The sequence below is a fragment of the Kitasatospora hibisci genome (genome assembly GCF_043950205.1).
GTDB lineage: Bacteria > Actinomycetota > Actinomycetes > Streptomycetales > Streptomycetaceae > Kitasatospora > Kitasatospora hibisci.
In genome coordinates, this window is sequence record NZ_CP171642.1 from 2,355,345 (window position 1) to 2,413,015 (window position 57,671).

At 74.1% G+C, this 57,671-nt stretch carries 47 protein-coding genes, 1 pseudogene and 1 riboswitch (2 of these 49 cut by a window edge); of the genes and pseudogenes, 25 read left to right on the top strand and 23 right to left on the bottom strand.

All coding sequences use genetic code 11. The features are described 5' to 3' along the window. The 3 genes from ACF9IK_RS10040 to ACF9IK_RS10050 all read right to left on the bottom strand — a co-directional run. Positions 1-181 carry the 5' portion of a sugar transferase gene (locus ACF9IK_RS10040; RefSeq protein WP_395293892.1) on the bottom strand. The gene continues 1,340 nt to the left of window position 1, outside the view, so the window shows 181 of its 1,521 coding nt (coding positions 1-181); it begins with the start codon at positions 179-181; the stop codon falls past the left edge of the window. A gap of 333 nt (positions 182-514) precedes the next feature. Continuing rightward, positions 515-1,669: a glycosyltransferase gene (locus tag ACF9IK_RS10045; protein ID WP_395298531.1), complete on the bottom strand. Its 1,155-nt coding sequence runs from the start codon at positions 1,667-1,669 to the stop codon at positions 515-517. Between the two features lie 141 nt (positions 1,670-1,810). Further along, positions 1,811-2,251 (bottom strand): SRPBCC family protein, encoded by a 441-nt coding sequence (locus ACF9IK_RS10050; RefSeq protein ID WP_238863431.1) that lies wholly within the window; start codon positions 2,249-2,251, stop codon positions 1,811-1,813. Positions 2,252-2,648: 397 nt separating this feature from the next. Here ACF9IK_RS10050 and ACF9IK_RS10055 point away from each other — a divergent pair, with 397 nt between their 5' ends. Both ACF9IK_RS10055 and ACF9IK_RS10060 read left to right on the top strand, forming a co-directional pair. Continuing rightward, on the top strand, positions 2,649-3,536 hold the full coding sequence (locus ACF9IK_RS10055) for a winged helix-turn-helix transcriptional regulator (protein WP_395293893.1): 888 nt from the start codon (positions 2,649-2,651) through the stop codon (positions 3,534-3,536). 69 nt (positions 3,537-3,605) lie between these two features. After that, positions 3,606-4,499 (top strand): HipA family kinase, encoded by an 894-nt coding sequence (locus tag ACF9IK_RS10060; RefSeq protein WP_395293894.1) that lies wholly within the window; start codon positions 3,606-3,608, stop codon positions 4,497-4,499. 34 nt (positions 4,500-4,533) lie between these two features. Here the strand turns inward: ACF9IK_RS10060 and ACF9IK_RS10065 are convergent, their stop codons facing one another. From ACF9IK_RS10065 to ACF9IK_RS10080, 4 genes and pseudogenes are all read right to left on the bottom strand, one after another. Beyond that, positions 4,534-4,905, bottom strand: coding sequence for a hypothetical protein (locus tag ACF9IK_RS10065; protein ID WP_395293895.1), 372 nt, complete (start codon positions 4,903-4,905; stop codon positions 4,534-4,536). Between the two features lie 173 nt (positions 4,906-5,078). Then, positions 5,079-6,569, bottom strand: coding sequence for a S8 family peptidase (locus tag ACF9IK_RS10070; RefSeq protein WP_395293896.1), 1,491 nt, complete (start codon positions 6,567-6,569; stop codon positions 5,079-5,081). A 281-nt stretch (positions 6,570-6,850) separates the two neighbouring features. Next, a pseudogene (locus ACF9IK_RS10075) lies at positions 6,851-7,174 on the bottom strand (amidohydrolase); the annotation flags it as partial. Positions 7,175-7,193: 19 nt separating this feature from the next. After that, a complete protein-coding gene (locus ACF9IK_RS10080; RefSeq protein WP_395298480.1) occupies positions 7,194-8,408 on the bottom strand; it encodes an RNA-guided endonuclease InsQ/TnpB family protein in 1,215 nt (404 codons plus the stop codon). 25 nt (positions 8,409-8,433) lie between these two features. On the opposite strand from ACF9IK_RS10080, the gene tnpA reads away from it, so the two are divergent. After that, entirely contained in the window at positions 8,434-8,850 is a 417-nt protein-coding gene (gene tnpA / locus ACF9IK_RS10085) for an IS200/IS605 family transposase (RefSeq protein ID WP_395292292.1), read from the top strand. Between the two features lie 106 nt (positions 8,851-8,956). Here tnpA and ACF9IK_RS10090 read toward each other — a convergent pair whose 3' ends face one another. Further along, positions 8,957-9,760 carry an amidohydrolase family protein gene (locus ACF9IK_RS10090; RefSeq protein WP_395293897.1) on the bottom strand — a complete coding sequence of 268 codons (804 nt, stop codon included), beginning with the start codon at positions 9,758-9,760 and terminating at the stop codon, positions 8,957-8,959. 3 nt (positions 9,761-9,763) lie between these two features. Beyond that, positions 9,764-11,242, bottom strand: coding sequence for a glutamine synthetase (locus tag ACF9IK_RS10095; protein ID WP_395293898.1), 1,479 nt, complete (start codon positions 11,240-11,242; stop codon positions 9,764-9,766). A gap of 547 nt (positions 11,243-11,789) precedes the next feature. On the opposite strand from ACF9IK_RS10095, the gene ACF9IK_RS10100 reads away from it, so the two are divergent. The 9 genes from ACF9IK_RS10100 (at position 11,790) to ACF9IK_RS10140 (ending at position 23,402) form a co-directional block, all read left to right on the top strand. Continuing rightward, positions 11,790-13,565: a 3-hydroxyacyl-CoA dehydrogenase family protein gene (locus ACF9IK_RS10100; RefSeq protein WP_395293899.1), complete on the top strand. Its 1,776-nt coding sequence runs from the start codon at positions 11,790-11,792 to the stop codon at positions 13,563-13,565. Positions 13,566-13,762: 197 nt separating this feature from the next. Continuing rightward, a complete protein-coding gene (locus ACF9IK_RS10105; RefSeq protein ID WP_395293900.1) occupies positions 13,763-14,674 on the top strand; it encodes a TetR family transcriptional regulator in 912 nt (303 codons plus the stop codon). Between the two features lie 357 nt (positions 14,675-15,031). Further along, entirely contained in the window at positions 15,032-16,402 is a 1,371-nt protein-coding gene (gene ccrA, locus ACF9IK_RS10110) for a crotonyl-CoA carboxylase/reductase (protein WP_395293901.1), read from the top strand. Then, positions 16,402-18,444 (top strand): protein meaA, encoded by a 2,043-nt coding sequence (locus ACF9IK_RS10115; protein ID WP_395293902.1) that lies wholly within the window; start codon positions 16,402-16,404, stop codon positions 18,442-18,444. Before ccrA ends, ACF9IK_RS10115 begins: the two co-directional genes overlap by 1 nt. A gap of 25 nt (positions 18,445-18,469) precedes the next feature. Then, positions 18,470-19,432: an HpcH/HpaI aldolase/citrate lyase family protein gene (locus ACF9IK_RS10120; RefSeq protein ID WP_238863185.1), complete on the top strand. Its 963-nt coding sequence runs from the start codon at positions 18,470-18,472 to the stop codon at positions 19,430-19,432. Between the two features lie 42 nt (positions 19,433-19,474). Then, entirely contained in the window at positions 19,475-19,978 is a 504-nt protein-coding gene (locus tag ACF9IK_RS10125) for a MaoC family dehydratase (RefSeq protein WP_395293903.1), read from the top strand. Between the two features lie 161 nt (positions 19,979-20,139). Further along, positions 20,140-21,342, top strand: a complete 1,203-nt coding sequence (locus tag ACF9IK_RS10130; protein ID WP_395293904.1) for an acyl-CoA dehydrogenase family protein — start codon at positions 20,140-20,142, stop codon at positions 21,340-21,342. Between the two features lie 502 nt (positions 21,343-21,844). Then, the gene (locus ACF9IK_RS10135; protein ID WP_049655656.1) at positions 21,845-22,537 is read left to right on the top strand and encodes a phosphatidylserine decarboxylase; all 693 of its coding nucleotides are present in this window, start codon (positions 21,845-21,847) and stop codon (positions 22,535-22,537) included. Next, positions 22,524-23,402 (top strand): CDP-alcohol phosphatidyltransferase family protein, encoded by an 879-nt coding sequence (locus ACF9IK_RS10140; protein ID WP_374209180.1) that lies wholly within the window; start codon positions 22,524-22,526, stop codon positions 23,400-23,402. Before ACF9IK_RS10135 ends, ACF9IK_RS10140 begins: the two co-directional genes overlap by 14 nt. 136 nt (positions 23,403-23,538) lie before the next feature. Here ACF9IK_RS10140 and ACF9IK_RS10145 read toward each other — a convergent pair whose 3' ends face one another. The 3 genes from ACF9IK_RS10145 to ACF9IK_RS10155 all read right to left on the bottom strand — a co-directional run bounded on the left by ACF9IK_RS10145 (position 23,539) and on the right by ACF9IK_RS10155 (position 27,227). Beyond that, positions 23,539-24,864 carry a hypothetical protein gene (locus ACF9IK_RS10145; protein ID WP_428846366.1) on the bottom strand — a complete coding sequence of 442 codons (1,326 nt, stop codon included), beginning with the start codon at positions 24,862-24,864 and terminating at the stop codon, positions 23,539-23,541. Positions 24,865-25,241: 377 nt separating this feature from the next. Then, complete coding sequence (locus tag ACF9IK_RS10150; RefSeq protein WP_395293906.1) at positions 25,242-26,357, bottom strand: alpha/beta hydrolase family protein; 1,116 nt, start codon at positions 26,355-26,357, stop codon at positions 25,242-25,244. Between the two features lie 156 nt (positions 26,358-26,513). After that, on the bottom strand, positions 26,514-27,227 hold the full coding sequence (locus ACF9IK_RS10155; protein ID WP_395293907.1) for an XRE family transcriptional regulator: 714 nt from the start codon (positions 27,225-27,227) through the stop codon (positions 26,514-26,516). A gap of 233 nt (positions 27,228-27,460) precedes the next feature. Next, a riboswitch (cobalamin riboswitch) is annotated at positions 27,461-27,623 on the top strand. A gap of 93 nt (positions 27,624-27,716) precedes the next feature. On the opposite strand from ACF9IK_RS10155, the gene ACF9IK_RS10160 reads away from it, so the two are divergent. The 7 genes from ACF9IK_RS10160 (at position 27,717) to ACF9IK_RS10190 (ending at position 36,207) form a co-directional block, all read left to right on the top strand. Next, a complete protein-coding gene (locus ACF9IK_RS10160) occupies positions 27,717-28,682 on the top strand; it encodes a cobalamin biosynthesis protein (RefSeq protein ID WP_395293908.1) in 966 nt (321 codons plus the stop codon). Further along, on the top strand, positions 28,679-30,196 hold the full coding sequence (locus ACF9IK_RS10165; protein WP_395293909.1) for a cobyric acid synthase: 1,518 nt from the start codon (positions 28,679-28,681) through the stop codon (positions 30,194-30,196). The genes ACF9IK_RS10160 and ACF9IK_RS10165 overlap by 4 nt, the downstream gene beginning before the upstream one ends. Next, positions 30,189-32,288, top strand: a complete 2,100-nt coding sequence (locus ACF9IK_RS10170; protein ID WP_395293910.1) for a putative cobaltochelatase — start codon at positions 30,189-30,191, stop codon at positions 32,286-32,288. The genes ACF9IK_RS10165 and ACF9IK_RS10170 overlap by 8 nt, the downstream gene beginning before the upstream one ends. Before the next feature lie 5 nt (positions 32,289-32,293). Continuing rightward, the gene (gene cobO / locus ACF9IK_RS10175) at positions 32,294-32,899 is read left to right on the top strand and encodes a cob(I)yrinic acid a,c-diamide adenosyltransferase (RefSeq protein ID WP_238863176.1); all 606 of its coding nucleotides are present in this window, start codon (positions 32,294-32,296) and stop codon (positions 32,897-32,899) included. A 19-nt stretch (positions 32,900-32,918) separates the two neighbouring features. After that, positions 32,919-34,328, top strand: coding sequence for a cobyrinate a,c-diamide synthase (locus ACF9IK_RS10180; RefSeq protein ID WP_395293911.1), 1,410 nt, complete (start codon positions 32,919-32,921; stop codon positions 34,326-34,328). Between the two features lie 203 nt (positions 34,329-34,531). Next, entirely contained in the window at positions 34,532-35,983 is a 1,452-nt protein-coding gene (locus ACF9IK_RS10185; RefSeq protein ID WP_395293912.1) for a M6 family metalloprotease domain-containing protein, read from the top strand. A 32-nt stretch (positions 35,984-36,015) separates the two neighbouring features. Beyond that, positions 36,016-36,207 (top strand): hypothetical protein, encoded by a 192-nt coding sequence (locus tag ACF9IK_RS10190; protein WP_395293913.1) that lies wholly within the window; start codon positions 36,016-36,018, stop codon positions 36,205-36,207. A gap of 114 nt (positions 36,208-36,321) precedes the next feature. Here ACF9IK_RS10190 and ACF9IK_RS10195 read toward each other — a convergent pair whose 3' ends face one another. The 4 genes from ACF9IK_RS10195 to ACF9IK_RS10210 form a co-directional block, all read right to left on the bottom strand. Then, positions 36,322-37,269 carry a hypothetical protein gene (locus tag ACF9IK_RS10195; RefSeq protein WP_395293914.1) on the bottom strand — a complete coding sequence of 316 codons (948 nt, stop codon included), beginning with the start codon at positions 37,267-37,269 and terminating at the stop codon, positions 36,322-36,324. 145 nt (positions 37,270-37,414) lie between these two features. Continuing rightward, positions 37,415-38,449 (bottom strand): TolB family protein, encoded by a 1,035-nt coding sequence (locus tag ACF9IK_RS10200; protein WP_395293915.1) that lies wholly within the window; start codon positions 38,447-38,449, stop codon positions 37,415-37,417. Continuing rightward, positions 38,446-39,789: an MFS transporter gene (locus tag ACF9IK_RS10205; protein ID WP_395293916.1), complete on the bottom strand. Its 1,344-nt coding sequence runs from the start codon at positions 39,787-39,789 to the stop codon at positions 38,446-38,448. The genes ACF9IK_RS10200 and ACF9IK_RS10205 overlap by 4 nt, the downstream gene beginning before the upstream one ends. Positions 39,790-39,794: 5 nt before the next feature. Next, positions 39,795-40,712: an alkaline phosphatase family protein gene (locus ACF9IK_RS10210; RefSeq protein ID WP_395298532.1), complete on the bottom strand. Its 918-nt coding sequence runs from the start codon at positions 40,710-40,712 to the stop codon at positions 39,795-39,797. Between the two features lie 409 nt (positions 40,713-41,121). Between ACF9IK_RS10210 and ACF9IK_RS10215 the strand changes: the two genes are divergently transcribed. From ACF9IK_RS10215 to ACF9IK_RS10225, 3 genes are all read left to right on the top strand, one after another. Next, the gene (locus tag ACF9IK_RS10215) at positions 41,122-41,832 is read left to right on the top strand and encodes a cobalamin biosynthesis protein (RefSeq protein WP_395293917.1); all 711 of its coding nucleotides are present in this window, start codon (positions 41,122-41,124) and stop codon (positions 41,830-41,832) included. Further along, the gene (gene cobC, locus ACF9IK_RS10220; RefSeq protein WP_395293918.1) at positions 41,829-42,902 is read left to right on the top strand and encodes an Rv2231c family pyridoxal phosphate-dependent protein CobC; all 1,074 of its coding nucleotides are present in this window, start codon (positions 41,829-41,831) and stop codon (positions 42,900-42,902) included. Before ACF9IK_RS10215 ends, cobC begins: the two co-directional genes overlap by 4 nt. A 214-nt stretch (positions 42,903-43,116) precedes the next feature. Continuing rightward, positions 43,117-45,135, top strand: a complete 2,019-nt coding sequence (locus ACF9IK_RS10225; protein ID WP_395293919.1) for a serine/threonine-protein kinase — start codon at positions 43,117-43,119, stop codon at positions 45,133-45,135. Positions 45,136-45,246: 111 nt separating this feature from the next. On the opposite strand, the gene ACF9IK_RS10230 is transcribed toward ACF9IK_RS10225, so the two are convergent. The 5 genes from ACF9IK_RS10230 to ACF9IK_RS10250 form a co-directional block, all read right to left on the bottom strand. Next, a complete protein-coding gene (locus tag ACF9IK_RS10230) occupies positions 45,247-46,032 on the bottom strand; it encodes a DUF4239 domain-containing protein (protein WP_395293920.1) in 786 nt (261 codons plus the stop codon). Between the two features lie 616 nt (positions 46,033-46,648). Next, positions 46,649-47,671 (bottom strand): glutamine synthetase GlnII, encoded by a 1,023-nt coding sequence (gene glnII / locus ACF9IK_RS10235; RefSeq protein ID WP_395293921.1) that lies wholly within the window; start codon positions 47,669-47,671, stop codon positions 46,649-46,651. A 167-nt stretch (positions 47,672-47,838) separates the two neighbouring features. Continuing rightward, positions 47,839-48,912: a hypothetical protein gene (locus ACF9IK_RS10240; protein WP_395293922.1), complete on the bottom strand. Its 1,074-nt coding sequence runs from the start codon at positions 48,910-48,912 to the stop codon at positions 47,839-47,841. A 214-nt stretch (positions 48,913-49,126) separates the two neighbouring features. After that, positions 49,127-49,804 carry a uracil-DNA glycosylase gene (locus ACF9IK_RS10245; RefSeq protein WP_395293923.1) on the bottom strand — a complete coding sequence of 226 codons (678 nt, stop codon included), beginning with the start codon at positions 49,802-49,804 and terminating at the stop codon, positions 49,127-49,129. Between the two features lie 111 nt (positions 49,805-49,915). Further along, on the bottom strand, positions 49,916-51,007 hold the full coding sequence (locus ACF9IK_RS10250) for an amidohydrolase family protein (protein ID WP_395293924.1): 1,092 nt from the start codon (positions 51,005-51,007) through the stop codon (positions 49,916-49,918). Positions 51,008-51,102: 95 nt separating this feature from the next. Here ACF9IK_RS10250 and ACF9IK_RS10255 point away from each other — a divergent pair, with 95 nt between their 5' ends. After that, the gene (locus ACF9IK_RS10255; RefSeq protein WP_395293925.1) at positions 51,103-52,197 is read left to right on the top strand and encodes a pyridoxal-phosphate-dependent aminotransferase family protein; all 1,095 of its coding nucleotides are present in this window, start codon (positions 51,103-51,105) and stop codon (positions 52,195-52,197) included. A 60-nt stretch (positions 52,198-52,257) separates the two neighbouring features. On the opposite strand, the gene ACF9IK_RS10260 is transcribed toward ACF9IK_RS10255, so the two are convergent. Continuing rightward, entirely contained in the window at positions 52,258-53,832 is a 1,575-nt protein-coding gene (locus ACF9IK_RS10260; RefSeq protein ID WP_395293926.1) for an APC family permease, read from the bottom strand. Between the two features lie 374 nt (positions 53,833-54,206). Here ACF9IK_RS10260 and tmpA point away from each other — a divergent pair, with 374 nt between their 5' ends. Further along, on the top strand, positions 54,207-55,787 hold the full coding sequence (tmpA, locus tag ACF9IK_RS10265) for a 2-trimethylaminoethylphosphonate dioxygenase (protein ID WP_395293927.1): 1,581 nt from the start codon (positions 54,207-54,209) through the stop codon (positions 55,785-55,787). A 44-nt stretch (positions 55,788-55,831) separates the two neighbouring features. Here tmpA and ACF9IK_RS10270 read toward each other — a convergent pair whose 3' ends face one another. Further along, positions 55,832-56,617 carry a GntR family transcriptional regulator gene (locus tag ACF9IK_RS10270; protein ID WP_395298533.1) on the bottom strand — a complete coding sequence of 262 codons (786 nt, stop codon included), beginning with the start codon at positions 56,615-56,617 and terminating at the stop codon, positions 55,832-55,834. A gap of 307 nt (positions 56,618-56,924) precedes the next feature. On the opposite strand from ACF9IK_RS10270, the gene ACF9IK_RS10275 reads away from it, so the two are divergent. Beyond that, positions 56,925-57,671: the 5' portion of an ABC transporter substrate-binding protein gene (locus tag ACF9IK_RS10275; RefSeq protein ID WP_395293928.1), read on the top strand. The gene runs 426 nt beyond the window's last position; 747 of the gene's 1,173 nt are visible here — the first part of the coding sequence; the start codon lies at positions 56,925-56,927; its stop codon lies beyond the right edge, outside the window.

Consider the following 57,671-nt stretch of genomic DNA (forward strand, 5'->3'; position numbering starts at 1 on the left):
CGACCGCGGCGAGCGCGACGGGCAGCGCGAACCGGGAGCGGGCCGGCCGGCGGTGGCGCCGTTCGGGCGGGGCACTGCGCGGGGCGGACCGGGCCGGGCGGTCCAGCAGCCCGGTGGCCGGCCGGCGCTGTCCGGACAGGGGCCGCCCGGGCCTCGGGACGCTGTCGTGGTCAATGGTCATCAGCGCACGAACTCCCCTGCTGTGTGCCCGGGGTGACGCCGTTCCGGCACCGGCTGGCCCGGAGCGGCCGTCGCGGCCCGGCGGGCTCGGTCCTGACAGCACCTGCTGCCGCTGGCGGCTTTCGAGTTTCTCGCGAATTCCCGGCACAAAATCGAAGCGAAGCAGGCGAAATCAGACATTACCGAACGGGGGCCGAGGCGCCGGAAGTCGACGTGCCATTTCATTCCAGCCACCCATTAATAGGTAGTTCCGATTTCACCCCTCGCCGACATCCGGCTGGGGGTGCGAATACGACAGCGCCGGAACGGCGGGCATTCACGGCATGTGAAACGATCAGATCCGCTGCGGGACACGGGCACGGCGGCGTCCCGCCGCCGGACCGGCACCCAGCAGGTCCCGGTAGAGCGCGTCCACCTGTTCGACCACCGACCGCACGTCATGGCGGGCCACCGCGTGCTCGCGCAAGCGGGAGCCGCGTCGCTCGCACTCGATCGGATCGGACAGCGCTTCGGCCATTCGGGTGGCGAGCGCGGCGGCGTCCTCGGGCGGCACCACGGCGCGCTCGCGCTCGGCCGGCGGCAGGCACTCGCGGGCCCCCGGCACGTCGGTCAGCAGCACCGGCCGGGCGGCCGCCATCGCCTCCAGCGGAGCCAGCGCCATCCCCTCCCAGCGCGAGGGCAGCACCACCAGGTCCGCCGCCGCCAGCCACGGCCGCGGGTCGGGCACGTCCCCGAGCAGGCGGACCCGGGAGGGCTCGGCCGACTCGCGCACGGCGGCGGCCAGCCGGGCCTCGTCCGGCCCGCCGCCGACGATCGCCAGCCGGGCCTGCGGTACCCGGCGCAGCACCTCCGGCCAGGCGGCGAGCAGCACGTCCTGGCCCTTCTGACGGCAGAGCCGGCCCACGCAGACGGCCATCGGGGCGTCCAGGTCCAGGCCGAGCGCGATCCGGGCGGCCCGGCGCTCGGCCGGCGCGTAGTGGCGGACGTCGACGCCGTTGGGCACCACCGCCCAGTCGGCGTGCAGGCCGGCCGCGACCCCGTCGGCCCGTTCCTGGACGCTGACGCAGAGCAGCCGGTGGGCCCAGCGGGTCGCCAGCCGCTCCCAGCGCAGGGTGGCCGCGGCCAGCGGGCCGTCCACCGCGGCGAACGACCAGGCGTGCGGCTGGAAGACCGTCGGCACCGCGCCGCGGATGGCCAGCCGGCCGGCCAGCCCGGCCTTGGCGCTGTGCAGGTGGACCATGTCGGGCGCCGCGGCGCGGACGATCCGGCGCAGCCGCCAGGCCTCGGGGGCGGTGGCCGGGCCGGGCGAGCGGCGGGCCGGCCAGTCCTGGACCAGGGCGCCGACCGCGGCGGCCTCCCCGGCCAGCCGGCCGCCTCGCGGGCAGGCGACCAGCACCCGGTGGCCGGCCTCGCGCTGGCCGCGGACCAGGTCGACCACCACGCGGGCGACCCCGCCGTCGACCGGCTGGGAAATGTGAAGGATCGTCATATGCACGGCGGCGAGCCTAGGGTGGCGCCGCCGCACCCGGGGTCCGCCGTCACCCGCAGGTGGCGGCCGTCCACCCGTACGGATTGCCGCTCGCACGGGTGGGCGGACCGCTCGAATCCCCGTCCGATCCGGACGGCGGGGTCAGCGGACCTCGTCGGCCAGGTTGGCCAGCACCTGGTCGTGGATCCGGTTCAGGCCCTTCGGGGCGAAGGTTCGCTCGAAGAAGCCGCCGATGCCGCCGGCGCCCTGCCAGGTGGCCGAGACCGTCACCTTCGACCGACCCTCGCCGGCCGCGGCGACGGTCCAGGTGATGACCATGCTGGAGTTGGCGTCCTTCTCCACCAGCTGGTCCGGCTTGGGCGCCGAGACGGTGAAGAGGCAGTCGCGGACCCGCTTCTCGGTGGCCTGCAGCTTCCAGTGCACCTGGGTGCCCGCGCCGTTGCCCCCGGCCCGGACCTCGTACTCGCTGTACTGCGCGGGCAGCAGCTTGGGGCGGGTCACCTGGTAGTCGGCCAGCGCCTCGTACACCCGCTCGGGGGCGGCGTCGTAGACCCGCTCGGTGGTGGCCAGCACCTGTCCCATGACCTTGCTCTCCTCGTCCGTGGTTTCCGGTTCCACCGGCAAGCCAACCACAGCGGGCGGCCCGGGACAGCTCAGGGGCCGGGCGCCGCACCGGCCCGGACCGGCCGCAGCCCGCCGGTGCGCCGCGCCCGGGCCGCTCCGAGCCCCAGGGCGAGCACCGCGCCGGCCGCGGCAGCACGCGGAGCGCGGGCGGGCGGGCGGGCCGGGGCACCGGCCCGCCCGGGCCCCGGCACACTGCGAGGAGGCCCGGTGGCTCGCGCCCGCACCGCTCCGGCGACGGACCTCAGGCCCCCTCCCGACGCCTATGAGTTCTGATTTGGAACTTGTAAGTTCTCTCTCGGAACTCACAAGCGGGTGCAAGGATGGATGGACCGTCCGGAGGCGAGAGGAGCGACGGGTGCTCAGAGACGTGCCCGAGCGGGATGCGAGCTGTGCGATCGCGCAGTCCGCAGCCGTGATCGGCGACTGGTGGAGCATCCTGATCGTCCGCGAGACGGCGCGCGGCCGGCTGCGTTTCGACGAGCTCCAGCAGGAGCTGTCGATCTCGCGCAAGGTGCTCACCGAACGGCTCGGACACCTGACCGGGGCCGGCGTCCTGGAGCGGGTGCCCTACCAGAGCGGCCCGGTCCGCTACGAGTACCGGCTCACCGACTCCGGGCGGGCGCTGCTGCCGGTGCTGGTGGCGATGCAGGACTGGGCCGACCGCTGGCTGCTCGGCGACGGCGCGCTCTCCGGTTCCGCCGCCCCCGACGCCGCCGAGGCCGCCCGGCTGGCCGCGCTGCCCGGCACCCGGCTGCCGGCGCTCACCCTGCCCGCGCACACCGGCGGCGAGCTGGACCCGGTCGACCCGGCGGCCGTCGCCACGGTGCTGTTCTGCTACCCGGCCACCGGGCGGCCAGCGCCGCTGCCGGCCGACTGGGGGGACATCCCCGGCGCGGTCGGCTGCACGCTGGAGAACCGGCTGTTCCGCGAGGCGTACCCGGAGTTCCGCGCGGCCGGCCTGGCCGTGCGCGGCATCTCCACCCAGCGCCCGGACGAGCAGCGGGAGTTCGCCGAGGCCGAGGAGATCCCGTTCCCGCTGCTGTCCGACCTGGACGTCCGGCTGGCGGCCGCACTGCGGCTGCCGACCTTCCACGTCGGCCAGGGTCTGCGGCTGAAGCGGGCCGTCCTGGTGCTGGACCGCCGGCGGACCGTGCGCCGGGTGACCTTCCCGGTCACCGACATCCCTGGCGCCGTCCGGCAGGCGCTCGCCGACGCCCGCGCGGTGGCGGCGGCGGAGGCGTAGCGCACGGGCCCACCCCGCCGCCGGAAACCGTTCGCGTGAAGGGCGGGTGGCCGCGTTAGGGTGGCCGGTGTGCTCGATCAGGTGACAGCTCTGCGCTATGTCGACCCACTGCGGGCCGGCGGCTCCGTCCCCGGCGTGGTGGAGACCGACGACCTGGGGACCTACGTGGTCAAGTTCACCGGCGCCGCCCAGGGCCGCAAGGCGCTGGTGGCCGAAGTGATCGTCGGCGAACTCGCCCGGCGGCTAGGCCTGCCGGTGCCCGAACTGCGACTCGTCGACTTCGACCCCGCGGTGGCCGAGCACGAACCCGACGCCGAGATCCAGGACATCCTCCGGGCCAGCGCCGGCCTCAACCTCGGGATGGACCTGCTGCCCGGCGCCCGGGACTTCGAGCCCGGCATGATCGACGTCGACCCGGTCGCGGCCGGCCGGATCGTCTGGCTGGACGCGCTCACCGGCAACGTCGACCGCACCGTGCACAACCCCAACCTGATGGTCTGGCACGGGAAGCTCTGGCTCATCGACAACGGCGCCGCGCTGGTCTTCCACCACCGCTGGTCCGGCGCCGCGGCCGCCGTCGGCCGCAGGTACGACCTCAGCGCCCACGCCCTCGGCGGCTACCGGCCGGACGTCCCGCTGGCCGCCCGGGAGCTCGGACCGCTGGTCACCACCGGCCTGCTGGAGGAGGTGGTGGCGCTCGTCCCGGACGCGTGGCTGGCCGACGAGCCCGGCTTCGACTCGGTGGACGCGCTGCGCCACGCCTACGTGCACCATCTGGTCGCCCGCGCGGAACTCTCCGCCGATTGGCTGCCGGACGGGTTCCCCACCACCGAGCAGCTGCGCGCGGCCGAGCTCCAGCGGGCCGCCCGGACCAGGGCCGGCCGGCCCGCCTGGCTCCAGGAGGTGCCGGACCTGCACGGCAAGCCGTCGGTGGAGACGGTCTGGGACCACCACTTCGAGTGACGGGGCCACCGGCCGGACGGCCGCCGACCCGGTGTCAGCCCCCGGCGGGGCGGACCCAGACGAAGTACTCGACCAGCGTCCCGACCAGCAGGCCGGAGCAGAACAGCGCGAGGAGCGCGGCGGAGTTCACCCGGCGCACGGCCGGCGAGAGCAGCGCCAGGGCGGGGAGCAGCAGGCCGACCGCCGGGCCGGTCGCCAGCAGGAGCAGGCGGAGCAGCACGGCCCCCGCCGTGGTTCCGTCGGCGGCGAGGCCGCCGATGCCGATCGCCAGGCCCGCGAAGACCATCAGCGTCAGCACCGGCGCGGCGACGAGCAGTTGGACGACGGCCAGCAGCACCCACGGCCAGTTCCGCGCGCCGCCCGGGCGGTCGGTCGGCCAGGGTCGGCCGGGGTGGCTCTGTGCCATGGTGCGCTGCTCCTCGTACGGCGGGTTCCACTCGGTCGTGTGGAACCATTGTGCGGATCGGCCCCGGGCGTTCGCCTGAGTACCGGTACTCAAAATGCCGGTGGGGAGCGGGACCCGTCGGGTCCCGCTCCCCACCGCGCGTCGTCGCGTCAGCCGGTCAACCGGTCAGCGCGTCAGCGCCACCACTGGACCGCCTTCTCGGCGTTGATGATGCCGGCGCCGTAGAAGCCGTTGTCGTCCGCGCCGCCCTCGCAGGTGGCGGTCCACTCGCCGGCGCCGCCCGGGTTGTACGGGCCCGACGGGCAGGCGTGCGACTCGGCCTGGTTGGTCAGCAGCTCGGTCAGCTCCTCCGCGTTGGCCCACGGGTGGGTGCTGGCGAGCAGGGCGAGCACACCGGCGGCGTGCGGGGAGGCCATCGAGGTGCCCTGCATGTAGCCGTACTTGCCGCCCGGGATGGTGGACAGGGTGCGGCCGTTCTTGTCCGGGGTGTCCGGGATCTGGTAGCGGCGGTCGCCACCGGGGGCGGCCACGGTGACCTTGCCCTTGCCGTAGGTGGAGTAGTACGACTTGTCGCCGTTGACACCCACCGAGGAGACGGAGATGACGCCGTCGAGCTCGGTCGGCAGGTTCAGGCAGTCCTGGGTGATCGGACGCTCGCCGGGCGTGGTGTCGTCCGGGCTGGCGACGTCCTTGGTCTTGTGGGCGAGGTCGATGTTCTCGTTGCCCGCCGCGGCCACGTTGAGGACACCCTTGCGCTGCGAGAACTCGACGGCGCGACGCACGGCGGTGGTGATCGCCGCCTGGTCCGCGTCGTTCTGGCAGTTGAACATCCAGGGGTCGACGAAGTAGCTGTTGTTCGTGATCTTGAACTTGTGCTCACCGGCCCACACGAAGCCGCAGACGGCGTACTCCGGGTAGATGAACCCGGCGTCGTCGACGACCTTGACCGCGGCCAGCTTGACGTCGGGGGCTATGCCCTCGATGCCCTTGCCGTTCTTGGCGGCGGCGATGGTGCCGGCCACGTGGGTGCCGTGGTCGCCGTCGACGCCCGGCTGCCAGGCCTCGAAGGCGGTGTTCGGCTTGCCGCCGTCGATGCAGGAGACCGACTGCGAGGCGTCCACGTTGGCCTTGAGGTCCTCGTGGTTGGCGTCGATGCCGGAGTCCAGGACGCCGACGGTGACCTTGCTGCTGCCGAGGGACAGCTTGTGGGCCTTGTCGACACCGATCTGGCGCATGTCCCACTGGTTGGCCCAGTAGGGCTCCTCGCCGGCGGTGGGCGCGGCGGCCGGCTCGGCGGCGACCTCGGCCTTGCGGCTCTCGGCGGCGGTGATGCCCTTGGTGCGGCTGGCGCCGACCGACTGGACGCCCTTGGCCTTGCGCAGCTTCGCGGCGAACTGGGTGTCGGTCGAGCGGGCGATCACGACGCCGATCTGCTCGTACGAGTACACAACGCTGCCGCCGAGGGTCGTGATGGCCTTCTCGACCTTCTGCACCTGGCCGTGGTTGGCCTGGGTGTTGACGACGTAGCTCAGCAGCGGCCCGGTCGTCGGCTCGGCCCCGGTGGCCGCGACGGCGGTGCCGGCGGGCAGAGCCAGGGCGCCGGCCGTGGCGAGCACGACGCCCACCGCGGCGAACCGGGTCCGGCTGATCCGAGGAACACTCATAGGGGTTGGCCCTCCCGAGTCGTCGTGCAGCTGCAGATGGCAGGTGCAGTGGAATGATCGGGACGCTAGTGAACATGCGTAGTAATCCGCAAGAGGTAGTCATCTAATCGACACCGTTCGATCACCTGCGAAGGTTGCGCCGCCTGGGTGGCAGACCCCTCGTCAATCCATACGGTGAATATCCGGTTGACGCGGAATTCCCTACCGACGGGGCGCAGACGATCCATCCTGAAGGGGCGTCGACGGAGTGTCCATGACAGATTCTGTCGGGATACCGCGGTTCAGAGGCGGTACAGCCTGCGGGCGTTCTCGGCGGCCACCTGCCGGGCGAGGCGCTGCGCGTCCGGCGCCGAGCAGGCGCCGTCGGCCCGCCAGCGGTCCAGCAGCGTTCCCAGGCCGTGCCGGAACTGGGCCGCGCCGACCAGGTACAGCTCGGGCAGGCCGTAGGCGTCGGTGGAGAAGAGCACCTTGCCGAACGGCGCCAGCTCCAGCATCTCGCCGAGCACCGACGCCACCCGCGGCCCGACGTACGAGGCCGTCAGCCCGAGGTCGGTGTGGACCTGCGGGAACGCCTGGGCCAGCCAGGCCGCCTGCCGGTGGTACGGTTGACTTCCGCTCCCCGCCCTAAAGGGCGGGGATTCCTACCACGGTCGTCTGACCGTCTCGGTGGGTTCCTGCTTCTTCGCGCTGTGCGGGGACGGGTCCCCGGCTTACCCGCGCTCGACAGGCTGACACCGCCAGTCCGGCGGCCGTGGCTATGTTGACGGCGGCGTTGACGTCCCGGTCCAGCCAGACGCCGCACGCCTGGCACTGCCAGACGCGGATGTTCGGCGGCTTGGGGCCGTCCTTGACGCCGCAGTGGGAGCAAACCTGTGAGGTCGGCTCGAAGCGGCCGATCTTGATCAGGTTCCGGCCGTACTTCGCGGCCTTGTACTCCAGCATGGTGACGAACGCCGACCATCCGGCGTCGTGCACGGACTTGGCGAGCCGTGTGCGGGCGAGTCCCTTGACCGCCAGGTCTTCCACCGCGATTGCTTGGTTCTCGCGAATCAGTCCGGTGGAGACCTGGTGGTGGAACTCGCGCCGGGCGTCGGCCACCCGTGCGTGGTTGCGAGCGACCTTGTGACGGGCCTTCTCGCGGTTCTTGCTGCCCTTGGCCTTACGGGACAGGGCTTGCTGTGCGCGTTTGAGCTTCTTCTCTGCGCGCCGGAGGAACTTCGGGGCGTCGATCTTCCGCCCGTCCGAGAGGACGGCGAAGTGTCCGAGGCCGAGATCGAGACCGGTGACCGGTTCGGTCTCGGGAAGGATCTCGGGGTCCGTCTCGACAACGAAGCTGGCGAAGTACCGGCCTGCGCTGTCCTTGATCACCGTCACCGAGGATGGCACGGACGGCAAGGCGCGGGACCACTTCACCCGCACGTCGCCGATCTTCGGCAGCGATAGGTCGCCGCCCGGTGTGATCTTCCATCGGGCGTTCGCGGTGAAGCGGATCGCCTGCCGGGTGTCCTTGCGGGACTTGAACCGGGGCGGTCCCATCTTCGGGCGCATGCCCTTGAGGCCGTCGAAGAAGTTCCGGTAGGCGGTGTCCAGGTCCCGGAGGGACTGTTGCAGCACCACGGCGGACACCTCGCCGAGCCATGCCCGTTCGGGGGTGTTCTTCGCGGCCGTGAGCTGCTTGGACAGCTCGCCGGACGGGATGAACGGCAGCCCGGCGGCGCGGGCGGTCTCACGTGCCCGGAGGGCATCATTGAAGGCCACCCGTGCACACCCGAACGCCCTGGCCAGCGCGGAACGCTGAGGCCCGTTCGGGTACACGCGGAAGCTGTACCTGAGCTGCACGGTCAGCACCGTACCATTTTGGTTTATGGCTGAGTATCAGAACATCCGCACTGGTCGGCACTGCGCTTTCGCCCTGCATGCGCACTTGGTTTTCGTGACGAAGTACCGTCACAAGGTGTTCGCCGAGCGGCATCTGACCCGGCTCGAAGAGATCATGCGGGACGTGTGCGCCGACTTCGAGGTGGAGTTGGTCGAGTTCAACGGCGAGAACAACCACGTCCACCTGCTGGTGAACTTCCCGCCGAAGGTCGCCCTGTCCAAGCTGGTCAACTCGCTCAAAGGCGTCAGCTCGCGCCGGCTGCGGCAGGAGTACCCCGAGCTGGTCAAGCACTACTGGCGGGCACAGCGTCTGTGGTCCGGTTCGTACTTCGCCGGATCAGTCGGCGGCGCGCCGCTGTCGATAGTCCGGCAGTACATCGAGCAGCAGAACCGTCCGGCTTGACGGTCTGCGGTGGGCACCGTCCACAGTGCGGGAGGGTGCCCACCGCACAGGTCAGAGCAGGGTTCAGAATCGCTTCACCACCGGGCTGAAGCCCGGTGCACTGCGATTAGTCCAGGTAGCCGTGCAGCAGCACCAGCGGCACCCCGGACGGCTCGGCCGCCCGGACGAAGTCGGCGAGCAGCGACGGGTCGGCCCGGTGCAGGGTGAGGTCCGGGTCGCCGAAGCCGGTGTGCAGTTGGAGCGGCAGGCCGAGCTCGGCGCAGACGTCCAGGGCCGTCCAGAGCAGGTGGTGCAGCAGCACCGGGTCGGTCAGCCGGCCGAGCCCGGCCCGCAGCCGGCGCCCCGCGGCCGCAACCACCTCGGGCCGGCCCGGGCGCTCCGCGGGGACCGCCAGGCCGTGCCGGTAGGCCAGCACCGACTTGACCGCCACCGCGCCGGTGGCCGCGGCAGCCAGCGCCTCGCGGACGGCGGCCGGCCAGGCCCCGGCGAGCGCCGGCACGGCCTCGGCGACCGACTCAAGCCGGACCACCTCGCGTACCCGGGCGCCGGACGCCTCGGCGAACTCGCTGAGCGGAAGCAGCGGATGGCCGGCCGCCGCGGTCAGCCCGGTGTCCAGCAGGCAGGTGTCCAGCGCCGCCACCGCGAGCAGCCGGCGGGTGGCCTCGGCGGCCCCCAGCTCGCGCCGGCGGGCCAGGTAGTCGGCGGCGGGGGCGTGCACGGGCAGCCCGAGCGCGGGCGGGCACCAGCGGCGGACGGCCAGGCCGAGCGCGCTGTCGAACGGCGAGGTGCCGGGTGCGGGCGGCCGGTCGGACTCGGTGAGCAGCCCGGCGAGGGCGTCGTCGGCGAGGTCGGCCGCCACCACGCTGTGGCAGTGGTGGTCGACCAGGGCCGGGACGTCCAGCGAGGGCACCGCTCAGTACCTCCAGCGGGTGGCCGCCGCCAGCTGCGCCGGGGTGGCCGCGGCGTACTGCTCGCTCTCCGCGCGGCGCACCGCCAGCACCGCCTCGTACAGCGGCTCGCCGAGCGCCTCGCGCAGCACCGAGGACTTCTGGTAGGCCGCGAGCGCCTCGGCCGGGCCCGCCGGCAGCCTGGGCACCGTGCCGGGGGCGGCCTCGGCCGGGTCCCCGGTGAACTCCGGCGGCAGGGCGAGCCGCTGGTCCAGCCCGGCGAGGCCGGCGGCGAGCACCGCACCGACCATCAGGTACGGGTTGGCGGTGGCGTCGAAGCACTTGATCTCGGCGTTGGCCGCGGTGGTCCGCTCGCCGGTGGAGCCGGTGACCAGCCGCAGCGCGGCCTCCCGGTTCTCCAGGCCCCAGCACTGGTAGGCGCCGGCCCAGTGTGAGGGCACCAGCCGCAGGTACCCGGCCGGGCTGGAGGAACCGAGCACCAGCAGCTCCGGCAGGGCGCCGAGCACCCCGGCCAGGAAGCCCTCGGCCTCGGCGGTGAGCCCGTACGGGCCGGAGCCGCCGCGGGCGAGGTTCCGGCCGTCGCGCCAGAGGCTGAGGTGGAGGTGGCCGCCGTTGCCGACCGAGCCGGCCTCGACCACCGGGGCGAAGGACGCGCGCAGGCCGTGCCGGGCGGAGACCGCACGGATCGTGTGGCGGACCAGGACGGTGGTGTCCGCCGCCTCGACCGGCCCCTCCGGGGCGACCGAGACCTCGAACTGGCCCGGCGCGTACTCGGGGTGGATCTGCAGTACCGTCAGGCCCTGCTCACCGAGGGCGCGGAGCACGTCCCGCAGGTAGTCGGAGAGGTCGGTCAGCCGGTGCATGCCGTACGCCGGCCCGTGCGTCGGGTACTGCGGCTCCTCCTGCGGCGCCCCGGCGAGCGCGACCACCCACTCGACCTCGATGCCGGCCTGCAGGGTGATCCCCCGCGCGGCGGCCGCGGCCGTCGTCCGGCGGGCGAACAGCCGCTGGCAACCGGGGTAAGGAGCGCCGTCCTGGGTGTGACGCTCCCCCGGGGCCCAGGCCCAGCCCGGCTGGGCGGCCAGCGGGACCAGCCGGTCGACGTCCGGGTAGAGGCGCAGGTCCCCGGTGGGGCCGCCGATCAGCCGGCTGGTGGTGATGGTGTCGTCGGCGAGGAAGACGTCGAAGCAGGGCGCGGCGCCGACGCCCCACTCGGCGGCGTGCACCAGGCCGGCGAGCGGGACGGCCTTGACCCGGGTGATGCCGGCGTTGTCCACCCAGGTGACGGCCACCGCCTCGACCCCGGCGGGGCGCAGCCGCTCCACGACCGCCTGGGCCCGCTCCGCCCGGTCGGCGCGCGGCGGCAGGGCGACGGCGGCGGGCGAGCCGGCGGCGGCCCGCTCCCCCGCGGACCGGGCGGCGGCGCCGGCCGCGGGCTCGGAGGGGTCGGCGAGGCCGGCGGACACGACGGTTCCGGTGCTCATGCCTCCATGCTGCCCCGGCGGCTGGTCCCGCGTAACTCCCCTATCGGGTGGTCCGGGCGGACGTGTGCCCGCCGGTTCACCCGTCCGGCTGGAACAGGACGACCGGGCCCCTCGCGGTGAGCCGCGCCCGCGCCGCCCCCGCCACCCGCGCCGGGAGCCTCCCGGCGGCACCGGACGAATTTCCGCCGGGCGGCTCCCGCCCCCTTCCTACCGACCAGTAGCTTCGCTACAGTGTCGGCACGCACACCGCCGGGCTTCGGGAGCCGCACCGGCGGGGTCGCCGGTCGCCGCGCATCGCGCGGGGCCGGGCGTGCGCCTTTCACCGGCCGGTGCCGCGGATCGCGGTGGGCCGGCTTCTCTCCTTGCTTCAGAGCCGCTTCCTTCACCTTGAGCGCCTGAGTACCACGGCACACCCGCAGTACGCCGGAGCGGACCGGCGGCTGCGCCGGTGGCCGCACCCGTCATCTCTTCAGCCCCGCGCGCGGACCCTCCTGCGGCGGCGCGTCCGCCACGGCGCGCGCGGGCACCTTTGACAAGGAGTCAGGACATGGAGCGTCCCTTCCCCACGGTCGCCGTGGTCGGCCTCGGCACGATGGGTGCCGGTGTCGCGGTGGCGGTCGCGAAGAGCGGCCGCCGGGTGATCGGCATCGAGGCCGGCGAGGACTCCGCCGCCCGGGCGCTGGCCCGGATCGAGGAGGCGACGGCGCACGCGGTGGCCCGCGAGCGCCTCACCGCCGAGGAGCGCGGCGAACTGCTCGCCCGGATCTCGGTCGGCCACGCGCTGGAGGCCGCCGCCGACGCGGACCTGGTGATCGAGGAGGTCCCCGAGCAGCTGGAGCTGAAGCGGGAGCTCTTCGCCGAGCTGGACCGGATCTGCCCGCCCGGGACGGTGCTGGCCACCGGCACCACCGCGCTGTCGGTGACCCGGATCGCCGCCGCCACCGCCCGCCCGGAGCGGGTCCTCGGCCTGCACTTCTTCAACCCGGTGCACACCATGAAGCTCGTCGAGGTGGTCCGGACCGTGCTGACCGGCCCCCAGGTGGCCGAGGACGCCGCGGCGTTCGCCCGGGACCTCGGCAAGGAGCCGGTGGCCGCCGGCGACCGGGCCGGCTTCGTGGTGAACGGCCTGCTCTTCGCCTACCTGAACCAGGCCGCCGCGATGTACGAGTCGCGCTACGCCACCCGGGAGGACATCGACGCCGCGATGCGGCTCGGCTGCGGCCTGCCGATGGGCCCGCTCGCGCTGCTCGACCTGATCGGCGTGGACACCGCCCGGACCGTCCTGGAGGCGATGTACGAGCAGTCGAAGGACCGGCTGCACGCCCCCGCGCCGATCCTCGGCCAGCTGGTCGCCGCCGGCCTGCTGGGCCGCAAGTCCGGCCGCGGCTTCTACACCTACGAGGCCCCCGGCTCCTCCCGGATGGTCGACGCCGTCAGCGGGCCGGCCCGGCCGAAGGGGCCGGGCCGCGAGATGAACCGGATCGGCGTCTGCGGCTCGGGCACCATGGCCACCGGCATCGTCGAGGTGTTCGCCAATGCGGGCTACCCGGTGGTGCTGGCCGCCCGCAGCCAGGAGAAGGCGGAGAAGGCCAAGGCCCAGCTGGCGAAGTCGCTGGAGCGCTCGGTGAGCCGGGGCCGGCTGACCGAGGAGCAGCGGGACGCGGCGCTGGCCCTGGTCACGCCGGCCGGGCAGTACGCCGACCTGGCCGACGTCGACCTGGTGGTCGAGGCGGTCGCCGAGGACCTGGCGGTCAAGCGCGAGCTGTTCGCCACCCTGGACAAGATCGTCAAGCCGGGCGCGGTGCTCGCCACCACCACCTCCTCGCTGCCGGTGATCAGCTGCGCCACCGCGACCTCGCGGCCGCAGGACGTGATCGGCATGCACTTCTTCAACCCGGCCCCGGCGATGAAGCTGGTCGAGGTGGTCTCCACCGTGCTGACCGCACCTGACGTCACCGCGACCGTGCTGGAGCTGACCGCGAAGGTCCGCAAGCACCCGGTGGAGTGCGGCGACCGGGCCGGGTTCATCGTCAACGCGCTGCTCTTCCCCTACCTGAACGACGCGGTGCGGATGCTGCAGGAGCACTACGCGACGGTGGACGACATCGACACCGCCATGAAGCTCGGCTGCGGCTACCCGATGGGCCCGTTCGAACTGCTGGACGTGGTCGGCCTGGACGTCTCGCTGACCATCGAGCAGGTGCTGCACCAGGAGTTCCGCGAGCCGGGTCTGGCGGCCGCGCCGCTGCTGGAGCACCTGGTGGCGGCCGGCTGCCTCGGCCGGAAGACCGGCCGCGGCTTCCGCGACCACGCGCGCCGATGACCACGCCCTCGCCGGGGTCGCCCGCCCCGGGCGGCCGGTCCGCCCCGGGCGCGGTGCCGTACGGGCCGCCGCGGGCCGCCTGGGGCCCGGGGGCGGCGGCCGCCAGATGGCCGAGACCGGCCGCGACCGGCCCGGTCGCCCCGGTGCGCCGGGGAAGGCCCGCGGTACCGGCGCCGGGGACGTGTAGCGTTCCGGGCATGGATCGGGTTCAGTCAGCCACCCCGCAGCACTCCGCCGCACCGCGCGGCGCCGACCGGTCGGGCGGGCCCGGCCCCTCGGACGGGGGCCCGGGCAGCCGCCGGGCGGCCGCGCAGCGCCAGCAGATGCGCCAGGACCTGGCCACCGCCGCGATGGAGCTGTTCGCCTCGCAGGGCTACGAGGAGACCACCGTCGACCAGATCGCCGCGGCCGCCGGGGTGGCCCGGCGGACCTTCTTCCGGTACTTCCGGTCGAAGGAGGAGGCGATCTTCCCGGACCACGACGACACCCTGGTCCGGGTGGCCGACCTGCTGGCCAGCGCCGAGCCCGAGGAGCACCCGCTCGACGTGGTCTGCCGCGGCATCAAGGAGGTGCTGCGGATGTACGCCTCCACCCCGGCCGTCTCGGTCGCCCGGTACCAGCTGATCCGCCAGGTGCCGGCGCTGCGCGAGCGGGAGATCGCCGTGGTCGCCCGGTACGAGCGGCTGTTCACCCGGTACCTGCTGGGACGGTTCGACACGGCCGAGGAGATCCCGCCGGGCTGGCAGCGCGGCGGCGAGGACGACTCGATGCTGGCCGAGGTGTCGGCGGCGGCGGTCGTCGCGGCCCACAACCACGTGCTGCGGCGCTGGCTGCGGGCCGGCGGCCGGGGCGACGTGGAGGCGCAGCTGGACCACTCCTTCGAGGTGATCCGGCGGACCTTCTGGGCCTCCGCCGAGCCGGGTGCCCGCCGGCGCGGGTCCCTGGTGGCACCCGGTGCCAGTGTGACGGGGTGGGAGGAAGGCGCCGCAAGCGCACTGAGTGCCAGCCCCGGAGGTGAGGTCCTCATCACAGTGGCCCGCACCGACGCTCCGCTGGACGTGGTGGTGGACAGCATCAGGGCCGCCCTGAGCGGCGCCAGGCAGGCCTGATCGGCAACGTTTTCGCAGGTCGGGGAAGTTTCAAGGGCCCGTGCCGGATTACCGACACGGGCCCTTTCCGTGCCCGTGGACGGCCGCTCCGAGCAGGCCGCGACTCCCGGGAATTCATGACACCCGGTGTCTTTACGAGTGGCACAGGGTGCCACTACGTTGTTACCCACCAGTCGCGGCGCCGCGGCTCCCACCTCGGCGCGCCGTCGTCCGGCGCTCCCACACCCCGGGAGCTGTGCTCGTCACACCTGGCCCACCAGCCACCCATCCACCACCCATCTCAGCGAAGCCGGTGTCCGCTCCCGGCTCCCCCAGACGCCCTGTGCCCCTCACACAGGTACGCCTTCGGAGGCAGCCATGCAGGAAATCCTCGACGCGATCCTCAGCAACGACGCCACATCGGAGGACTACGCAGCCGTCAAGCTCCCCGAGTCCTACCGGGCGGTCACGCTCCACAAGGACGAGGAGCAGATGTTCGCCGGCCTCGACAGCCGCGACAAGGACCCGCGCAAGTCCCTTCACCTCGACGAGGTGGCCCTGCCCGAGCTGGGCCCCGGCGAGGCCCTGGTCGCCGTCATGGCGAGCTCCGTCAACTACAACACCGTGTGGAGCTCGATCTTCGAGCCGGTCTCCACCTTCGGCTTCCTGGAGCGCTACGGCCGGCTGTCCCCGCTCACCAAGCGCCACGACCTGCCGTACCACGTCCTCGGCTCGGACCTCGCGGGCGTCGTGCTGCGCACCGGCGCCGGCGTCAACGCCTGGAAGCCGGGCGACGAGGTCGTCGCGCACTGCCTCTCCGTCGAGCTGGAGTCCCCGGACGGCCACAACGACACGATGATGGACCCGGAGCAGCGCATCTGGGGCTTCGAGACCAACTTCGGCGGCCTGGCCCAGCTCGCGCTGGTGAAGACCAACCAGTTGCTGCCCAAGCCGAAGCACCTCACCTGGGAGGAGGCCGCCTCCCCCGGTCTGGTCAACTCCACCGCCTACCGCCAGCTGGTCTCGCGCAACGGCGCGGGCATGAAGCAGGGCGACAACGTGCTGATCTGGGGCGCCAGCGGCGGCCTCGGCTCGTACGCCACCCAGTACGCGCTGGCCGGCGGCGCCACCCCGATCTGTGTGGTCTCCAGCGAGGCCAAGGCCGAGATCTGCCGCGCCATGGGCGCCGAGGCGATCATCGACCGCTCCGCCGAGGGCTACAGGTTCTGGAAGGACGAGCACACCCAGGACCCGCGCGAGTGGAAGCGTCTGGGCTCGAAGATCCGCGAGTTCACCGGCGGCGAGGACGTCGACATCGTCTTCGAGCACCCCGGCCGCGAGACCTTCGGCGCCTCCGTGTACGTCACCCGCAAGGGCGGCACCATCGTCACCTGCGCCTCCACCTCCGGCTACATGCACCAGTACGACAACCGCTACCTGTGGATGTCGCTGAAGCGCATCGTCGGCTCGCACTTCGCCAACTACCGCGAGGCGTTCGAGGCCAACCGCCTGATCGCCAAGGGCAAGATCCACCCGACCCTCTCGAAGGTCTACTCGCTGGAGGAGACCGGCCAGGCCGCCCTCGACGTGCACCACAACAAGCACCAGGGCAAGGTCGGCGTGCTCTGCCTGGCGCCGCAGGAGGGCCTGGGGGTGCGCGACGAGGAGCTCCGTGCCAAGCACATCGACGGCATCAACCTCTTCCGCGAGCTCGACGAGCGGAACACCAAGCCCAGCCGGAACGCGTGATGGCCGAACAGAAACGTGACCGTCCCTGGCTGATGCGCACCTACGCCGGGCACTCCACGGCGAAGGACTCGAACGCGCTCTACCGGCGGAACCTCGCCAAGGGGCAGACCGGCCTCTCCGTCGCCTTCGACCTGCCGACCCAGACCGGCTACGACTCCGACCACATCCTCGCCCGCGGCGAGGTCGGCCGGGTCGGCGTGCCGGTGGGCCACGTCGGCGACATGCGCGCACTGTTCGACGGCATCCCGCTCGAACAGACCAACACCTCGATGACGATCAACGCCACCGCCATGTGGCTGCTGGCGCTCTACCAGGTGGTCGCCGAGGAGCAGGGCGCCGACATCGCCAGGCTCACCGGCACCACCCAGAACGACATCGTCAAGGAGTACCTCTCGCGCGGGACGCACGTCTTCCCGCCCGGCCCGTCGGTGCGCCTGATCACTGACATGATCGCCTACACGGTCGGCAACATCCCCAAGTGGAACCCGATCAACATCTGCAGCTACCACCTCCAGGAGGCCGGGGCGACCCCGGTCCAGGAGATCGCCTACGCGATGTGCACCGCCATCTCGGTGCTCGACGCGGTGCGCGACTCCGGCCAGGTGCCGGCCGAGCGGATGGGCGAGGTGGTCGCCCGCATCTCCTTCTTCGTCAACGCCGGCGTGCGGTTCGTCGAGGAGATGTGCAAGATGCGCGCCTTCGCCCAGCTCTGGGAGAAGGTCACGCTGGAGCGGTACGGCATCCAGGACCCGAAGCAGCGCCGGTTCCGCTACGGCGTCCAGGTCAACTCGCTGGGCCTGACCGAGGCGCAGCCGGAGAACAACGTCCAGCGGATCGTGCTGGAGATGCTCGCCGTCACCCTCTCCAAGGACGCCCGCGCCCGCGCCGTCCAGCTGCCCGCCTGGAACGAGGCGCTCGGCCTGCCCCGTCCGTGGGACCAGCAGTGGTCGCTGCGGATCCAGCAGGTGCTCGCCTACGAGTCGGACCTGCTGGAGTACGGCGACATCTTCAACGGCTCCGAGGTGATCGAGGCCAAGACCGCCGAGCTGCTGGCCGGCGCCGAGGCCGAGATCGCCAAGGTGCTGGAGATGGGCGCCAAGGCGGGCGACCGGGGCATCATCCCGGCCGTCGAGTCCGGCTACCTCAAGGCCAACCTGGTCGCCTCGCACGCCGCCCGCCGGGCCCGGATCGAGTCCGGCGAGGACAAGATCGTCGGCGTCAACTGCTTCGACACCACCGAGGAGAGCCCGCTCACGGCCGACCTCGACACGGCGATCATGGTGGTCGACCCGGCCTCGGAGCAGTCCGTGCTGAGCGCGCTGGAGGCCTGGCGCGGGCAGCGCGACGAGGCCGCCGCCCAGCGGGCGCTGGCCGAGCTCAAGGAGGTCGCCGCCACCGACACCAACCTGATGGCCGCGACGCTCGCCTGCGCCCGTGCCGGGGTCACCACCGGCGAGTGGGCCTTCGCCCTGCGCGAGGTCTTCGGCGAGTACCGCGCGCCCACCGGCGTCGGCGGCGCCCCGGTCGCGGTCGCGGCCGAGCCGGGCGGCGAACTGGCGGCGGTCCGTGCCGCGGTGGCCGCCACCGCCGAGGAGCTGGGCGCCGGCAAGCTGCGCCTGCTAGTCGGCAAGCCCGGCCTGGACGGGCACTCCAACGGGGCCGAGCAGATCGCCGTCCGGGCCCGTGACGCCGGGTTCGAGGTGGTCTACCAGGGCATCCGGCTCACCCCCGAGCAGATCGTCTCCGCCGCCGTCGCGGAGGACGTGCACTGCGTGGGCCTGTCGATCCTCTCCGGAGCCCACTGCGAACTGGTTCCCGACGTTCTGCAGCGGCTGCGGCGGGCCGGGGTGGAGGATGTCCCGGTGATCGTGGGTGGCATCATCCCGGCAGCGGACGGCGAGGCCCTCAGGGCCGCCGGCGTCGCCGCCGTGTTCACCCCGAAGGACTTCGGCATCACGACCATCATCGGCCGGATCGTGGACGAGATCCGGCTCGCCAACAAGCTCCAGCCCTGGTCGCCCGCACCCGCGACCACCAGCTGACCACTGGAAGGACCGAACCACCCTCATGACTTCCGTCAACCGCCTGCGCCCCCGCCGCTCCTGCCTCGCCGTACCGGGCTCCAACCCGCGGTTCCTGGAGAAGGCCCAGGGCCTCCCGGCCGACCAGGTCTTCCTCGACCTGGAGGACGCCTGTGCCCCGCTGGTCAAGGAGAGCGCCCGGCACCACATCGTGGACGCCCTGAACAACGGCGACTGGGGCAAGAAGACCAAGGTCGTCCGGGTCAACGACTGGACCACCCACTGGACGTACCGCGACGTGATCACGGTCGTCGAGGGCGCCGGCCCGAACCTCGACTGCATCATGCTGCCGAAGGTCCAGGACGCCGAGCAGGTGAAGGCGCTGGACCTGCTGCTCACCCAGATCGAGAAGACCATGGGCTTCGAGGTCGGCCGGATCGGCATCGAGGCGCAGATCGAGAACGCCAAGGGCCTGATCAACGTCGACGCCATCGCGACGGCCTCGCCCCGGCTGGAGACCATCATCTTCGGCCCGGCCGACTTCATGGCCTCGATCAACATGAAGTCCCTGGTGGTCGGCGAGCAGCCGCCCGGCTACCCCGCCGACGCCTACCACTACATCCTGATGCGCATCCTGATGGCCGCCCGCGCCAACGACCTGCAGGCGATCGACGGCCCCTACCTGCAGATCCGCAACCAGGAGGGCTACCGCGAGGTGGCCGGCCGCTCCGCCGCCCTCGGCTTCGACGGCAAGTGGGTGCTCCACCCGGACCAGGTCGCCGCCGCGAACGAGCTCTTCTCGCCCGCGCAGGAGGACTACGACCACGCCGAGCTGATCCTCGACGCCTACGACTGGTGCACCTCCGAGGCCGGCGGCTTCAAGGGCTCGGCGATGCTCGGCGACGAGATGATCGACGAGGCCAGCCGCAAGATGGCACTGGTCATCGCCGGCAAGGGGCGCGCCGCCGGTATGGAGCGCACCTCCAAGTTCGAGCCCCCGCAGGCCTGAGCTGCCCTCCGGGCCCGGCTCGCACCACATCTAAGGACACTCATGCAGTTCGGACGCACCTACGAAGAGTTCGAGGTCGGCGCGGTCTACAAGCACTGGCCCGGCAAGACGGTCACCGAGTACGACGACCACCTCTTCTGCCTGCTCACCATGAACCACCACCCGCTCCACATGGACACCAACTATGCGGAGAAGACGACGGACTTCGGCAAGAACGTCGTCGTCGGCAACTACATCTACTCGCTGCTGCTCGGCATGTCCGTCCCGGACGTCTCGGGCAAGGCGATCGCCAACCTGGAGATCGAGTCGCTGCGGCACGTCGCGCCGACCTTCCACGGCGACACCCTCTACGGCGAGACCACGGTGCTCGACAAGTGGCCGTCCAAGTCCAGGGAAGACCGCGGCATCGTCTACGTCGAGACCAAGGGGTACAAGCAGGACGGCACGGTCGTCTGCATCTTCCGCCGCAAGGTGATGGTGCCGACCGAGACCTACGTCAAGGAGCGCGGCGGCGAGCAGCCGGGCCGCCCGACCCCCCTGTCCTGACCCCACCGACCCCGGAGGGGTAGGCCGCCGTCATCGGCTGATCCCCCACCCGGTACGGGGGCCCTGCTGCCGCAGCCACGCTGGCAGGGCCCCCGGCATCCCCCCCCCCCGCTCTCCTCTACTCCCCCACCCTCATTCCCCTTCGCCACAGGAGCCGCACGATGGGACGCCTCGCACAGACCGACGGCCTCACCGAGATCCAGCGGGACATCCTCGCCACCGTGCGGGATTTCGTCGACAAGGAGATCATCCCGGTCGCCACCGAGCTGGAGCACAAGGACGAGTACCCGACCGCCATCGTCGAGGGGATGAAGCAGCTCGGCCTGTTCGGCCTGACCATCCCCGAGGAGTACGGCGGCCTGGGCGAGTCGCTGCTCACCTACGCCCTGGTGGTGGAGGAGATCGCCCGCGGCTGGATGTCGGTCTCCGGCATCGTCAACACCCACTTCATCGTGGCGCACATGATCAACGCCCACGGCACCCAGGAGCAGAAGGACTACTTCCTGCCGAAGATGGCCGCCGGCGAGATCCGCGGCGCCTTCTCGATGTCCGAGCCCGGCCTCGGCTCCGACGTCGCGGCCATCAGCACCAAGGGCGTCAAGGACGGGGACTTCTACGTCCTCAACGGCCAGAAGATGTGGCTGACCAACGGCGGCACCTCCACCCTGGTCGCGGTGCTCTGCAAGACCGACGAGGGCGGCAACACCCCGTACAAGAACATGACCACCTTCCTGATCGAGAAGGAGGCCGGTTTCGGTCCGAACCCGAAGGTTCCCGGCCTGACCGTCCCCGGCAAGATCGAGAAGATGGGCTACAAGGGCGTCGACACCACCGAGCTGGTGCTGCAGGACGTCCGCATCCCGGCCGACCGCATCCTGGGCGGCGTCCCGGGCAAGGGCTTCTACCAGATGATGGACGGCGTCGAGGTCGGCCGCGTCAACGTCGCCGCCCGCGGCTGCGGCGTCGCCCGCCGCGCCTTCGAGCTGGGCATCTCCTACGCCCAGCAGCGCTCCACCTTCGGCAAGAGGATCGCCGAGCACCAGGCGATCCAGTTCAAGCTCGCCGAGATGGCCACCAAGGTCGAGGCCGCCCACCAGATGATGGTGATGGCCGCCCGCAAGAAGGACGGCGGCGAGCGCAACGACCTTGAGGCCGGCATGGCGAAGTACCTCGCCTCCGAGTACTGCAAGGAGGTCGTCGAGGACGCCTTCCGCATCCACGGCGGTTACGGCTTCTCCAAGGAGTACGAGATCGAGCGGCTCTACCGCGAGGCCCCGATGCTGCTGATCGGTGAAGGTACTGCGGAGATCCAGAAGATGATCGTCGGACGCCGGCTGCTGGAGGAGTACCGCATCGCGGAGTGATCCAGGTGCTCCGCCAGGCTGCGCGGTGACGCGCGGCGCCGGCGGACCGACGGCCCGTGACGGCCGGTCGACGGGCGTGCGGGCCCGTCCCGGCACCGGCCGTGCCACCTGGGCCCCGGCCTGGTCCGCCTGGGGTCCGGCACGGCTCCCGAAGCGGCCGCAGGGCGTACAGCTGCTGTCACACGCCTTGCGGCCGCTTCGGCGCACCCGCGGGCCGGTCCCGACCCGCCGGCGGCGCGCCGACGGGTTCGGTCGGCGCGCCCGTTGAGACAAGTGTCACCAGCCGTGTCCGGAGCCTTGGGAACCGGACCGGGGCGAGCTACGGTCGTATACCAAGAAGGCGCAACGGCGCCTCGCGCAGGACACATGAACGAGCAGGCGGGTTGCCCACCCACCGTGTGCTCCCGATAGCATCCACCGGGACAGCAGCCGTCCCTCTCGTACCCGATCCCCGCGGTGGCCCCCGTCCAGCGGCCATGATCCCCCGCGACTAAGGTCTTCGATGCCCATCAGCCCGTCCCCTCACACCTCCGTCACGGACCGCGATGCCCTCGCCGCCCCGACGGCCGGTCGGCGACCCCGCGTGACCATCGCGCGCGGAGCCACCCCCTGGTTCGTCCCCACCCTCGCCACGGCCGCCGTGACCACCGCCCTCACCCGGCGCAGCGGCAAGTGGGCCCTGGCGGCGGTTCCGGCCTGCGCGCTCGGCGCGGGCATGCTGTGGTTCTTCCGCGACCCCGAGCGTGAGATCGGCACGGGCCGGGTGATCTCCCCCGCCGACGGCGTGGTGCAGAGCATCGACGCCTGGCCGGACGGCCGCACCCGGGTGGCGATCTTCATGAGCCCGCTCAACGTGCACGTCAACCGCGCGCCGCTGCCCGGCACCGTGACGTCCGTCGAGCACGTCGCGGGCGGCTTCGTGCCCGCGTTCAACAAGGACAGCGACCAGAACGAGCGGGTCGTCTGGCACTTCGACACCGAGCTCGGCGACATCGAGATGGTCCAGATCGCGGGGGCCGTGGCCCGCCGGATCGTGCCGTACGTGGACGCCGGAACCAAGGTCGAGCAGGGCGACCGGATCGGCCTGATCCGGTTCGGCTCCCGGGTCGACACCTACCTGCCGGCCGGCGTCGAGGTCGGCGTCGAGGTCGGCCAGAAGACCACAGCCGGGGTGACACGCCTTGACCGTGACTGATCCTGAGACGATCGTCGGCCTCGACGACGAGGAGACGGCCCTGCGCCGCCGCCGCTGGGCCCGCGACCGTGAGCTGCGCGCGCCGCGCTCGCCGCAGCACCTGTCCACCGCAGACTTCCTGACCCTGGGGAACGCCGTCTGCGGCTTCCTGGCGATCTACTCGATCACCACCGGGGTCCTCGTCCCGCACATCACCAACCCGGACGCCGCTCCGGACAAGCACAGCGCCGCCACCGCGGTGACGCTGCTGCTGATCGGCTCGATGTGCGACCTCTTCGACGGGCTGGTGGCGCGCAAGCTCCGCTCCTCCGCCCTCGGGGCCGAGCTCGACAACCTGGCCGACCTGATCAGCTTCGGCATCGCGCCGGCCTACTTCGTCGCGGTCTGGGGCATGGTCTCGCCGGGCTCCAACAGCCGGCTCTCGGCGCTGATCGCGCTGACGGTGCTGCTCGCGGTGGTCCTGCGGCTCGCCCGCTTCTCCGCCGTGAAGATGCGGCCCGGGGTGTTCCAGGGCATGCCCTGCCCGATGGGCGCGATGACGGTCATCGCCATCGTGCTGCTCGACCCGCCGTTCCTGCCCGGCCTGCTCGCCATCTTCGGCGCCGCGTACCTGATGGTGAGCCGGATCGAGTACCCGAAGCCGCAGGGGCTGCTGGCCACCGCGACGCTCTGCTGGATCGTGCTCTCGATCGGCTGCCTGGCGGCCTGGGCGACCGGCGCTCCCGGCGGTGACAACCTGCTGCACATCGGCGCCTACGCGCAGATCACGCTGGCCGCCATGGCCCCGCTGCTGGTCATCCGGCGCAAGGTGGGCCAGAAGGTCGGGGACGTGCGGGCGCGCCGCGCGGAGTCCCGGATCGGCTGAGCCGGCCACGGTACGACGGAAGGGCCCGGATCCGATGGATCCGGGCCCTTCCGCACACCCTGGGGCGCCCGTGTGGCCCCCGCGCCCGCCTTCGGGCCCGCCGGTGCCGCGGGGAGCGGCCCGGGCCCCCGGTCGCTCAGGCGCCGCCGCGGTGGACGCTGAACGCCGAGCGGCGGGCGGCGCGCGCCACGCCCGGGTCCGGGTGGACACCGGAGACGGCGGTCAGCACCGAGGCGGCCCGGGGGTGCCCGGACTGCCGGGCGCGGGCGAAGAGCCGCACCGGGTCGCCGGCCGAGGCGCCCTCGACGTGGCCCACCAGCAGTTCGGTCTCGCCGTGTTCCAGGACGGCCGCGGCGGTGTCCACCCAGAGCCAGGCGGCGTCCTCCGCACCCAGCACGTCGGCCGGGGAGACCCCCTCGTCCGACTGCTCGGCCAGCCAGAGCAGCGCGTACGGGCGCAGCACCGGCTCGTCCACGGCGGCCCGGACGGCCTGCTCGGCGGTCGGGCCGGCCACCCGCAGGGCCTCGAAGGCGAGGCCGCGGACCAGCGCGTCGTCGCCCTGCGCGGCATCCAGCAGCTCGGCCACCGCCCGGTCGGCCGGGCGGGCGGCCACCCAGGCGCGGAACTCGGCGCGGGCGGGGCCGGGCGAGTAGTCGGCGCAGGCGTTCAGGAGTTCGAGGGCGCTCTGCTCGATGTGCCCGGCGGCGGTCTGGGCGACCGTGCAGATCTCCTCCAGCTTGGCCCGGACCGCCCAGTGCCCGAGCGGGGAGAGCTCGGCGGCGTCGTCCTTGCGGACCACTGCGCCGACGGCGGCCAGGCCGTCCAGCATCCAGTCCAGGACGGCGGCGACGTCGCCGGGCGCGGCGGGGGTGTCGATCTGCGGCTCCCGGCAGGTGCCGCGGACCGCCGAGACCGCGGAGGCGGCGTGCGGGACGGGCGACAGCGACAGCGCGGCAGTGCCGCCGGCCACCCTGCGCTCGTCCAGGCCGCGGCGCAGCAGCTCCAGCAGCTCGCTGTCGGCCACCGGGCCGGCCACCAGGTGCAGGAAGGAGAGCAGCTGCGGCGCCTGGTCGACGGCCTGACCGGCGAGCACCGCGAAGACGCCGCGCAGGGCGGCCGGCGGTACCGGGGCGAGCAGCGTCCAGGCGTCGAACAGCGCCGACCAGCCGCGGACCACGGCCTCGTCGTCGTGCTCCCAGGCGTGCAGGCGCCAGCCGGGGGCGGCGCCGCCGTCCCGGGCCTCCACCAGGCCGACCAGGAGCGCCTGGCCCCAGGCCTTGGCGGCGGCGCCGACCGTCATGGCGAGGGCGCGGCCGGCGGCACGGGCGTCGTCCGGGAGCAGTTCGCCGCGCTTGTCGACCTCGGAGAGCTCGCCCGCCCAGCGGGCGATGCGGACGGCGTCGACCAGCATCCGGCGGGCCAGCGGGGCGAGCTCGGCGGGGGCGGGGAAGCCTTCGGGCACCGGGACCCGGCCCCGGCCCGGTGCGGGTGCCGGCCCTCGCCTGCGGGGTACGCCGGGACCGCCCGGCCTGGCGCCGGCGGGGCGGTGGGCCGTGCCGGGCAGACGGGTCACCGTCGCACCGGAACCGATCGTCGGCGGGAGCGGGGCATCACGGTCGCGCGGGTTCCGAGACGTCACGTCGAGCAGTCTTCCCCTTGTACCGGCCATCTGTCACATCCGGTTCGCCTCCGGTACCGGTGGGCGGCGGCAGCGGGTCCACAAGATCGGGCAACAGGCCCCAAACCGCCTGGCCGAAACTGAATGACGTGACCACGCCAGGAAACCCTCCGGGGGTGCGACCGGGGAGGTGGGAGGGGGCGGACGGCCCTCCCGCGGCGTCAGAGCAGCGGGGTGAGCCAGCGGCGCAGCAGCTCCTCGTAGGCGCCCGGGTCGGCGTTCCAGAGCGCCGCGTGCTCGCCGTCCGGGACTGCCTGGAGGCTGACCACGTCGGGGCGCAGGGCCGCCAGGCGGGCGGCGGCCCTCCAGGGGGCGATCCGGTCGTCCGGGCTCTGCAGGACGAGGGTCGGCGCCCGCAGGTCGGCGCCGTCCGCGATCCGGGTGAAGCCGGCCAGGTCCACGCCGGTGCGGCCCTCGGCGGCCAGCGCGCCGAGGTCGGCGGCGGTGCCGCGGAAGCCGGCCCGGGCGGCGCCCCGGCGGGCGGAGGCGGGCAGGTCGAGCACCGGCGAGTCCAGCACGAGGCCGGCGATCGAGGAGGCCCAGGCGGACCGCGCGGCCACCTGCAGGGCGATGGTGGCCCCGACCGACCAGCCGTAGAGGACGATCCGGGCGGCGCCGTTGTCCAGCGCGAGCCGGACGGCCGCCTCGACGTCCCGCCACTCCGTCTCGCCGAAATGGCCGAGGCCGTCCGGGGAGGCGGGCGCGCCTGCGTCGCCGCGGTAGGTCACGACGAGGGCCGGCAGGGCGAGCCGGTCCAGGACCGGAAGCACCGGGAGGACCTGCTGGCGGTCCGCCTCCGGGCCGTGCACCAGGACGACCCAGGTGCCGCGCTTGCCGTCCAGGTACCAGGCCGGGAGGGCGCCCAGCTCGCCCTGGGCGGCGGTCTCGCCGTACGCCAGGCCGAGTGCCCCGATCGGGTCACCCAGGTACACCCGGGGGGTGAAGCGGACCTCGGTGCCGGCGGTCAGCGTGCCCCGGTCGGCCCGGACCAGGCGACGGGTGACGCCCCGGTCGTCCCGGTGCAGGATCTCGTCGACGACCGCGTGCCCGCCGCCGGCCCACTCGACGCCCCAGCGGCCGGGCCGGGCGCTCTCGGGGCCCGGGGTGAAGGTGACCCGGCCGGCCCCGAGGGCCTGCACGAGGACGGGACCGCCGGGCGCCTCGCGGGCAGCGGTCGGACGGACCATCCGCTCCGACGCCCGGCGGCCGATCACCAGCACGGCGACCCCGGTTCCGACGGCGGCGGCCGCCACGGCGGCCGCGGTTCCCCAACGCATATCGCTCCCCGCTCTGTCGGTCGCGGACTGGGCACTCTGTGCGCACCAGTCCACTCGCGGGGGCTGCGGGCGGCCACCGGACGCGGCCGTCCGGGTCATACCGGGAACCCCTGCGCGGTCGGGACCCGGGACGGGCGGCCGGTCAGAACCCGGCGGTCACACCGGGATGTCGGTCTGCCGGCGGCCGAGCAGCTCCCAGAACCGCTCGCCGACCGGCTGGTCCCCGGTGCCGGCGGCACCGGCCGCCGGCACCGGGGATCCCCAGCTGCCGGCGCCCCAGTGCGAGGAGACCTGGTACTCGCTCTGCAGCTCCGCCAGCACAGCGGCGAGGTCCTCCTCGTGCACCGGCACGATCCGGCCGATCGCACGGACGTGCGCCTGCCAGCGGCCGTCCACGCACTGCTTCAACCGCTGGTCCAGCTCCTCCCGACGGCCCGTCACCGCGACCAGCTCGCGCAGCCGCAGTCCGAGCACCTGGGCGAGCGCATGGGTCTGCGCCTCGTCGCCGTCCCAGCGGTCGGCCGCCTCGGCCTGCTGGTAGTGACGCAGCGCGATGCCGATCCGGCGGGCCGCAGCCTCCTGGTTGAGCTCCCGGGCCACCCGGAAGTCCCGCAGCCGGGCCGGGTGGGCGCCCATCAGCTGGGCGGGCGGGCACCAGAGCGCCCGGGCCAGGGCGATGAACTCCTCCTCGGTCGGACGCAGCTCGCCGCCCTCCCAGCCGAGCACGTGGGCCGGCAGCAACCGGACCCCGTGCGCGGCCATTGCACCGGCGACCTGCTCGGGGGTCAGTCCGAGGCCGGCGCGGTGCGCGCGGGCGGCCGCCGGGGAGAAGGGCACCGGCGGCAGGGCGGGTGGCTGTCTGCGTCGCATGCGCCGACCGTAGGGGTCCGGTCCACCGGCGCCCCAGCCGCCGAACGCACGAAGCGGGACTGGAGGTACCTCCAGGCGGATGGACGATCCCACAGCCTGTCATGCGCCTGCGGCGGTCGTGATCGGAGATAGCGACGTGGTCGGGAACGGTGAGGACGGGGGTGCGGCGGCGTGAGGCCGTGTGACCAACCCCTCCGCGACCTTGGTTGACTCGCGGTTCGGCCGCGTGATGGGATCCTTCAGCCAATACGGAGGCATGCAGAGGAAGCCGGTGCGAGTCCGGCGCGGTCCCGCCACTGTCACCGGGGAGCACGTCCGACACGATTGCCACGGCGGGCCGTCAGAAGCCGCTGGAAGGCGCGGGCGTGCGTTCGACCCGGAAGCCAGGAAACTCTCGCCCCCGGTACGTCGATCCAGGGCGCGGACCCTGAGTGAGGACACGCACGCGATGCAGGCTGCCCAGCCCCACCGAGACCTCCCCTGCCCGCCGTGCGCCCGCTGACCCGCGCCGCCGCCTTCGCCCTGGGCGCCGCCGCCGGCAGCCTCGCCGACGCCCGGTTCGCCGACCCGCGCCGCGGCCACCCGGTGGCGCTCTTCGGCAGCGCGGCCGGCCGCCTGGAACGCCGGATCTGGCGCGACGACCGAGGTGTCGGCGCCGCCTACACCGCGCTCTGCGTGGGCACCGTCACGGCCGCCGCGGCGGCCGCCGAGCGGCTGCTGGCCCGGCGCCCGGGCGGGCGGGCCGCGCTGGCCGCCGCCGCGACCTGGACGGTGCTCGGCGGCACCTCGCTCACCCGGGAGGCCCGGACCATCGGCCGCTCGCTCACCGCGGGAGACCTGACGGCGGCCCGGGCCCGGCTGCCGCACCTGTGCGGGCGCGACCCGAGCGCGCTGAACGAGCAGCAGGTGGCCCGCGCGGTCGTCGAGTCGGTCGCCGAGAACACCGCCGACGCCGTGGTGAACGCGCTGGTCTGGGGCGCCGTCGCGGGCACACCCGGGCTGCTGGCCTTCCGCGCCGTCAACACCCTGGACGCGATGGTCGGCCACCGCTCGCCGAGGCACACCCGGTTCGGCTGGGCCTCGGCCCGGCTGGACGACGTGGCGGGCTGGCCGGGTGCCCGGCTGACCGCACTGCTCGCCGTGGCCGCCGCGCCCGAGCCCCGGACCGCCTGGCGGGTCTGGCGCCGGGACGGCTCCGCGCACCCCAGCCCCAACGCGGGCCAGGCCGAGGCGGCCTTCGCCGGCGCCCTCGGCGTCCGCCTGGGAGGGACGCTCAACTACGGCGACCGGGTCGAGCACCGGCCGGTCCTCGGTGCGGAGCTGCGGCCGGTCGGGGTGGACGACATCGAACGGGCCTGCCTGCTCTCCCGGCGGGTGGGCGGGCTGGCCCTGGGTACGACGGTCGCGGGGCACCTGCTGCTCCGGGCGGTCCTGGGCAGGAGGGGAAGGGCATGAGCAACGCGCTGCTGGTCGCCGGGACGACCTCGGACGCGGGCAAGAGCGTGGTCACCGCGGGCATCTGCCGCTGGCTGGCCCGGCAGGGCGTCAGCGTCGCGCCGTTCAAGGCGCAGAACATGTCGCTGAACTCGTTCGTCACCGCCGACGGCGCCGAGATCGGCCGGGCCCAGGCGATGCAGGCGCAGGCGGCCCGGGTGGAGCCCGAGGCGGCGATGAACCCGGTGCTGCTCAAGCCCGGCGCGGACGGCCGCAGCCAGGTGGTGCTGCTGGGCCGCCCGGTGGCCGAGGTCGGCGCGCTGGACTACCGCGAGCGCAAGCCCGTGCTGCTGGAGCGGGCCCTGGAGTGCCTGGCCGACCTGCGCCGCCGCTACGACGTGGTGGTCTGCGAGGGCGCCGGCTCGCCGGCCGAGATCAACCTGCGGGACCGGGACATCGCCAACATGGGCCTGGCCACCGCCGCCGGGCTCCCGGTCGTCGTGGTCGGGGACATCGACCGCGGCGGCGTGTTCGCGGCGATGTACGGGACGCTGGCGCTGCTCTCCGCGCAGGACCAGCGCCACGTGGCCGGCTGGTTCGTCAACAAGTTCCGCGGTGACGCACGGCTGCTCGCCCCCGGGCTGGAGATGCTGCGCGAGCTGACCGGCCGTCCGGTGCTCGGCACGCTGCCGATGCTGTCGGGGCTCTGGCTGGACGCCGAGGACTCGCTCGACCTCACCACCGTGGTGGACCGCGCCGAGGGCCGCGGGCCGGTGGGCCGGGACGTGCTGCGGGTGGCGGTGGTGCGCTTCCCCCGGCTCTCCAACTTCACCGACGTGGACGCGCTGGCCCAGGAGCCGGGCGTGCTGGTCCGCTGGGCCACCCGACCGGAGGAGCTGGCCGACGCCGACCTGGTGGTGCTGCCGGGCACCCGGGCCACCGTCGCCGACCTGGCCTGGCTGCGCGGGCGCGGGCTGGAGCCGGCCCTCCGGGCGCGGGCCGCGGCCGGGCTGCCGGTGCTCGGCGTCTGCGGCGGCTACCAGATGCTCGCGCGCGGGATCGTCGACGGGGTCGAGTCCCGGGCCGGCGCGGTGGACGGACTCGGCCTGCTGCCGACGCACGTCCGGTTCGGCGCCGAGAAGGTGCTCGGCAGGCCGGTCGGCGAGGCCTACGGGCAGCGGGTGGAGGGGTACGAGATCCACCACGGAGTGGTGACCGTCGAAGGGGGCGCGCCCTTCCTGGACGGCTGCCGGGTGGGCGCGGTCTGGGGCACCACCTGGCACGGCGCGCTGGAGAACGACGGCTTCCGGCGAGCCCTGCTGGGCGAGGTGGCCGCCGCCGCCGGCCGGGACTTCGTCCCCGCCCCGGACACCTCCTTCGCCGCCGCGCGCGAGGCCCGGCTCGACCGGCTGGGCGACCTGATCGAGGAGCACGCGGACACCGACGCGCTGTGGAAGCTGATCGAGGGCGGGGTGCCGGCCGCGGGCGCGCTGCCGTTCCTGCCGCCCGGGGCCCCCTTGGAGAATCATGAGTGACGTCCGCTACCCGTTCACCGCGATCGTCGGCATGGCCGACCTGCGGCTCGGGCTGCTGCTCAACGCCGTCTCCCCGGCCGTCGGCGGGGTGCTGGTGCGCGGCGAGAAGGGCACCGCCAAGTCGACCATGGTGCGCGCGCTGGCCGGCCTGCTGCCGTCCATCGCCACCGTCGACGGCTGCCGCTTCGCCTGCGACCCGGCCGCACCGGACCCGCAGTGCCCGGACGGCGCGCACGACGGCGCGCACGCGTCGGCACGCGCGGCCCGGCTGGTCGAACTGCCGGTCGGCGTCTCCGAGGACCGGATCGTAGGCTCGCTGGACCTGGAGCGGGCGCTGGCCGAGGGCGTCAAAGCGTACGAGCCGGGACTGCTCGCCCAGGCCCACCGCGGCGTGCTCTACATCGACGAGGTCAACCTGCTCCAGGACCACGTGGTGGACCTGCTGCTGGACGCCGCCGCGATGGGCCGCTCCTACGTCGAGCGCGAGGGCGTCTCGGTTCGGCACGCCGCGCGGTTCCTGCTGGTCGGCACGATGAACCCGGAGGAGGGCGAGCTGCGGCCGCAGCTGCTCGACCGGTTCGGCCTGACCGTGGAGATCGCGGCCACCCGGGAGCCGTCCGAGCGGGCCGAGGTGGTCCGCCGCCGGCTCGGCTACGACGCCGACCCGGCCGGCTTCGCCGCGCGGTTCGCCGCGGACGAGCGGGAGCTCGCCGAGCGGATCACCGCGGCCCGGGAGCTGCTGCCCGAGGTCGAGCTGACCGACCGGGCGCTGCGCCAGATCACCGCGGTCTGCGCCGCGTTCGAGGTGGACGGGCTGCGCGCGGACATCGTCATGGCGCGGACCGCCGTCGCGCTGGCCGCCTGGGCGGGGCGCACCGAGGTGCTGGAGGAGGACGTCCGCAAGGCCGCGCAGCTGGCGCTGCCGCACCGGCGCCGGCGCAACCCCTTCGACGCGCCCGGCCTGGACGAGGAGCAGTTGGACCGGACCCTCGCGGAGCACGCCGGACCGGAGGAGCCCGAGGAGCCGGCGGCGGAGGACCCGCGGCCGGAGGGCCCCGGCGACGGCGGGCCCGGGGACGACGGCCCCGAGCCGGACGGCGACGGCCCGGGCGACGGCCCGGACGGCGGCGGGGGCGGCGCGCCCGAACCGGCCGGCCCGCCCGCCCCGACCGGCACCGACGCACCCGCGCCCGGGCCCGAGGAGGCCCAGCAGCAGCCGGTGCCGGTCCAGCCGCCCGCGCCCGGGCGGGAGACCGCCCCGGTGGCGGCCGGCGAACCGTACCGGACCAGGCTGTTCAAGGTGGACGGCACCGGGCGGGGCGCCCAGGGCCGTCGCTCCCCCGCCGAGACCGACGGCGGCCACACCATCCGCGCTCGGCGCCCGCAGGGCCGGCTCGCCCGGCTGCACCTGAGCGCCACCCTGCAGGCCGCCGCGCCGCACCAGGTGGCACGCGGGCGGACCTCGCGCGCGCTGCTGCTGGCCAAGGACGACTTCCGGGAGCAGGTCCGCCAGGGCCGGGAGTCCAACCTGGTGCTGTTCGTGGTGGACGCCTCGGGCTCGATGGCGGCCAGGCAGCGGATGACGGCCGTCAAGGGCGCGGTGCTCTCGCTGCTGATGGACGCCTACCAGCGCCGCGACAAGATCGGCATGATCACCTTCCGCGGCGCGGGCGCCGAGCTGGCCCTGCCCCCCACCTCCTCCGTCGAGGTCGGCGCGGCCCGCCTGGAGTCGCTGCCCACCGGCGGCCGGACCCCGCTGGCGGCCGGGCTGCTGCGGGCGCACGAGGTGCTGCGGGTCGAGCGGATGCGCGACCCCCACCGCCGGCCGCTGCTGGTCGTGGTGACCGACGGCCGGGCCACCGGCGCGCCGGACGCGGTGGCCCGGTCGCACCGGGCGGCCGCGCTGCTGGCCGCCCAGGGCGTGACCGGTGTGGTGCTGGACTGCGAGGCCGGTCCGGTCCGGCTCGGCCTGGCCCGAACCCTGGCGGCGCGGCTCGGCGCCTCCGCCGTGACCCTGGACGAGCTGCGCGCCGAGGGCGTCGCCTCGCTCGTCCGCGAGAACCGTGCCACTCCCCTGCGAAAGGCGGCCTGATCCCCATGCCCAAGGGCGTTCCCGAGAGCGTTCCCGACGACGGTCTGACCACCCGCCAGCGCCGCACCCTGCCGATCACCGCCGTGCACACCGGCCCCGGCAAGGGCAAGTCCACGGCCGCGTTCGGCATGGCGCTGCGGGCCTGGAACCAGGGCTGGCCGGTCGGGGTGTTCCAGTTCGTGAAGTCCGCCAAGTGGAAGGTCGGCGAGGAGAACGCGCTGCGCGTGCTCGGCGCCTCCGGCGAGGGCGGCACCGTCGACTGGCACAAGATGGGCTCCGGCTGGTCCTGGATCCAGCGCTCCTCGGAGATGGAGATGGACAGCGAGGCGGCGGCCAAGGAGGGCTGGGAGCAGGTCAAGCGCGACCTCGCGGCCGAGACCTACCGCTTCTACGTGCTGGACGAGTTCACCTACCCGATGCACTGGGGCTGGGTCGACCCGGAGGAGGTGGTCGCCGTGCTGCGGGACCGCCCCGGCAGCCAGCACGTCGTCATCACCGGCCGGTACGCACCCGAGCCGCTGACCGCCTTCGCCGACCTCGTCACCGAGATGACCAAGGTCAAGCACCCGATGGACGCCGGCCGCAAGGGCCAGCGCGGCATCGAGTGGTAGCCACGGGAGCCCCCTGCACGTGAACATCCCCCGCCTCGTCGTCGCCGCACCGTCCTCCGGCTCCGGCAAGACCACCGTCGCCACCGGCCTGATCGCCGCGCTCGCCGCGCGCGGGCTGGCGGTCTCACCGCACAAGGTCGGCCCGGACTACATCGACCCGGGCTACCACGCCCTGGCCGCCGGCCGGCCGGGCCGCAACCTGGACGCGTTCATGTGCGGGCCGGAGCGGATCGCGCCGCTCTTCCTGCACGGCGCGGCCGGGGCGGACGTGGCGGTGGTCGAGGGCGTGATGGGGCTGTTCGACGGCGCGTCCGGCCGGGGCGAGCTGGCCTCCACCGCGCACGTCGCCAAGCTGCTGCGGGCGCCCGTGGTGCTGGTGGTGGACGCCTCCTCGCAGTCCCGCTCGGTGGCCGCGCTGGTGCACGGCTTCGCCTCCTGGGACCCGGAGGTCCGGCTCGCCGGAGTGATCCTCAACAGGGTCGCCTCCGACCGGCACGAGCTGCTGCTGCGCGAGGCCCTGGAGGAGGGCTCCGGCGTGCCGGTGCTGGGCGCCGTGCGGCGCTCGGCCGCCGTCGCCACCCCGTCGCGCCACCTCGGCCTGATCCCGGCCGTGGAGCGCTCGGCGGAGGCGCTGCGGGCGGTCGCCGACATGGGCGAGCTGGTGGCCGGCTCGGTGGACCTCGACGCGGTGCTGGCACTGGCCCGGACCGCTCCCCCGCTGGGCGCCGAGCCGTGGGACCCGGCTCGCGAGGTCGCCCCGGTGGCCGGCGCGCCCCGGATCGCGATGGCCGGCGGCGCCGCGTTCTCCTTCTCGTACGCGGAGAACGCCGAGCTGCTCGCCGCTGCCGGCGCCGAGGTCGTCCCGTTCGACCCGCTGCACGCCGACGCGCTGCCCGATGGCACGGCCGGCCTGGTGATCGGCGGGGGCTTCCCCGAGCTGTACGTCCGGGAACTCAGCGCGAACGCCCGACTGCGGGGGGCGATCGGCGAGTTCGCCGCGGCGGGCGGGCCGATCGCCGCGGAGTGCGCCGGCCTGCTCTACCTGGGGCGGGAGTTGGACGGGCTGCCGATGTGCGGGGTGGTGGAGACCTCGGCCCGGATGACCGAGCGGCTGACCCTCGGGTACCGGGAGGCCGTGGCGCTGCACGACTCGCCGCTGGCGCCGGCCGGCACCCGGCTGCGCGGGCACGAGTTCCACCGCACGGTCTGCGAGCCGGCGGCCGGTGAGCGGCCCGCGTGGGGCTGGCGGCTGCCGACGGGCCCACGCACGGAGGGGTTCGCGGTCAGCGCGGGTGCAGGCGCCGCAGGTGCGGGCGCGGGTACGGGCGGGGCGAACGTTCACGCTTCGTATCTGCACCTGCACTGGGCAGGATCACCGCAGCTCGCCGCCACGTTCGCGGCCGCCGCCGCCGCGCACTGCGCGGGCTGAGCCGAACCGACGCCCCATCGGGTCTGGTGCCGCCCCCGTGCAGGCGTCAGAATAGGGACTGAAAACCGCATACCGCCCCAATCGCAACCGGTACCGGCCAGACCCGACCGCCTCCGGCGAGCCGACCGATTGCCGGCGACCGCCCACTCGGCGGGGTCGCCGAAGCCTCCCCGCGGGGTGGACAGGCTCAAGGAGCCGTCACTATGCGTATCGACTTAACCCCGCTGCATCACCACCCCGCCGACCATCGCCGCGCCTGCCCGGTGCCGCTGGCACCCAAGGCCTTCGCCCAACTCCGTGCCCGCTACCAGGACCTCGTCGAGAGCCGACGGCTGCCGGAGGACATCTCCTTCGAGCAGTACTACTACGTCTGGCGCTCCCGGCGGCGCGGTGAGAACGTCATCGGCCTCGACGACGGCGCCGTCCGACCCGGTCCCAGCGCCGGGGCCCAGCTGATCACCCGTCCGGCCAAGCGCCTGAAGGGCGAGGTCCGCACCCTGGTGCTGCTGGTGGACTTCCCCGACCTGCCGCACGGCCCCGACCACACCGTCGGGCACTTCCAGCAGATGCTGTTCAGCACCGACACCTTCGCCACCGGCTCGATGCGCGACTTCTACCGTCTGGTCAGCGGCTTCGACCCGGCCCGCCCCGCGAACGGCGGCATCGACGTGGTGGGCGAGGTGCACGGCTGGTTCCGGCTGCCGCACCCGCTCTCCTTCTACGCCGACGACCAGTCCGGCATGGGCGACCCGCCGCGGAACGCCCAGGGCATGGCCGCCGACGCCCTGGCGCTCGCCAGGCAGGAGGGCATCGACTTCGGCGGGTTCGACGCCCTCGGCGAGCACCTCGTCACCGCCCTGTTCATCGTCCACGCGGGCTCCGGCGCCGAGCAGACCGGGCAGCCGGGCGACCTCTGGAGCCTCAAGTGGAATCCGCCCGACGAGCACGGCGTGGAGGTCGGCCGCAACCTCCGGGTGCAGACCTTCCTGACCGTCCCCGAGGACTGCGCGGTCGGCGTCTGCGCCCACGAGTGGGGCCACCTCGCCGCCCGCTGGGCCGACTTCTACGACACCGGGCGCCTGGAGGCGACCACCTCCAACGGCCTCGGCAACTACTGCCTGATGGCGGCCGGTTCCTGGGGCAACGAGGGGATCACGCCGGTCTTCCCGAACGGGATGCTCCGGATGTTCCACGGCTGGACCGTGCCGCAGGAGGTCGTCAGCACCACGCGCGGCATCGCACTGAGACCGGTCGCCGAGGGCGGCGAGCTGCTGTTCGTCCGCAACCCGCAGCGGATGAAGGAGAGCCAGTACATCGTCGTCGAGTACCGCCGGAAGTCCGGCCAGGACCGCTTCCTGCCCGACCAGGGCATCGCCGCCTACGTGGTGGACGAGGCCATCGACAACGTCAACGACGAACACCACCTCGCCATCGAGCTGCTGCAGGCCGACGGCCGGCGCGACCTGGCGAAGATCTTCGGCACCGGCAACCGCGGTGACAACACCGACCTCTACCCCTCGCTCGGCAACACCAGCATCGGCCAGAACACCGTCCCCGCGCTCAACGAGCCGGACGGCACCTGGAGCGGCGTCACCCTCGACATCGCCGGATCGCTGGGCGCCGACCAGATGGAGGTGGACGTGACCATCGCCTGACCCCCTCGACGAGGTCAACCGGCGACTCTCCGGTGGCCGCCGAGAGCCTCGGCGGCCACCTGGCCTCCGGCCACGGCCGCCTCCACACCTTGTGCCCGGCCGTCAACGGCGCCTCCGCCCAGGACGTCGACACCCTCTTCGACCTCGTCGACGACCTGAACCGGATCGCCGGCATCCTCCAGGAGCAGGCCGAGGCCCGCCACTCACCGCCCGCCACGCGGTGAGGGCCCTGACCGTCCGGCGGTCGGGGCTTTCACCCGTCCGCCGGGACCGGCAGGGTGGCCCGGCCCGGTGCATCGGGCGGCCGCGGAGTGCACCCCGGGCGCGTGGTGGACTCGTCAGCCGCCGACGGCGCGGACGTAGATGTCGGCGGCGCCGGGGAGGCCGCTGGGGATGGTGGCGACGTAGATGCGGCGGCCGGGCACCAGGTGGACGGAGGTCGGCACGGGCGTCGGGCTGGGCGTCGGGCTGGGCGTCGGGCTGGGCGTCGGGGTAGGTGTCGGGGTAGGTGTGGGGGTGTCGGTCGGGGTCGGGGTCGGTTCGACGGGCGGGGCCGGGGGCTCGGGGTCGTCGGCGGAGCGAATGCCGGACGGGGACGGGTCGACGGCCTCGCCGCCCTCGGTGTCCTCGCCGGCGGTCTCGTCGGACGGCTCCTCCTCGGGGCAGGGCGACGGGCCCGCCGGTTCCGGGGAAGCGCCGGCGGTCGCGGTCGGCGAGGGCACGACGGCCGGGGTCACGGCCGGCGAGGGCGCGGCCGCCGGCGTCGGCGTCGGGGCGGCCGGCGGAGATTCCTCCGTGGTGGCCGTCGGCGTCGGGGACGGCGGGGCCTGCCCCGGTTCGGCGTCGGTGAGCTCCTGGGCGGTGTCCGGCTCGTCGCCGCCCAGGGCCGCGGTCAGATCGGTCGGCAGCGGGGTGGTCGGTCCCGGTGCCGGGAGGCCGTAGGTGCGCAGGAAGTCGCCGACGCCGACGTCCTGGCCGCCGGCCAGCCGGTAGTGCAGGTAGGCGACCGGAGCCCCGTCCGCGAGGTGGGTGTACACCGCGCCCACCGGGACGTAGTAGCGGCCCGCGCCCGGGTGCTGGGAGGGGTGGAGGCCGGCCAGCAGCTCGGCGCGGTCCCGGTCGGTCTCGGCCGCGCCGCGCCCCAGCGTCAGGGCGTTGACGCCCCGGACGGCGAGGGCCGCCAGGGCCGCGACGGAGAGCACCAGCCCGATCGCGACCGTCCGCCGCAGGACCGGGCGACCGTGCAGGGCCGGCCAGGAGTCGCTGGACGTGCGTTCGGGCGACATCCCGCCGTCGGGCCCTCGTTGCGTCACTGTTCCCGTCCCCCCGGTCCGTCGACGCGTCGTGGCGCCGCCGCCACTCGTCGTGCTCGACTCGTAGTGTCGACGTGGACACTACGCTCGAAGTTCCGAGTGGGACCAACCGGCCCTATCAGCCCGGATATGCCGGGGCCACGGCCGCGTCGAGCAGCCGTACGGCAGCGCCGCCGCCGTCCGCCGGGACGGTCCACAGATCGGCGCCGAAGTCGCCCGGGAGCGCGTAGAGCAGGGTGGAGCCGTTCGACCAGACCGCCTGGTCGTCGATGTTGCGCTGCTCGGCGGTGGCGGTCTCGGTCATGGTCGCGAGGTCGAGCACGTAGAGCCGCCAGGGCGCGTCCGGGGAGGCGTCGGCGACCCGCTTCTTGTACGCGATCCGCGTCCCGTCCGGGGAGAGCGACGGGCACTCGACGTTCTCGTGGAGCATGGTGAGGGTGCGGGCGGCGAGGTCGCCGCGGACGAGGTGGGTGCGGCCGCCGGTGGCGACGGTGGCGTAGAAGGTGTCGTCGTCGGCGAAGGTGACGCCCCAGACGTTGACGTCCGGCGCCCGGTACGGCTTGCCGTCCTCGATCAGGACGAAGTCCTCCAGGTTGTCCCGGAGGTTCCAGTCGCGGACGTCGACGATCGACGTGCGGGTGGAGAAGTCGGTGCCCGCGTAGGAGTCGCCGCTGACGAAGACCGTCCACGCCGCGAGGTGGCCGGACGGCGAGACCCGGGAACGGGTCGGGATCCCGGCGGCCGGGAAGGAGCGCAGCTCGTGCAGTCGGTCGTCGAGCACCACCGCGCGGTAGCTGTCCTGCAGTGCGCCGTGCTCGGCCTGGAGGCAGATGCCGGTGCCGCCGGCCGTGTGGAAGCGCAGGCACCGGACGCCGGAGGCGGTCCGCGGCCCGTCCGGGTGGTCGGCGGCGACGGTGGCGAGCTCGTCCCGGTGCGGGCCCCAGGCCATGTTCCGGAAGACCAGCGTGCCGGCCTGACCGGGCCTGAGGGAGACCGTGCCGCGGGTGACCACCGGGCCGCCGGGCTGCGCCCGGTCGCGCTCGGCGGAGCGGTCGGCGGCGTACAGCACCGCGCCGGTGCCGACCGAGCCGAGCAGCAGCACGGCGAGCAGCAGGGTCAGCACCCGGGTGCGGTTCCGGAGGGACGTGGTCACGAGGGCACCTCGGGGTCGGTCGGACGGTCGTTCACAGGGGCGGCGGGTTCGCGGAGCACCACGGCGGCCCCGGCCACGCAGACCGCCAGTGCGGCGGCCGAGCAGGCCAGCGCCGAGGTGCCGCCGACGGCGCTCCAGAGCGCGCCGAACACCAGCGAGCAGGCGAACCGGGCGAGCGCCTGGCCGGTGCCGACCAGGGCCAGCCCGGCGCCTCGCCGCCCGGCCGGGACGGCGTCGGCCGCCGCGGCCGCCAGCACCCCGTCGGTCGCGGCGTAGAACGCGCCGTGCAGGACCAGCACGCAGACCGCCACCGGCAGCCCGCTCAGCGGCGAGAGCAGCAGCCCGTACGCCAGCAGCAGCACGCCGTGGCCGGCCAGGAAGAGCCGGCGGCGGCCGACCCGGTCGGCCAGGGCTCCGAGCGGGACGGCCAGCAGCAGGAAGGCGCCGGCGGTGCCGAGCGGCAGCAGCGGGAAGAGGTCGGTGGCGAGGCCGAGCCGGCGCTGCACGAGGAGGAAGAGGAAGGAGTCGCTGACGGTGGTCAGGCCGAGCAGGACGGCGCAGAGGGTCAGCCGGCGCAGTTCGGGCAGGCGCAGCAGGGCCAGGCCGTCGCGCAGCCGCGGACGTTCGGCGGCCGGGGCCGCGTCCGCGGCGGGGGTGAGGCGGTTCGGCACGAACAGCAGCAGGAGCAGCACGCCGAGCACCGCCACGCAGGCGCTGACCGCGAACACCGCGTCGTAGCCGTGCCGGTCGCCGCCGTCGGCGAGCAGCGGGCCGCCGGCCAGCCGGAGCACCAGGAAGGCGGCGAGCGGGCCGAGCAGCGCGCCGGCCGTGTCCATCGCACGGTGCACCCCGAACGCCCGACCTCGGTGGGCGGGTTCGGTGGCGAGCGAGATCATCGCGTCCCGCGGGGCGGTGCGCAGGCCCTTGCCGGTGCGGTCGGCGGCCAGCACGGCGCCGATCAGCGGCACGGTGTGGACGATCAGCAGCAGCGGCTTGCAGAGCGCCGACAGGCCGTACCCGAACGCGGCGACCGCCTTGTGCCGGGGCGTGCCGTCGCGGCCGGGCCGGTCGGCGAGGTGGCCGCCGGCCAGCCGGACCAGGGCGCTGAAGCCGTTCTGGATGCCGTCCAGCAGGCCGAAGCCGAGCGGGGAGAGGCCGAGCCCGGTGAGCAGGTAGAGCGGCAGCACGGCGCTGACCATCTCGGAGGAGACGTCGGTCACCAGGCTGACGGCGCCCAGCACCACGACGGTGCCGGGCACGGCGGCGGCGGCCGCCCGCCGCCCCGGCTGCGGAGCCGGGGCGACGGGGGCCTTGGAGCTGCGGGATTCCGCGACGTACACGGGCGTCAGTTCCAGATGCCGGTGATGGTGGCGGCGGTGTTGGCGTTGCCCGCGTGGGTGGTCAGACCGGAGAGGTCCTCCAGCGTGCGCAGCACGTTGTAGTGGTTGTAGGTGGTGGAGGTGGAGGAGCCCGGGGTCACGTGGGCGCCGTAGAAGAGGGTGGGGATGCGGTTGCCGGAGAGGCGGTTGTCCTCGTCGAAGGTGAGCACGAGCATGCTGTTGTTGTTCTTCGCCCAGGCGGCGTAGGCACCGAGCTTGTTCTTGAGCCAGGTGTCGCCGGTGGAGACCGAGCAGTCGTGCATGTCGTTGCAGAGGTCCGGGATGACGAAGGAGACCTTCGGCAGGGTGCTGTAGTCGGTCGGGAACTGGTTGAAGGTGTACGCGGTGCTGGTCGGCACGTTGCTGAAGCCGAACCACGGGTTGTGCTTCTGCGCGTACTTGCCGCTGGAGCAGGTGGTGGAGCCCTGGCTGGGCAGGCCCTCGTTGTAGCTGCCCCAGGTCTTGCCGGCGGCGATCAGCTCGGAGGCCAGGTTGGGGGCGCCGATCGAGCCGACCTTCACGCAGCTGTCGTCCGTGCGGCCCTGGTTGGAGCCGGAGAACAGCTGGTAGTAGTTGGGCTCACTGGGGTGGGTGAGCCCGTAGGACTGGGTGAGGTTGGCGCCGCCGGCCTTGAGGGTGTTGTTGATGTACGGCGCGCTGGAGCTGCCGATCAGCTGCGAGTAGGCGTGGTTCTCCAGGACGACGACCACGATGTGGTCGGGCGCCGGGAGGGTGGCGGCCTGGGCGGCGGTGCCGGTGGCGGCCCAGAGGCCCAGCGAGCCGGCCGTCAGGGCGACACCGGCGGCGAGGGCGGTCAGGGTGCGGCGGCGGGAGCGCTTCGGCGCGGCGGGGGCCTCCGCGGGGACCTCTGAAGAGGCGTTCATGTCAATGGTGTCGGGAGTCTCGGGCATCGTCGTCCTCCGTGCGTCGGGAGCGGCTGGGGCGGGGTGAGGCGGTACGGCGGCGGCGAGCGCCGGGCCTGGAGCGCCGAGAACAGTAGGAGCGGCACGGTGGCGCGTGCCCGGGGGGCGGGGTGAAGAACAGGCGAACAGCGGTCGGCGGCCGAGACCGGCGGCCCGTCGTGGGTCACAGCCGTCCCGATTGACCCCTCCGTCGTGGCCGTGGTGGGATTCCGGGGGCTCCGACCGCCCCGGTACGGGCCGCCGGGGCCCCGGCGCTCCGGCACAACGGCGGGTTTCGGCCGTCGTGGGTGACCGCCGTCCGACGCCGGCCGCCGCGGAGGTGTCGGGCGGGTGAAGCGCAGGAGCAGGGACGTGAGCGGGGCGTGAGGGCGTGAGGGGTTCGGACGGCGTTCCGGGCGTGGACGAGCCGGGCGTGGACGAGCCGGGCGTGGACGAGCCGGGCGTGGACGAGCCGCAGGCCCGCGCAGCCGCCGCGGGGCGGCCGTCCGCCGGAGCAGGCCGGTACGCCGCGGCGCGCCCGGACGCGCCGGTCGGCCGGGGCGGGGAACCCGGCGGGCGGCGCGGCGACGCGACGGGATCCGGGCCCGTGGACCCGGCGTTCCCCCGGCCGGGCGGGCTGGTGGTCGGCGTGGGCCTGCGGCGTTCGGCCGCACCCGCTGAGGTGCTCGGGCTGATCCGGCGGGCGCTGGCCGAGGCCGGGCTGTGCAGTACGTCCGTGGTCCGGCTCGCCACCCTGGCCGGCAAGGCCGCACACCCCGCCGTCCGCCGGGCGGCCGCCCGGCTGGGGGCAGACGTCGACGAGCACCCGGCCGAGGTGCTGGCGGGCGTCGCCGTCCCCAGTCCGTCCGCCGCCGTCGCCGACGCGGTCGGGTCGGTCAGCGTCGCCGAGGCGGCGGCGCTGGCGAGCGCGCCCGGCGGCCAACTCGTCGTCCCCAAGCGCAAGTCGGCCGCCGCGACGGTGGCGGTCGTGCGGGTGCCGGGTGGCCCTGCCGACGCCCCGGCGTCCGGCCCGGCGCGGCCCGAACCCCTGCCCGTGCGCCCCGAGACCGCACCCGCACACCCCGTAGGAGACCTCCCGTGACCCCCGCCTCCCCCACCGAGCCCGACCTGCGCCACCACGGGGACGCCGAGGTCCGCGCCGACGGGTCCGGCCTGGTCGACCTCGCCGTCAACGTCCGCACCGGCACGCCCCCGCAGTGGCTGCGCGACCGGCTCGCGGCCACGCTCGGCGACCTCGCGGCCTACCCCGACGGGACGGTCGCCCGCGCCGCCGTCGCCGCACGGCACGGGCGCCCCGCCACGGAGGTGCTGCTCACCGCGGGCGCCGCGGAGGCGTTCGTCCTGCTGGCTCGCGTGGTGGCGGCGCACCGTGTCACCGTGGTGCACCCGCAGTTCACCGAGCCCGAGGCGGCGCTGCGGGACGCCGGCCACGAGGTGCACCGGGTGCTGCTCTCCCCGTCGGACGGCTTCCGGCTCGGCGCCGTGCCCGACGAGGCCGACCTCGTGGTGCTCGGCAACCCGACCAACCCGACCTCCGTCCTGCACCCGGCCGCGGCCGTCGCCGCCCTCGCCCGCCCCGGCCGCACCCTGGTGGTGGACGAGGCCTTCATGGACACCGTGCCCGGCGAGCCCGAGTCCCTCGCCGCTGTCCGGGACCTGCCCGGCCAGGTCGTCGTGCTCCGGAGCCTCACCAAGACCTGGGGGCTGGCCGGCCTGCGGATCGGCTACGCGCTCGGCCCGGCCCCGCTGATCGCCGCACTCGGTGCCGCCCAGCCGCTGTGGCCGGTCTCCACCCCCGCCCTGGCCGCCGCCGAGGCCTGCAGCACACCGGCCGCGCTCGCCGAGGCCGAGGCGGCGGCCCGGCTCCTGGCCGAGCACCGGGACCACCTGCTCAAGGGCCTCGCCGCCTTCCCGTCCGTCCGCGTACACGGCGAGCCCGCCGCCTCGTTCGTGCTGGTCGAACTGCCGGACGCCGCCGCCGTCCGCACCCGGCTGCGTGGGCACGGCTTCGCCGTCCGCCGCGGGGACACCTTCCCCGGACTGGGCGGGGACTGGCTCCGGGTCGCCGTCCGCGACGAGGCGACAACCGACCGCTTCCTGACCGCACTCGGCACGGTCCTGGGCGGAGCAGCGGCGACGGCGACCTCCTGATCACCGCCCAGGAGGCTTAGGGTCCGTCCGGGGGGCCGCCCGCGCGCAACGCGCCACGCGGCCGGCCGATTCCACGCCCGGCCGGCACCGGCGACCCCCTGACGGATCGTCTACTCCAGTCCGTAGCATGGCCGGGAGGCGTGAACCTCTCCGACACACTGCGCGACCGACGGGGGCCCGGTCCGGGCCGGGGGCATGACATGGGGGCAGGGGCATGAGCAGCCGGGGTACCGTGCTGGGGGGTCGCTACACACTGACCGAGCGGATCGGCGGCGGAGGCATGGGCTCCGTCTGGCGCGCCGACGACCGGGTGCTGGCGCGCCGGGTCGCGGTGAAGATCCTGCATCCGGGCCTGGTCGAGGACGGCACCTTCGTCCAGCGCTTCCGGCGCGAGGCGCAGCTGCTCGCAGGGCTCAAGCACCCCGGCATCGTGGACGTCCACGACTACGGCGAGAGCGGCCGGGACGGCGAGGAGCGGACCGCCTACATCGTCATGGAGCTGGTCGAAGGGCGGCCGCTGGACAAGGTGCTCGCCGCGGGCGGGCCGATGGAGCCCGGGCGTGCGCTCGGGCTGCTCGCCACCGCGCTGGACGCCCTGGCCGCCGCCCACCGGCAGGACATCGTGCACCGCGACGTCAAGCCGTCCAACCTGATGCTGCGCCCGGACGGCCAGGTGACGGTGACCGACTTCGGCATCGCACGGGCGGTCGCGAGCACCAAGCTCACCGCCTCCCACGCGGTGATCGGGACGGCCCTGTACATGGCCCCCGAGCAGGCCGAGGGGAAGCCCGTCACCCCGGCCTCGGACCTCTACTCGATCGGCGTCGTCGCCTACGAACTGCTCACCGGGAAGCCGCCGTTCGTCGGCGAGTCGGTGCTGGAGGTCGCGCTCAAGCACCTCCGCGAGCCGGTGCCGGGGCTGCCTGCGGCGTTCCCGGAGGCGGTCCGGGAGGTGGTCGCGAGAGCACTGGCCAAGCAGCCGGAGGAACGGTTCGCGGACGCCGCCGCGATGGCGGCCGCGGCACGGGCCGCCATCGGCGCGGAGCCGGGGCCGTCGGCGGCGGGCGGAGCGGCAGCGGGCGGAGCGGCAGCGGGCGGAGCGGCAGCGGGCGGAGCGGCAGCGGGCGGGGCCGCGGAGCCGGCCGCCGCCGAGGCCGTCGCACCCCCGGCCGACGGCCCCCCGCCCTCGTCCTCTCCCGACGCGGCCGCCGGCGACGTCGGCCAGGTCGGGGACCTCAACGCGACCGGAACCGGCACCCGCCGCCGGCACGGCTTCCTCGTCCCCGTCGTCCTCCCGGTCGTCATCACCGCGACCACCGCGACCGTCCTGCTCATCGACCGCGCGCCCTTCTCGTCCGACGCCGAGACGCCGAACGGGCAGCCGTCCGTCGTGGTGACCGCGCCCGCGACCGCCGGCACCGCGACGTCGGCCACCGGCTCCCCGACCACCCCGTCCCCGAGCACCCCGCCACCCGCCGAGACCCCGGCTCCGGAGGCCACCACCCCCGTCCCCGGGACGCAGCCCGCACCGGGGGCCGGCAACCAGCCGGGAACCGTCCCGAACCCGGGCGGCGGCGCCGTGGCCGGCGGGGCCGCCGGTGGTGGCAGCGCGGCCACGGGCGGCCAGGGCACGCCCCCGCGCACCGGCGGAGCGGCCGGCGGCGGGAACGGCGGCAGCGGCACCGGAAGCAGCACCGGGGGCGGCGGCGAGGCCGCCAACGGCGGGGGCGCCGTCCCGCCGCCGGCCGCCACCCAGGCCCCGCCCGCCACCACCTCCGCACCCCAGCCCCCGCCGGCCACCACGACACCGCAGCAGCCGTCCGTGCCGGCGGGCTGCGGCGGCAGCCGGTGGGGCGCCGTCGTCAGCGTGGCGTCCGGGCTCAAGCTCGGCCTCTCCAAGGACAGTCCGGTCGGCGGCCAGGCGGTGGTGATGGGCGGGACGACGGACTACGGCTGGGTGCGCTCGGACCCGAACCCCGGCGGCTGGTACCAGATCTACCCGTGCAACCTGAGCGGCCCGCCCCTCGTCCAGGAGACGGACGGGCGGGTCTCCCTCTCCGGCGGCTTCAGCGTCCTCGGCAACTGGACGGTGGCCGCCGCCAGCACGCCCGGCGCGTTCGCGCTCAAGGACTACATGGGGCAGACCTGCCTGACCGACAACGGCGCCGGCAGGCAGGCCACCATGGCCACCTGCACGCCCGGCAACACGTCCCAGGAGTTCCGCATCCCCTAGGCCTGTCCGGCCACGGGTCACGCGCGACCGCTTCGCCGACGGCCGCCGCCCCGCTTGCCGCCGCGCCGTCCGGGCCGGGCGGACACCGACCTCGCCGTTCGAAGTGGCCGGTCACCAGAAGCGGGCGAGCGCGCTGTCCTTGAACGGCTGAGGCGAGACGCTCAGGTAGCCGGAGAAGGGCCGGTCCAGGACGATGACCAGGAGGAGGCTGAAGCCGACGAGTGCCGCCACGGAGCCGACGAACAGGATCCGCACCCGCCGGCTGCGGACGCCGTAGAGCAGGGTGACCAGCATGATCGCCACGGCACCGCCGAAGATCAGCACCTGCAGCAGGACGGGCAGTTGGCCGTGACTGACGGCGATCCGGGTCCGCCGCTGGGCCGCGACGTCGTTCAGGCTGTCCAGCGCCTTGGCGTAGAAGGCCTGCTCGGCGGGGGTCTCGGGCTGGTAGTCCGCGAGGGCCCCGTACAGCCCGTCGAGGGCCCGGGTGGTCACCGCGGAGTCGCCCTCGCCGGCCCGCATCAGCGGCCACTGGTCCTCGACCACGGCGTGGACGTAGCCGTGGACGGCCGCGTCCACGCTCTCCCGGGTCGCCGACGGGAAGGCCCGGGCGTCGCGGGCGATCTGGGAGACCGCGGTCGCCTCGCCGGACACGACCCTGCTCGCATCCTGCAGCTCGGTCCACAGGTTGACGATGACGAACGCCAGGATGATGCCGTAGATCGCTCCGAACACCCCCAGCACCACGCCGACCATCTCGTTGTTCCCGCCGTCCGCCAGCGCCGGGAACCGCCGGGTGGCCACCACGCTGCCCGCCAGGGCCAGCAGCACGAAGCCACCGACCACCAGCACCGCCAGCGGCACGGTCGGGACGTGGTTCAGCAGCCAGAGCTCCACGGTGCTCCTCACCGGTCGGCCGGCAGGCCTGCCGGTCGGGCCGCCGGATGTCGTGGGCCAGGCGGGCTTCCCGAGCCGACCGGGCCCGGTCTGCCCGCCCGCGGCGGTTGCCCGGGCCCCACGGCCGAGGCTAAGCCGTACCCGGCCGCACGATGCCGGAGAAACCACGACCGGTGGAGCCGTGTTTCGGACGCAGGCCGCCGGCGGGCCCTGCGCGACGGCCTCGGCGGTCAGGAGTGTGAGCGGCTCCCCGGGGACGCATTCCGGTGCGTGCGGGGCAGCCGGGTCACGAACCGTTCGCCGCACACCCGTGGGAGGGAGCGTGCCGCAGAGCAGGGCCGCCGCCGTCACCGGGGAGGTCTCGCACCATCGGGCGGGCGGTCGTCGGGCGCCTCCGCCACGTCGGGGCCGGGGTGGTCCTCGACTTCGCCACCGCGGGGGACGCCGCGGCCGACCTGGCCGACGTCGTGGCGCTCCCGGTCGGGCCGGACGGCCGGGGGATCACCGGGCGGGACGTCCGGGCCGCGGCCGTCGCGGCCGTCGCCCCGGACCGGGTACGGCCGTCGGCCCTCCCCCTGGCGGGGAAGGGCCGACGGCCGTACGGCGGAGGGGCGGATCAGACCTGGCCGGCCTTCTCCAGGGCCTCGCAGCAGGTGTTGATCAGCAGGCGGGTGACGACGTAGGGGTCGATGTTCGCGTTCGGGCGACGGTCCTCGATGTAGCCCTTCTGCTCCACCTCGACCTGCCACGGGATGCGGACCGAGGCACCGCGGTTGGAGACGCCGTAGCTGTAGACGTTCCACGGGGCGGTCTCGTGCTTGCCGGTCAGGCGGGACTGGATGTCGTCACCGTACTGGTTGACGTGCTCCAGGACCTTCTCCTGGGAGGCGCCGAGCGACTCGCAGGCGGTGATGATGGCCTCGTAGCCCTCGCGCATCGCCTTGGTGGAGAAGTTGGTGTGCGCACCCGCGCCGTTCCAGTCGCCACGGGCCGGCTTGGCGTCCAGGGTGGCGTCGATGCCGAACTCCTCGGCGGTGCGGTAGAGCAGGTAGCGGGCGATCCACAGGTCGTCCGAGACGGTCAGCGCGTCGACCGGGCCGATCTGGAACTCCCACTGGCCGGGCATGACCTCGGCGTTGATGCCGCAGATGGCCAGGCCGGCGTCGATGCAGCGGTCCAGGTGCAGCTCGACGATCTCGCGCCCGAAGACCTCCTCGGCACCGACACCGCAGTAGTAGCCGCCCTGCGGGGCCGGGTAGCCGCCCTCCGGGAAGCCGAGCGGGCGGGAGCCCTTGAAGAAGGTGTACTCCTGCTCGATGCCGAAGATCGACTCCTGCGCCGCGTACTTCTCGGCGACCTCGCGCAGCAGGGCACGGGTGTTGGACTCGTGCGCGGCACCGTTCGTCTCCAGGACCTCGCAGAGGACCAGGATGTTGTCACCACCGCGGATCGGGTCCTTGACGACCTTCACCGGCTCCAGCACACGGTCCGACGCGTGGCCCTCGGCCTGGTTGGTGGAGGAACCGTCGAAGCCCCAGGTGGGGATCTTGTCCGCGTTGGCCAGGACCCGAGTCTTGGAACGGAGCTTGGCGGTCGGCTTGGTGCCGTCGATCCAGATGTACTCGGCCTTGATTGCCACGGCGGTGTACCTCGCAAACTGGGTGGTGGGTGCCCGCGTAGCGTTGCAAGCCGCCGTTTCCCGGTTGTTCCTCTCATGTAACGCGCACGTGAACCAACGGTCCGCATTGGCACGATCACTGTGCGGGAGTGCCGGAGATGGCACTCCCGCACGTCCCGTCCGGCGCCTCAGTGCTGCCGGGTGCGCGCCGCGCGGCGGCTCGTGGCCCGCAGGGCGAGGCCCCCGGCCACGACCAGGCCCGCGGCCCCGGCGGCGAGCGGGCCGGCGGCGGCGCTGCCCCCGGTGGCGGCGAGACTTCCCCTGTCCGACGGGCTCCCGGTGGCCGCCCGCGCGGCCGGGGTGGTGGGGCCCGCCGTGGTGTCCACGGCGGGCTGGACGGCGGGAGCGCCGGTGGCGGGAGCGCCGGTGGCGGGAGCGGTGCCGGCCGCCGAGGGGGTCGGCGCGGTGGTCGGCGCGGTGGTCGGCGAGGCGGGCCCGGCGGGCTTCTCACAGCTCACCGAGGCGACGGTGATCTTCCCGGTGACCTTGGCGACGTTGAGGTTGAGCGGGTTGACCTCGATCTGCACCTCCAGCGCCGAGGCGGCGGCCGTGGTGGAGGTGGTGGTCCGCTTGGAGAACTCCACCGAGACGCCGCCGACCAGCGGAACGTCCACCTTGGTCGGCCCGTAGAGGCTGAGGGTGACCGGCTTGCCGAGGACGGTCAGCCGCGCGGGCGCGACGACGTCGGCGGCGGGCTGCCCGTCGACCGGGCAGGTGGCCGACGCGCTGAGCGATTCCAGGCCGAGCAGCGTGGTCGCCGGCAGGCCGGGTGCGTGCACGTCGGCGTTGACCAGCTTGACGGAGGCCGAGGCACCCGCGGCGTCGGCCTTCACCACGGACCGGCCGACGTCCGCCTTGACCAGGGTGACCGGCCCCTGCTGGTCGACGCCGTCGACCTTGGCCGTGAGCACCGCGCCGCCCCCGGTCTCCGGCTGGGCGGCCCCCGATCGCTGCGCCGGGGTCTCGACCTTGTTGAGCGCGATGTTCACCGGCACGTCCACCGCCTTGCTCAACAGACTGACGTCCAGGTCGAGTTCGGCGGTGACGGCGCGCGCCTTCCCGCCCTGCGCCGCGGTCGAGGCGGTCCCCGCGGTCGAGGCCTGCGACGGCCCGGTGGCGTGCGCGGACGGGGCGACTATCAGCGCCGACACCGCGGCGGTGGCGGCCGCGACGACGGCGGCGGAACGGACGGACGACGACATGGCGGTACCCCCACGGGTGGTGATCTCGGTAGAGCGTGCCTCCTCCGGCATCACCCGCAGGGCGGGGCAAGGGGCTGGCGCTCCGTACGACGAGCCGCCAGTCTTCTCGAACAGCCCGTCACATGAGCCACACGGAGCGTCATTTCACTCGTTCGGGTGAGGTTGACGCCCGCCGATGCCGCACCCCGGTTCGGGTCGGTCCGCCGCACCACCCCTACGGCAGCCGCCAGTCCACGGGCTGGGCGCCCTGCCGAACCAGCAGCTCGTTGGCCCGGCTGAACGGCCGCGAGCCGAAGAAGCCGCCGTTCGCGGAGTACGGGCTCGGGTGCGCGGACTCGATCGCCGGCACCTCGCCCAAGAGGGGGCGCAGGTTGCGGGCGTCGCGCCCCCAGAGGATCGCCACCAGCGGCCCGCCACGCGCCACCAGCGCCCGGATCGCCTGCTCGGTCACCTCCTCCCAGCCCTTGCCGCGGTGGGCGGCCGGCTTGCGCGGCGCGGTGGTGAGCGCGCGGTTGAGCAACAGCACGCCCTGCTGCGTCCACGGGGTGAGGTCCCCGTTGGACGGCTGGGGCAGGCCGAGGTCGTCTCCGTACTCCTGGAAGATGTTGATCAGGCTGGCCGGGATCGGCCGCACGTCCGGCGCGACCGAGAAGCTGAGCCCCACCGCGTGGCCGGGCGTCGGATAGGGGTCCTGCCCGACGATCAGCACCCGCACGTCGGCGAGGGGCTGCTGGAAGGCGCGCAGGACGTTCGGCCCGGACGGCAGGTAGGTGCGGCCGGCGGCCAGCTCGGCGCGGAGGAAGTCGCCCATGGCGGCCACCCGCCCGGCGACCGGTTCCAGCGCGGTGGCCCAGCCGGGCTCGACGATCTCGTTCAGTGGACGCGGTGCCATGGCCGCCACCCTATCGGCCTACGCCGACAGGCCGTTCACCGGATGATCACCACGGCGGCACCGCCACGACGGCACCGCCGCAGGGCGCCGGGGCCGCACCCTCCGCCGTGGTCACGCCACCGGCCGCCCGCGCAGCACCACCATCCGTGGGTCCGCGAGCACCCGGACGTCCGCGCGCGGGTCCTCGTCGTAGACCACGAAGTCGGCCGGCGCGCCCTCCTCCAGACCCGGTCGCCCGAGCCACCGGCGCGCACCCCAGCTGGCCGCCGAGAGCGCCTCGGCCGGGGTGAGCCCGGCCTTCACCAGCTCGGCCACCTCGTCCGCGACCAGGCCGTGCGCGAGCGAGCCGCCCGCGTCCGTCCCGACGAACACCGGGACGCCCGCCTCGTGCGCGGCGCCCACGGTGTCGTAGCGGCGCTCGTGCAACCGGCGCATGTGGGCGGACCAGGCCGGGAACTTGGCCTCGCCGCCGGCCGCCAGCTGCGGGAAGGTGGCGATGTTGACCAGGGTCGGGACGATCGCCACGCCGCGCTCGGCGAAGGCCGGGATCAGCTCCTCGGTCAGCCCGGTGGCGTGCTCGACACAGTCGATGCCGGCCGCCAGCAGGTCGGGCAGCGACTCGGCGGCGAAGCAGTGCGCGGTCACCCGCGCGCCCTCCTCGTGCGCCGCCGCGATCGCCTCGGCCAGCGCGTCGCCGGGCCAGCAGGCGGCGAGGTCTCCGCGGTCGCGGTCGATCCAGTCGCCGACCAGCTTCACCCAGCCGTCGCCGCGCCGGGCCTCGGCCCGGACGTAGGCGGCGAGGTCGCCCGGGTCGATCTCGTGCGCGTAGTTGCGGATGTAGCGGCGGGTGCGGGCGATGTGCCGACCGGCCCGGATGATCCGGGGCAGGTCCTCGCGGTCGTCGATCCACCGTGTGTCGGCCGCCGAACCGGCGTCGCGGATCAGCAGCGTGCCGGCGTCGCGGTCGGTGACCGCCTGCTTCTCGCTGGTGGCGGCGTCGACGGCGCCGTGCGCGTCCAGGCCGACGTGGCAGTGCGCGTCCACCAGGCCGGGCAGCGCCCAGCCGGTCACGGTCCGGACGTCGCGCGCCCCGGCCGGCCGGTCGAAGGCCACCCGCCCGTCCACCACCCAGAGTTCGTCCCGGACGTCCTCCGGTCCGACCAGCACCCGGCCCCGGACGTGCAGCACCGCACCATCGTTCATGGCCCGCACTCTACCCAGCGGCCGGTTCCCTGGGACCCCCCGAAGTGCGGCAGACTCATTCCTGCCCGAACGACCCACCTCCGAAAGGCCGGCGCGTGACCCCCTACCTCGACCTGCCCCCGCTCAGCGCCGCCGAGTTCGCGGCGATCGAGGACCAGGTGGCCGCCCTGCTGCACACCACCGCCGACGTCATCGTCACCCAGGGCGAGGCACTGCTGCCGCTGGAGGCCGCGATCCGCGGCGCCGCGCACCCGGGCTCCACCGCGCTGAACATCGTCACCGGCCCCTACGGCCGGACCTTCGGGAACTGGCTGCGCTCCTGCGGGGCCGAGGTGGTCGACCTCGCGGTGCCGTTCGACAGCGCGGTCACCGCCGCCCAGGTGGAGGCCGCCCTGCGGGAGCACCCGGCGATCGACTTCGTCTCCCTGGTCCACGCCGAGGCCGCCACCGGCAACACCAACCCGGTCGCCGAGGTCGCGACCGTGGTGCGCGCGCACGGTGCGCTGCTGATGGTCGACGCCGTCGCCTCGGTGGCCGCCGAGCCGCTGCTCACCGATGCCTGGGGCATCGACCTGTGCGTGATCGGCGGGCAGAAGGCGATGGGCGGCCCGGCCGGGGTCTCCGCCGTCTCGGTCTCCGAGCGCGCCTGGGAGCGGATCGCCGCCAACCCGGCCGCGCCGCGCCGCTCGTACCTGTCCCTGCTGGACTGGAAGGAGCGCTGGACGGACGCCGGGCGGACCGTGCTGCCGCACGCCCCGGCCCAGTTGGAGATGCTCGCGCTCGGCGCCTGCCTGGACCGGATCGGGGCCGACGGTCTGCCCGCCGTGATCGCCCGCCACCGCGCCGCCTCGGCCGCCACCCGGGCCGGCGTCCGCGCCCTCGGCACACTCATCCCCTTCGTCCCCGAGGACGCCCACGCCGCCCCGGTCGCCACCACCCTGCGCACCCCGGCGGACGTGGACGCCGGCGCCCTCGCCGCCGAGCTGCTCCGGCTCGACCCGGCGCTGCCCGTCCAGCCCGGCGGCGGGGCACTGGCCACCGGGATGCTCCGGGTCAACCACTACGGCCCGGCGGCCGGCCGGGACACCGTGCACGGCTTCCTCTCCGCCCTGGCCGCGGCGACCGGCGCGGACGCCGCACCGGCGCTGGCGGCGGCCGACGCCGCCTGGACCGCGGCCGCCGCGGGCTGACGGCGCCCCGGCGACACCGAGCGGCCCCCGTTCGCACGGGGGCCGCTCCCGGTCCGGTGGTCAGTGGCCGCCGGCCTCGACCACCTCGACGCCGCGGATGTTCCGTTCGATCTCCTCCACCGGCAGGGCGACCGCCAGGGCCCAGTAGTAGACGACCAGGGAGAACACGACCACGACGAGGATGTCCCACCAGAGCGGCAGGTTGCCCTGGGCTCCCTCGCCGAAGGTGCCCTGCCAGGAGATCAGGCCCATGCCGATCAGGTAGGGCGGCAGCCACTGGCCCGCCTTGAAGTCCATCCGGGGCGCGTTCGGGACCCGCTTCGCCACCGCGTAGACGGAGTACCCGCCGAGCAGGACGTAGCCGATCAGGATCGCCAGGCCCAGCCGCCAGAGCGTGTCCCAGCCGGCCCAGAAGATGATCAGGCTCGCGACCGCGAAGGCGATCGGCGAGACGATCGTGCCGGCGGGCAGGTGGTACGACCGCTCCAGGGCCGGCAGCCGCTTGCGCAGCACGCCGAAGGCCAGCGGTGCACCGGCGTACATCAGCACGACGGCGGAGGTGATGAAGCCGACCAGCCGCTGCCAGCTCGGGAACGGCAGGAAGCAGAGCACGCCGGCGACCCACGCGACGATCAGGCCGAGCCAGGGCACCGAGCGCTTGTCGGTGAACTGCAGGGTCTGCGGGGCGTAGCCGTTGCGGCTCAGGCCGTAGGTGACCCGCGAGCTGGAGGTCATGTAGACCAGGCCGGTGCCGGCGGGAGAGATGATCGCGTCGATGCGGAGGACGGTGGCCAGCCAGCCGAGGCCGATCAGCGTCGAGAGGCCCGCGAACGGCCCGCTGATGCCGGGGTAGTCGAGGGCTCCCCAGCCCCCCGCGAGGGTGTCCGGCGGCAGGGCGCCGATGAACACCACCTGGAGCAGGACGTAGATCAGCGTGCCGATCACCACCGACCCGAGGACGGCCCGCGGGATGTCCCGGCGGGGGTTGCGGCTCTCGCCCGCCCACTGGATCGCCTGCTCGAATCCGAGCAGGGCGAAGATCACCCCGCTGGTGCTGATCGCCGCGAGCACGCCCTTGGCGCCGAGGGGCGCGAACCCGTGGACGCTGAAGTTGGCGCCGTGGAACTCCGTGAACCCGAAGACGAAGATGACCAGGACCGGGACGAGGACCTTCCAGACGGTGGCCACGCTGTTGGTGTGCGCGAGGAGCCGGACGCCCAGGAAGTTGATCGCCACGAAGATGCCGAGCAGGGCGGCCGCGACGAAGAAGCCCCCGGTGGTCAGCGTCTGGTTCGGGTTCAGCAGGCCGTCCGCCCAGGTCCAGTGCTGGGCGTAGTTGATCATCGCCTGCACCTCGATCGGCGCGATGGTCGCCGCCTGCAGCCAGGTGAACCAGCCGAACGACATCCCCGCGAACCCGCCGAACGCGTAGTGCGGGTACCGCGCCGTCCCGCCCGCCACCGGGAAGAGCCCGCCCAGTTCGGCGTGGACCAGCGCCAGCAGGATGATCGCCAGCGCCCCGATCCCCCAGGAGACGAGCGCCGCCGGTCCCGCCGCCACCGCCGCCTTCTCGGCCCCGAACAGCCATCCGGACCCGATGATCGCGCCGACCGAGGCCCAGAGCAGCCCGATCATCCCGACTTCCCGTTTGAGCCCGGTATGCCCCGAAGCAGCGGGGGTTTCAGTCGTGGGGTGAGCCATGCCCAGCCGCCTCTCACGTCAGGGGAATCCACCCGACAGTGCCCCAGCACCCGCGTCCGCCCGCGCCGCAACGCGCCGCGCCCCGCACCCCTCACCCGAACGGCCGCCGCGCCGCCCGCCCGTGGCGTACCGGAAGGGGCCGACCGGCTCCGCACGGGTCTCGGCTCCCGGCCGACACCTCCCGGCACAGTTCCCCCGGCGTTCACCCATCCGGCACGCAGAACTCACCGAGGCCCGGCAGGCTCCCAGCCAGCCGGTGAAGTTGGCTATACAACTTACCCGAAGAGACGCCGCCCAGGAGGAGACCCGTGTCCGAGCTGCCGCCGTACTGGCTGCGCGACAACTGCCCGTGTGCCGAGTGCCGCGACCCGCGGAGCGGGCAGAAGCTGTTCCGGATCGACGACCTGCCCGAGGATCTCTCGGTCGCCGCGAGCACCGGGATCGACGGCGACCTGGAGGTGCTGTGGTCGGACGGGCACCGGTCGCGGTACCCGCTGGCCTGGGTGGACGCCGAGCGCGACGGGGACGGGCGGACGGAGGCCGACAAGCGGCTCTGGGTGGCGGCGGACTTCGCCCGCGGGATCCCGGAGGCCGAGTGGGCCGAGTACCTCGGGAGCCCCACCGAGCAGGCGGCCGTGCTCGGCGCGGTCCGGCGCAGCGGCTTCGCCGTGCTCCGCGGCGTGCCGGCGGTGGAGCGGCAGGTGCTCGCCGTCGCCGAGACCTTCGGATTCGTCCGCGTCACCAACTACGGCGAGCTGTTCGACGTCCGGGTCGAGCCGGACCCGAACAACCTGGCCTTCACCAGCGTCGCCATCACCCCGCACACCGACAACCCGTACCGGGACCCGGTGCCCACCCTCCAGCTGCTGCACTGCCTGGAGAACTCGGCGCCCGGCGGCGACTCCGGCCTGGTTGACGGCTTCCGGGCGGCGGCGGTCCTGCGCGACGAGGCGCCGGAGGACTTCGCGGTACTCACCCGCACCCCCGTCCCGTTCGTCTTCCGCGACCGCGGCACCGAGCTGCGCGCCGACCGGCCGCTGATCGACGTGGACGCGCTGGGCCGGATCCGCGAGGTCCGCTTCAACAACCGCTCGATCGGCACCCTGCGCGGCTCCGCCGCCGAGCTGGAGGCCTTCTACGCCGCCTACCGCCGCTTCGCCGCGATCACGCTCCGGCCCGAGCTGCAACTGGAGTTCCGGCTCGACCGCGGTGACTGCCTGATCTTCGACAACACCCGCCTCCTGCACGCCCGGACGGCGTTCGCGCAGGACGGCGCGCGCCACCTCCAGGGCTGCTACGCCGACCTGGACGCGCTGACCTCCACCCTGGCCGTGCTGCACCGCCGCAACGCCGCGCTGGACGCGATCGGCGAGCTGTTCGCGGGCGAGGGCGCCGGCGAGTACCTGGGCGAGGCGGTCACCGTGGCCGAGCACATGCTGCAGGCCGGCGCGCTGGCCGAGGCCGCCGGGGCGGCCCCGCACCTGGTCGCGGCCGCACTGCTGCACGACGTCGGCCACTTCCGGGGGGCCCTGCACGGACGCGACCTGATGCAGGGGCGGGACAACCGGCACAGCGACACCGGCGCGCAGTGGCTGGCGCAGTGGTTCGGCCCGGAGGTCACCGAACCGATCCGGCTGCACGTGGCCGCCAAGCGCTACCTGTGCGCGGTCGAGCCGGGCTACCGGGCACGGCTCTCCGAGGCGTCCGAGTACACCCTGCAGGTGCAGGGCGGGCCGATGACCGAGGAGCAGGCCGCCGCGTTCGCCGCCCACCCGGCCGCCGAGGCGGCGGTGGCGGTGCGCCGCTGGGACGAGCAGGCGAAGGACGCGGGCGCCCCGACGCCGGACTTCGAACACTTCCGGCCGCTGCTCGCCGCCCTGATGGGGTGAGCCCGCGAGGTGGGCGGCCGTCCCGGCCCGGCCGCCCCGGCCGGTCAGTCGCCTTCGCGGGCGTGACGGGAGAGTGCCGAGGTGGCCAGGGAGTTGTGCACGCTGAAGGCCACCGTGCCCGGCAGGTAGCGGTCCTGGGACCACTCCACCGGGGTGCCGGTCGGGTCGGTGGTGCGCCGCCGCTCACGCAGCAGCGGGCCACCGCGGCGGCAGCCGAGCAGCCGGGCGTCCTCGGCGTTGGCCGCGACGATGTCGATGGTGTGGTCGGCGTCGGTGAAGAGGATGCCGTGCTCGCGCAGCACCTCGGTGTGCGAGACCACGTCCGGCGGCAGCTGGGCGACGATCTCGCCGACCCGGGGCGGGTAGATCGTCCGCTCGACCATCACCGGCGTGCCGGAGAGCGTGCGCAGACGGACCGTCACGTACACCTCGGAGCCCTGCTCCAGACGCAGCTGCTCGCGCTCGGCCGCGTCGGCCGGGCGGCGCACCAGCGAGTCGAGGATGCCGCCGGGCTCCTCGCCCATCGAGTACGCCCAGTGCGTGAAGCTGAGCAGCTCCGAGAAGCTCTGCACCCGGGCGGTGCCCAGCACGACCCGTCGGGTGCCGCGCCGGGAGGTGACCAGCCCGTCCGAGCGCAGCACGGCCAGCGCCTGCCGGACGGTGCCGCGCGAGACGCCGTACTGCTCGGCGAGCGCGCCCTCCGCGGGCAGCCGGCCGGCCTCGCCGAACGCACCGGTGGTGATCGCCTCGCGCAGGTCGGCGGCCACCTTGCGGTACAGCGCGCCGGAGCCGCGTTCCTGAGCGGCGGGGCGTTCGGGCTCCAGTGCCACGTCAGTCAATGTCCCTCCTGGGGCGGTGTCCTGCGCAGCCGTACCGGCGCGGACAGCCCGACCTTATCCCGCTGCGCCCTCGAAGCATCGCACTCGGCCGATCACTCACCGATGGCCTGATTCGACCGTTCCCACAGCCGACCCCGGTTCTGGGCCATCCGTTCACCTTCCCGTCACCGGACTCCGGCGTACTTACCCCCGTCGGGCGAAGTTGGCTAGTCAACTCGGGATCATCCGAACCCGCCTCCCCCGGCCTCCAAGCCTCGCACTCCCCCTCGCAGTACGCCCCCGATCAGGAGACTGACCCGTGACCGTGCACCGTGCCCGCGCCGCCGCCCTCGCGGCCGTACTGACCGCAGCCGCCCTCTCCCTCACCGCCTGCGGCTCCGCCGGTTCGTCGAGCGCGAAGTCGGGCGACGCCGCCAAGGCCGGCGCCAAGGACGCCAAGGAGGCGACCTCGGCCGCCGACTTCGGCGGGATGGACGCCCTGGTCGCCGCGGCCAAGAAGGAGGGCAAGCTGCACGTCATCACGCTGCCCAAGGACTGGGCCAACTACGGCAAGATCATGGACTCGTTCAAGGCCAAGTACGGCATCGAGATCGAGGACGAGAACCCGGACGGCTCCAGCCAGGACGAGATCAACGCGATCACCTCCCGCAAGGGCCAGGACCGCGCCCCCGACGTGGTCGACCTCGGCTCGGCCTTCGCCGTCCAGGCGGTCAAGGACGGCCTGCTCGCCCCCTACAAGGTCGCCACCTTCGACAAGGTGCCGGACACCATGAAGGACCCGAGCGGTGCCCGCGTCAACGACTACGGCGGCTACATCTCCATCGGCTGCGACGCCAAGAAGATCGCCACCTGCCCGCAGACCTTCGCCGACCTGCTCAAGCCCGAGTACAAGGGCCAGGTCGCCCTCAACGGCAACCCGACCAAGTCCGGATCCGCCTTCGGCGGCGTCTACGCGGCCGCGCTCGCCAACGGCGGCTCGCTGGACAACATCCAGCCCGGCATCGACTTCTTCGGCAAGCTGAAGAGCTCGGGCAACTTCAACCCG

Bases quoted from the DNA above. Each gene is read 5' to 3' on its own strand.
- ACF9IK_RS10045 (WP_395298531.1), bottom strand. From the start codon at position 1,669: ATGACGATCCTTCACATTTCCCAGCCGGTCGACGGCGGGGTCGCCCGC.
- ACF9IK_RS10050 (WP_238863431.1), bottom strand. From the start codon at position 2,251: ATGGGACAGGTGCTGGCCACCACCGAGCGGGTCTACGACGCCGCCCCC.
- ACF9IK_RS10065 (WP_395293895.1), bottom strand. From the start codon at position 4,905: ATGGCACAGAGCCACCCCGGCCGACCCTGGCCGACCGACCGCCCGGGC.
- ACF9IK_RS10070 (WP_395293896.1), bottom strand. From the start codon at position 6,569: ATGAGTGTTCCTCGGATCAGCCGGACCCGGTTCGCCGCGGTGGGCGTC.
- tnpA (WP_395292292.1), top strand. From the start codon at position 8,434: ATGGCTGAGTATCAGAACATCCGCACTGGTCGGCACTGCGCTTTCGCC.
- ACF9IK_RS10095 (WP_395293898.1), bottom strand. From the start codon at position 11,242: ATGAGCACCGGAACCGTCGTGTCCGCCGGCCTCGCCGACCCCTCCGAG.
- ACF9IK_RS10100 (WP_395293899.1), top strand. From the start codon at position 11,790: ATGGAGCGTCCCTTCCCCACGGTCGCCGTGGTCGGCCTCGGCACGATG.
- ACF9IK_RS10105 (WP_395293900.1), top strand. From the start codon at position 13,763: ATGGATCGGGTTCAGTCAGCCACCCCGCAGCACTCCGCCGCACCGCGC.
- ccrA (WP_395293901.1), top strand. From the start codon at position 15,032: ATGCAGGAAATCCTCGACGCGATCCTCAGCAACGACGCCACATCGGAG.
- ACF9IK_RS10115 (WP_395293902.1), top strand. From the start codon at position 16,402: ATGGCCGAACAGAAACGTGACCGTCCCTGGCTGATGCGCACCTACGCC.
- ACF9IK_RS10120 (WP_238863185.1), top strand. From the start codon at position 18,470: ATGACTTCCGTCAACCGCCTGCGCCCCCGCCGCTCCTGCCTCGCCGTA.
- ACF9IK_RS10125 (WP_395293903.1), top strand. From the start codon at position 19,475: ATGCAGTTCGGACGCACCTACGAAGAGTTCGAGGTCGGCGCGGTCTAC.
- ACF9IK_RS10130 (WP_395293904.1), top strand. From the start codon at position 20,140: ATGGGACGCCTCGCACAGACCGACGGCCTCACCGAGATCCAGCGGGAC.
- ACF9IK_RS10135 (WP_049655656.1), top strand. From the start codon at position 21,845: ATGCCCATCAGCCCGTCCCCTCACACCTCCGTCACGGACCGCGATGCC.
- ACF9IK_RS10150 (WP_395293906.1), bottom strand. From the start codon at position 26,357: ATGCGTTGGGGAACCGCGGCCGCCGTGGCGGCCGCCGCCGTCGGAACC.
- ACF9IK_RS10155 (WP_395293907.1), bottom strand. From the start codon at position 27,227: ATGCGACGCAGACAGCCACCCGCCCTGCCGCCGGTGCCCTTCTCCCCG.
- ACF9IK_RS10165 (WP_395293909.1), top strand. From the start codon at position 28,679: ATGAGCAACGCGCTGCTGGTCGCCGGGACGACCTCGGACGCGGGCAAG.
- ACF9IK_RS10170 (WP_395293910.1), top strand. From the start codon at position 30,189: ATGAGTGACGTCCGCTACCCGTTCACCGCGATCGTCGGCATGGCCGAC.
- cobO (WP_238863176.1), top strand. From the start codon at position 32,294: ATGCCCAAGGGCGTTCCCGAGAGCGTTCCCGACGACGGTCTGACCACC.
- ACF9IK_RS10185 (WP_395293912.1), top strand. From the start codon at position 34,532: ATGCGTATCGACTTAACCCCGCTGCATCACCACCCCGCCGACCATCGC.
- ACF9IK_RS10195 (WP_395293914.1), bottom strand. From the start codon at position 37,269: ATGTCGCCCGAACGCACGTCCAGCGACTCCTGGCCGGCCCTGCACGGT.
- ACF9IK_RS10210 (WP_395298532.1), bottom strand. From the start codon at position 40,712: ATGAACGCCTCTTCAGAGGTCCCCGCGGAGGCCCCCGCCGCGCCGAAG.
- ACF9IK_RS10225 (WP_395293919.1), top strand. From the start codon at position 43,117: ATGAGCAGCCGGGGTACCGTGCTGGGGGGTCGCTACACACTGACCGAG.
- ACF9IK_RS10240 (WP_395293922.1), bottom strand. From the start codon at position 48,912: ATGTCGTCGTCCGTCCGTTCCGCCGCCGTCGTCGCGGCCGCCACCGCC.
- ACF9IK_RS10245 (WP_395293923.1), bottom strand. From the start codon at position 49,804: ATGGCACCGCGTCCACTGAACGAGATCGTCGAGCCCGGCTGGGCCACC.
- ACF9IK_RS10250 (WP_395293924.1), bottom strand. From the start codon at position 51,007: ATGAACGATGGTGCGGTGCTGCACGTCCGGGGCCGGGTGCTGGTCGGA.
- ACF9IK_RS10260 (WP_395293926.1), bottom strand. From the start codon at position 53,832: ATGATCGGGCTGCTCTGGGCCTCGGTCGGCGCGATCATCGGGTCCGGA.